General features: G+C 67.5%; 44 protein-coding genes and 2 pseudogenes. 19 read left to right on the top strand and 27 right to left on the bottom strand.

Annotated elements, in window-relative coordinates:
* Positions 1-275: 275 nt before the first annotated feature.
* From AC1DXI_RS19075 to AC1DXI_RS19065, 3 genes are read right to left on the bottom strand one after another with little or no spacing between them, the layout of a single operon-like run.
* Positions 276-1,424, bottom strand: coding sequence for a mannitol-1-phosphate 5-dehydrogenase (locus tag AC1DXI_RS19075; RefSeq protein ID WP_476939905.1), 1,149 nt, complete (start codon positions 1,422-1,424; stop codon positions 276-278).
* On the bottom strand, positions 1,424-3,418 hold the full coding sequence (locus AC1DXI_RS19070; RefSeq protein ID WP_476939904.1) for a PTS mannitol transporter subunit IICBA: 1,995 nt from the start codon (positions 3,416-3,418) through the stop codon (positions 1,424-1,426). The genes AC1DXI_RS19075 and AC1DXI_RS19070 overlap by 1 nt, the downstream gene beginning before the upstream one ends.
* A 58-nt stretch (positions 3,419-3,476) precedes the next feature.
* On the bottom strand, positions 3,477-4,205 hold the full coding sequence (locus AC1DXI_RS19065; protein WP_476939903.1) for a TetR/AcrR family transcriptional regulator: 729 nt from the start codon (positions 4,203-4,205) through the stop codon (positions 3,477-3,479).
* Between the two features lie 184 nt (positions 4,206-4,389).
* Between AC1DXI_RS19065 and ptsP the strand changes: the two genes are divergently transcribed.
* From ptsP to AC1DXI_RS19050, 3 genes are all read left to right on the top strand, one after another.
* Positions 4,390-6,075, top strand: coding sequence for a phosphoenolpyruvate--protein phosphotransferase (gene ptsP, locus AC1DXI_RS19060; protein ID WP_476939902.1), 1,686 nt, complete (start codon positions 4,390-4,392; stop codon positions 6,073-6,075).
* Between the two features lie 22 nt (positions 6,076-6,097).
* On the top strand, positions 6,098-6,520 hold the full coding sequence (locus AC1DXI_RS19055) for a helix-turn-helix domain-containing protein (RefSeq protein WP_476939901.1): 423 nt from the start codon (positions 6,098-6,100) through the stop codon (positions 6,518-6,520).
* Between the two features lie 74 nt (positions 6,521-6,594).
* Entirely contained in the window at positions 6,595-6,864 is a 270-nt protein-coding gene (locus AC1DXI_RS19050; protein ID WP_476939900.1) for a hypothetical protein, read from the top strand.
* Positions 6,865-6,872: 8 nt separating this feature from the next.
* Here the strand turns inward: AC1DXI_RS19050 and AC1DXI_RS19045 are convergent, their stop codons facing one another.
* The gene (locus tag AC1DXI_RS19045) at positions 6,873-8,093 is read right to left on the bottom strand and encodes a PucR family transcriptional regulator (RefSeq protein WP_476939899.1); all 1,221 of its coding nucleotides are present in this window, start codon (positions 8,091-8,093) and stop codon (positions 6,873-6,875) included.
* A gap of 246 nt (positions 8,094-8,339) precedes the next feature.
* On the opposite strand from AC1DXI_RS19045, the gene ald reads away from it, so the two are divergent.
* Positions 8,340-9,458 carry an alanine dehydrogenase gene (gene ald / locus AC1DXI_RS19040; RefSeq protein WP_018775404.1) on the top strand — a complete coding sequence of 373 codons (1,119 nt, stop codon included), beginning with the start codon at positions 8,340-8,342 and terminating at the stop codon, positions 9,456-9,458.
* An 87-nt stretch (positions 9,459-9,545) separates the two neighbouring features.
* Here the strand turns inward: ald and AC1DXI_RS19035 are convergent, their stop codons facing one another.
* The 6 genes from AC1DXI_RS19035 to AC1DXI_RS19010 all read right to left on the bottom strand — a co-directional run bounded on the left by AC1DXI_RS19035 (position 9,546) and on the right by AC1DXI_RS19010 (position 17,592).
* Positions 9,546-10,586, bottom strand: coding sequence for a Gfo/Idh/MocA family protein (locus AC1DXI_RS19035; RefSeq protein WP_476939907.1), 1,041 nt, complete (start codon positions 10,584-10,586; stop codon positions 9,546-9,548).
* A gap of 40 nt (positions 10,587-10,626) precedes the next feature.
* Positions 10,627-12,324, bottom strand: coding sequence for an ABC transporter family substrate-binding protein (locus tag AC1DXI_RS19030; protein ID WP_476939898.1), 1,698 nt, complete (start codon positions 12,322-12,324; stop codon positions 10,627-10,629).
* Positions 12,325-12,393: 69 nt separating this feature from the next.
* A complete protein-coding gene (locus AC1DXI_RS19025) occupies positions 12,394-14,574 on the bottom strand; it encodes a dipeptide ABC transporter ATP-binding protein (protein ID WP_476939897.1) in 2,181 nt (726 codons plus the stop codon).
* Complete coding sequence (locus tag AC1DXI_RS19020; RefSeq protein WP_476939896.1) at positions 14,571-15,596, bottom strand: ABC transporter permease; 1,026 nt, start codon at positions 15,594-15,596, stop codon at positions 14,571-14,573. Before AC1DXI_RS19020 ends, AC1DXI_RS19025 begins: the two co-directional genes overlap by 4 nt.
* Positions 15,597-15,598: 2 nt before the next feature.
* On the bottom strand, positions 15,599-16,585 hold the full coding sequence (locus tag AC1DXI_RS19015; protein WP_026537946.1) for an ABC transporter permease: 987 nt from the start codon (positions 16,583-16,585) through the stop codon (positions 15,599-15,601).
* A gap of 374 nt (positions 16,586-16,959) precedes the next feature.
* Positions 16,960-17,592, bottom strand: a complete 633-nt coding sequence (locus AC1DXI_RS19010; RefSeq protein ID WP_476939895.1) for a TetR/AcrR family transcriptional regulator — start codon at positions 17,590-17,592, stop codon at positions 16,960-16,962.
* Between the two features lie 126 nt (positions 17,593-17,718).
* On the opposite strand from AC1DXI_RS19010, the gene AC1DXI_RS19005 reads away from it, so the two are divergent.
* The 3 genes from AC1DXI_RS19005 to AC1DXI_RS18995 all read left to right on the top strand — a co-directional run bounded on the left by AC1DXI_RS19005 (position 17,719) and on the right by AC1DXI_RS18995 (position 20,227).
* A complete protein-coding gene (locus tag AC1DXI_RS19005) occupies positions 17,719-18,282 on the top strand; it encodes an NAD(P)H-dependent oxidoreductase (RefSeq protein WP_018775397.1) in 564 nt (187 codons plus the stop codon).
* Positions 18,283-18,399: 117 nt separating this feature from the next.
* Positions 18,400-19,692: an aminotransferase-like domain-containing protein gene (locus tag AC1DXI_RS19000; protein WP_476939894.1), complete on the top strand. Its 1,293-nt coding sequence runs from the start codon at positions 18,400-18,402 to the stop codon at positions 19,690-19,692.
* Positions 19,693-19,798: 106 nt separating this feature from the next.
* Positions 19,799-20,227: a universal stress protein gene (locus AC1DXI_RS18995; protein ID WP_223914942.1), complete on the top strand. Its 429-nt coding sequence runs from the start codon at positions 19,799-19,801 to the stop codon at positions 20,225-20,227.
* A gap of 4 nt (positions 20,228-20,231) precedes the next feature.
* Here the strand turns inward: AC1DXI_RS18995 and AC1DXI_RS18990 are convergent.
* Positions 20,232-21,876: pseudogene (locus AC1DXI_RS18990) on the bottom strand (AMP-binding protein).
* Between the two features lie 242 nt (positions 21,877-22,118).
* Here AC1DXI_RS18990 and AC1DXI_RS18985 point away from each other — a divergent pair.
* Entirely contained in the window at positions 22,119-22,457 is a 339-nt protein-coding gene (locus tag AC1DXI_RS18985) for a hypothetical protein (RefSeq protein ID WP_018775393.1), read from the top strand.
* Positions 22,458-22,578: 121 nt separating this feature from the next.
* Here AC1DXI_RS18985 and AC1DXI_RS18980 read toward each other — a convergent pair whose 3' ends face one another.
* The 4 genes from AC1DXI_RS18980 to AC1DXI_RS18965 form a co-directional block, all read right to left on the bottom strand.
* Positions 22,579-24,120 carry a dihydrolipoamide acetyltransferase family protein gene (locus tag AC1DXI_RS18980; RefSeq protein ID WP_476939893.1) on the bottom strand — a complete coding sequence of 514 codons (1,542 nt, stop codon included), beginning with the start codon at positions 24,118-24,120 and terminating at the stop codon, positions 22,579-22,581.
* A gap of 9 nt (positions 24,121-24,129) precedes the next feature.
* Positions 24,130-25,110: an alpha-ketoacid dehydrogenase subunit beta gene (locus tag AC1DXI_RS18975; RefSeq protein WP_018775391.1), complete on the bottom strand. Its 981-nt coding sequence runs from the start codon at positions 25,108-25,110 to the stop codon at positions 24,130-24,132.
* Complete coding sequence (locus tag AC1DXI_RS18970; protein ID WP_476939892.1) at positions 25,110-26,405, bottom strand: thiamine pyrophosphate-dependent dehydrogenase E1 component subunit alpha; 1,296 nt, start codon at positions 26,403-26,405, stop codon at positions 25,110-25,112. Before AC1DXI_RS18970 ends, AC1DXI_RS18975 begins: the two co-directional genes overlap by 1 nt.
* A 147-nt stretch (positions 26,406-26,552) precedes the next feature.
* On the bottom strand, positions 26,553-27,671 hold the full coding sequence (locus AC1DXI_RS18965; protein ID WP_476939891.1) for a histidinol-phosphate transaminase: 1,119 nt from the start codon (positions 27,669-27,671) through the stop codon (positions 26,553-26,555).
* A gap of 128 nt (positions 27,672-27,799) precedes the next feature.
* On the opposite strand from AC1DXI_RS18965, the gene AC1DXI_RS18960 reads away from it, so the two are divergent.
* Positions 27,800-28,186 carry a phage holin family protein gene (locus AC1DXI_RS18960; RefSeq protein ID WP_079555111.1) on the top strand — a complete coding sequence of 129 codons (387 nt, stop codon included), beginning with the start codon at positions 27,800-27,802 and terminating at the stop codon, positions 28,184-28,186.
* Here the strand turns inward: AC1DXI_RS18960 and AC1DXI_RS18955 are convergent.
* Together AC1DXI_RS18955 and AC1DXI_RS18950 are read right to left on the bottom strand one after the other, a co-directional pair.
* Positions 28,137-29,588, bottom strand: coding sequence for a hypothetical protein (locus AC1DXI_RS18955; protein WP_476939890.1), 1,452 nt, complete (start codon positions 29,586-29,588; stop codon positions 28,137-28,139). The two genes, AC1DXI_RS18960 and AC1DXI_RS18955, sit on opposite strands and share 50 nt — an antisense overlap.
* Positions 29,588-29,950, bottom strand: a complete 363-nt coding sequence (locus AC1DXI_RS18950) for a hypothetical protein (protein WP_476939889.1) — start codon at positions 29,948-29,950, stop codon at positions 29,588-29,590. Before AC1DXI_RS18950 ends, AC1DXI_RS18955 begins: the two co-directional genes overlap by 1 nt.
* Positions 29,951-30,100: 150 nt before the next feature.
* Here AC1DXI_RS18950 and purB point away from each other — a divergent pair, with 150 nt between their 5' ends.
* The 5 genes from purB (at position 30,101) to AC1DXI_RS18925 (ending at position 38,371) form a co-directional block, all read left to right on the top strand.
* Complete coding sequence (gene purB / locus AC1DXI_RS18945) at positions 30,101-31,543, top strand: adenylosuccinate lyase (protein ID WP_476939888.1); 1,443 nt, start codon at positions 30,101-30,103, stop codon at positions 31,541-31,543.
* The gene (locus AC1DXI_RS18940; protein WP_018775384.1) at positions 31,540-32,211 is read left to right on the top strand and encodes a histidine phosphatase family protein; all 672 of its coding nucleotides are present in this window, start codon (positions 31,540-31,542) and stop codon (positions 32,209-32,211) included. The genes purB and AC1DXI_RS18940 overlap by 4 nt, the downstream gene beginning before the upstream one ends.
* A gap of 142 nt (positions 32,212-32,353) precedes the next feature.
* On the top strand, positions 32,354-37,210 hold the full coding sequence (locus AC1DXI_RS18935) for an NAD-glutamate dehydrogenase (RefSeq protein ID WP_476939887.1): 4,857 nt from the start codon (positions 32,354-32,356) through the stop codon (positions 37,208-37,210).
* 155 nt (positions 37,211-37,365) lie between these two features.
* Positions 37,366-37,869 carry a GNAT family N-acetyltransferase gene (locus AC1DXI_RS18930; protein ID WP_043422845.1) on the top strand — a complete coding sequence of 168 codons (504 nt, stop codon included), beginning with the start codon at positions 37,366-37,368 and terminating at the stop codon, positions 37,867-37,869.
* 67 nt (positions 37,870-37,936) lie between these two features.
* The gene (locus tag AC1DXI_RS18925) at positions 37,937-38,371 is read left to right on the top strand and encodes an acyl-CoA thioesterase (RefSeq protein ID WP_018775381.1); all 435 of its coding nucleotides are present in this window, start codon (positions 37,937-37,939) and stop codon (positions 38,369-38,371) included.
* On the opposite strand, the gene AC1DXI_RS18920 is transcribed toward AC1DXI_RS18925, so the two are convergent.
* From AC1DXI_RS18920 to AC1DXI_RS18905, 4 genes are all read right to left on the bottom strand, one after another.
* Complete coding sequence (locus AC1DXI_RS18920; RefSeq protein WP_476939906.1) at positions 38,310-39,362, bottom strand: FAD-dependent monooxygenase; 1,053 nt, start codon at positions 39,360-39,362, stop codon at positions 38,310-38,312. The genes AC1DXI_RS18925 and AC1DXI_RS18920 overlap by 62 nt on opposite strands.
* A 44-nt stretch (positions 39,363-39,406) precedes the next feature.
* Positions 39,407-39,799, bottom strand: coding sequence for a nuclear transport factor 2 family protein (locus AC1DXI_RS18915; RefSeq protein WP_476939886.1), 393 nt, complete (start codon positions 39,797-39,799; stop codon positions 39,407-39,409).
* Between the two features lie 115 nt (positions 39,800-39,914).
* Positions 39,915-41,105, bottom strand: coding sequence for a 4-hydroxybenzoate 3-monooxygenase (locus AC1DXI_RS18910; protein WP_476939885.1), 1,191 nt, complete (start codon positions 41,103-41,105; stop codon positions 39,915-39,917).
* Between the two features lie 96 nt (positions 41,106-41,201).
* On the bottom strand, positions 41,202-41,981 hold the full coding sequence (locus tag AC1DXI_RS18905) for an IclR family transcriptional regulator (protein ID WP_476939884.1): 780 nt from the start codon (positions 41,979-41,981) through the stop codon (positions 41,202-41,204).
* A gap of 133 nt (positions 41,982-42,114) precedes the next feature.
* Here AC1DXI_RS18905 and AC1DXI_RS18900 point away from each other — a divergent pair, with 133 nt between their 5' ends.
* Positions 42,115-43,443, top strand: coding sequence for an MFS transporter (locus tag AC1DXI_RS18900; protein WP_476939883.1), 1,329 nt, complete (start codon positions 42,115-42,117; stop codon positions 43,441-43,443).
* A gap of 13 nt (positions 43,444-43,456) precedes the next feature.
* Here the strand turns inward: AC1DXI_RS18900 and AC1DXI_RS18895 are convergent, their stop codons facing one another.
* Entirely contained in the window at positions 43,457-44,539 is a 1,083-nt protein-coding gene (locus tag AC1DXI_RS18895; protein WP_476939882.1) for an FUSC family protein, read from the bottom strand.
* A gap of 244 nt (positions 44,540-44,783) precedes the next feature.
* Here AC1DXI_RS18895 and mscL point away from each other — a divergent pair, with 244 nt between their 5' ends.
* From mscL to AC1DXI_RS18880, 3 genes are all read left to right on the top strand, one after another.
* Complete coding sequence (gene mscL / locus AC1DXI_RS18890; protein ID WP_476939881.1) at positions 44,784-45,314, top strand: large conductance mechanosensitive channel protein MscL; 531 nt, start codon at positions 44,784-44,786, stop codon at positions 45,312-45,314.
* Positions 45,315-45,411: 97 nt separating this feature from the next.
* Entirely contained in the window at positions 45,412-46,005 is a 594-nt protein-coding gene (locus tag AC1DXI_RS18885) for a DinB family protein (RefSeq protein ID WP_476939880.1), read from the top strand.
* 96 nt (positions 46,006-46,101) lie between these two features.
* Complete coding sequence (locus AC1DXI_RS18880; protein ID WP_476939879.1) at positions 46,102-46,983, top strand: ACT domain-containing protein; 882 nt, start codon at positions 46,102-46,104, stop codon at positions 46,981-46,983.
* Positions 46,984-47,034: 51 nt separating this feature from the next.
* Here the strand turns inward: AC1DXI_RS18880 and AC1DXI_RS18875 are convergent, their stop codons facing one another.
* Complete coding sequence (locus AC1DXI_RS18875; RefSeq protein ID WP_476939878.1) at positions 47,035-47,994, bottom strand: diacylglycerol/lipid kinase family protein; 960 nt, start codon at positions 47,992-47,994, stop codon at positions 47,035-47,037.
* Positions 47,995-48,166: 172 nt separating this feature from the next.
* Here AC1DXI_RS18875 and AC1DXI_RS18870 point away from each other — a divergent pair, with 172 nt between their 5' ends.
* Positions 48,167-48,406 carry a hypothetical protein gene (locus AC1DXI_RS18870; RefSeq protein WP_476939877.1) on the top strand — a complete coding sequence of 80 codons (240 nt, stop codon included), beginning with the start codon at positions 48,167-48,169 and terminating at the stop codon, positions 48,404-48,406.
* Between the two features lie 68 nt (positions 48,407-48,474).
* Here the strand turns inward: AC1DXI_RS18870 and AC1DXI_RS18865 are convergent, their stop codons facing one another.
* The 4 genes and pseudogenes from AC1DXI_RS18865 to AC1DXI_RS18850 all read right to left on the bottom strand — a co-directional run.
* Positions 48,475-49,281 (bottom strand): IclR family transcriptional regulator domain-containing protein, encoded by an 807-nt coding sequence (locus tag AC1DXI_RS18865; RefSeq protein WP_476939876.1) that lies wholly within the window; start codon positions 49,279-49,281, stop codon positions 48,475-48,477.
* Between the two features lie 60 nt (positions 49,282-49,341).
* Positions 49,342-50,049, bottom strand: a complete 708-nt coding sequence (locus AC1DXI_RS18860; protein WP_476939875.1) for a 3-oxoacid CoA-transferase subunit B — start codon at positions 50,047-50,049, stop codon at positions 49,342-49,344.
* Between the two features lies 1 nt (position 50,050).
* Complete coding sequence (locus tag AC1DXI_RS18855) at positions 50,051-50,710, bottom strand: 3-oxoacid CoA-transferase subunit A (protein WP_018775367.1); 660 nt, start codon at positions 50,708-50,710, stop codon at positions 50,051-50,053.
* Positions 50,711-50,723: 13 nt separating this feature from the next.
* Positions 50,724-51,012: pseudogene (locus AC1DXI_RS18850) on the bottom strand (3-oxoadipyl-CoA thiolase); the annotation flags it as partial.

Raw genomic sequence — 51,012 nt, 5'->3', positions numbered from 1 at the left:
GAAATCATCAGCCACCCGCGCCCGCCCAAAGGAACCGTCTACATCGGCCTCAACGGCACGGGCAAGCAACCGTCCACGAAGTCCTGAGACATGAACCGTCCACGATCAGTTGAGACATGAAGTGTCAACGATGAGGTGAGACAGCACACCGGCGAATGGCAGCCGTAAGTGATAGCGCAACGGGCGGGTGACGGCGGGCGCTCCTCTGCGCGGGCTTAAACACGCCGACGCCGGAACTCAGGTGAGTTCCGGCGTCGGCCCAGCTAGGGCGTTGATCAGACGACCGCCTTGGCCTCCTCGATGAGGGAGGAGACGGCGGCGAAAAGCGGGTGGTTCGCAGCCAGGCCGGTGATCTTCTCCGTGGCCTCGTCCGGCGTGGACGCGGAGAGGATTTTCGCCAGCTCCACGGCCTCGGCGTCGGCCGGATCGTTGAAGCGCAGGGCCGCGGCGATGGCCCCGAGCAGCGCCTCGGGGACAATTCCGCGTTCGGCCAGCTCGGCGGCGGGACCGATGAAGCGTTCGTGCCGGCTGAGCTTGCGCAGCGGGGCACGGCCCACCCGGGTGACGGTGTCCGGCAGGTGCGGGTTGGAGAAGCGGCCCAGGATCTTCTCCACGTACGCCTCCTGGTCCGCCCGGTTGAAGCCGTGCTTGGCCACCAGCAGCTCCTTGGTTTCGTCCAGGACGGCGCGTACATCGGCGGCGACGTCCTGATCGGCCATGGCCTCGGAAATCTTGCCGAGGCCGGCCTCGAATCCGAAGTAGGCCGCCGCGGCGTGCCCCGTGTTGACGGTGAACAGCTTCCGCTCGATGTACGGCTCCAGATCGTCCACGAACGTCGCGCCCGGGACCACCGGCTCCTTCCCGGCGAACGGGGTACGGTCGATCACCCACTCATAGAACGTCTCCACCGTGACGTCCAGGCCCTGCCCGGCCTCCTGGTTCGGCACAATCCGGTCCACCGCCGTGTTGGCAAACACGGCGGCCGTGTCCAGGGAACCCGCGGCCGGATCCCACTGGGCAATGACCTCGGACTTCAGGATGTCCGTGGCGTTGATCGCGTTCTCGCACGCCATCACCTGCAGGGGCGCCAGCCCGGCGGGGCGGGCGGCAATCCCCTTGGCGATCACGGGCGCCACAAACTTCAGGATGTGCGGTCCCACGGCGGTGGTGACGATGTCCGCCGTCGCGATTTCCGCGACGACGGCGGCTTCCTGGGTGCCGGAGTTCAGCGCCCGGAAGTTGTTGACCGTACGGACGGCGGGGTTCTCGCCCACTTCGTGGACCTCGTAGCTGTCCGCGGCGGCCAGCTCGGTGATGAGGGCGTCCGCGACGTCGGCGAACACCACCTCATACCCCGCGTCGTGCAGCAGCAGGCCCACGAAGCCGCGCCCGATGTTTCCGGCTCCGAAATGAACAGCCTTCACTAGGAATTGACCTTTCCGAAGAGGGCCAGCACTTCGTCAACCGTGGTGGCCGCCTCGAGCTGGGCCACCTGGGCCTTGTTGGTGAAGACCTTGGCGATTGAGGACAGGATGTGCAGGTGCTCGTTGTTGACGCCGGCCACACCGACGACGAACTTCACTTCCTTGCCGTTCCAGTCGATGCCGTTCGGGTAGCGGATCACCGACACCGCGGACTTCATGATGTGGTCCTTCGCGGCGTTGGTGCCGTGCGGGATGGCCAGGAAGCTGCCCATGTAGGTGGACACGGATTCCTCGCGTTCGTGCATGGCGTCCACATAGCCGGAGTCGACGGCGCCGCGGTCCAGCAGGAGCTGCCCGGCCTCGTCGATCGCGGCGTCCCGCGTGGTCGCGTGGCCGTTGAGGACGACGCTTTCGGCCACCAGGATGCCGGCGGGGCCCTCCTCGGCTTCGGCCTCGGCTGCCGCGGGGGCCTCCGGGGTGCCGACGGCGGCGACGGCGCCGGCCGCGGCAGGGGCCGCTCCCGCGTCCGTGGTGCCGGCTTCGGTGTTGCTGGCCTCGACCAGTTCCACGATCTCGTCGTACCGCGGGCTGTTCATGAAGTTGTCCACAGAGACATGCACGGCGCTGGCGGTCGCGGGCTTGGCCCGTTCGGTCAGGTCCTGGTGCGTGATGACGACGTCGTACGTGTCGGTGAGGTTGGCGATGGCGGAGTTGGTGACCTTGACGTCCGGGAATCCGGCGGCCTTGATCTTGTTGCGGAGCACCGATGCGCCCATCGCGCTGGAGCCCATGCCGGCGTCGCAGGCAAAGACGATGTTCTTGATCGGGGTGGCGAGGACGGCGACGCCGCTGGCACCCACGCCCTCACCGATCAGGGCCGAGGACACCGAGCTCTTCTTGCCTTTCAGCGCCTCCATCCGGTGGGTGGCCTGGTCGAGGTCGTCTTCGGCGGGCGCCTTGCTGGCTTTCAGGACCACCGAGGCGATCAGGAAGGACACCGTGGTGGCAAACAGGACGGAGAGCGTCACACCGACGTAGCTGTCGCGTGCCGTTGAGGCGTAGACCGCGATGATGCTGCCCGGGGCTGCCGGGGACCGGAGTCCGGCGCCGGTGACCACGAGCGTGAAGATGCCGGTCATGCCGCCGCCGATTGCGGCGAAGATCGTCATCGGCTTCATCAGGACGTACGGGAAGTAGATCTCATGGATACCGCCGACGAACTGGATCACCGCTGCGCCCGGCGCGGACGCCTTGGCCAGACCCTTGCCGAAGATTGAAAAGGCGAGCAGGATGCCGAAGCCCGGACCGGGGTTGGCTTCGAGCAGGAACAGGATGGACTTCCCCTGCTCGAGCGCCTGCTGCGTGCCCAGCGGGGTAAGGATGCCGTGGTTGACGGCGTTGTTGAGGAACAGGACCTTTGCGGGCTCGATGAAGATGCTCGTGAACGGCAGCAGGCCGTTAAGGACGAGGAATTCGACTACGGCGCTGGCGCCATTGCTGAAGGCCTTCACGACCGGGCCGACCACCAGCATGCCGACGACGGCCATGGCGGCGGCCAGGATGCCTGCCGAGAAGTTGTCGATCAGCATCTCGAAGCCGGGCTTGACGCGGCCTTCCCAGATCTTGTCCAGCTTCATCATGATCCAGGCAGTGAGCGGGCCAAGGATCATGGCGCCGATGAACATCGGGATGTCGGTACCGACGATGACGCCCATCGTGGCCACCGCACCCACCACGCCGCCGCGCACGCCGTAGACCATCCGGCCGCCGGTGTAGCCGATCAGCAGGGGGAGCATATACGTGATCATGGGCCCGACAAGCTTGCCAAGCTCCGCGTTGGGGAAGAAGCCCGCCGGGATGAAGAGGGCCGTGATGAAGCCCCAGGCGATGAAGGCGCCGATGTTGGGCATGATCATTCCGGACAGAAACGTCCCGAATTTCTGGACGTGCACGCGGACGCTGGTGCGTGGCTTCGCAACTGTCTCTGTTGCCATGTGAATTCCTAACCGTCATTCCCGCTGCTTTGCAGGATGGTCCGATAATTTCGCCGAGCTAGCTGGTGGAGCTGTTGGAGATCCGGTGGAGCCATTCGAGGAAGAGCTTGAGTTCCGAGCTGGAGAGCTGGTCCGAGTGGGAGGCCTGCAGTGCTGCGTTCAATGCGATGGCCGCCACAACCACTGAGGACTTTCCGCTGTCGACTGAACCGTTGTCCCGGGCCTGCTCGGTGGAAACCGCAAAGATCATGGCATCGCGGGTCATGGCAGAGAGCTCGAGGTTCCGCTCCGGCGCCTTTTCCGCGATCAGCATGAGTGTCATGCCCACGTTGGCCGCCAGGATGGACCTGGCCGCCTCCTTGGGCGGGACGTTGAGCTGGCCGGAGACAGCCGCCTTGTTCAGCATTTCCTCCATGAGGGCCTCGGCATCGGCGACGATGGCCGGGCGGCTCTCAGGGCGGATATTGCCGAACATGACGAGATACAGTTCCGGCTGTTTCAGCCCGAACTGGACATGGTTGTCCCACATCCTCCGGATGTCTTCCAGAGGTTGGCCAGAGGGCGCGAAGTCACGTTCGCCCGCGACATATTCGTCGAAACCTGCTGCGACGACGGCGTCGAACAGCCCTTCCTTGTCACCAAAGTGGTGGTAGAGGGTCGGTGCCGTGACACCGGCCTGCTGTGTGATCTGGCGGGTCGAAATTGCGGATCCGCCGGAGTTGGCCAGCAGCTCGGCAGCCGCACGCAGCAGCCGGGCCTTGGGTGGTAGCTGGCCATCGATACTCATAACCGCTACCCTAGCACCTATAGCAACGCTATATGAACTGCATCACATACAATTTTTTCAGGTGCCGTGACCCGCCCGCTGCCGTAGCCGTCAGCCGCAGGCGCATTTGACCAGCAGGGTCAGCGGCGGCACTTGATTTACCGGCTTGTGGCCACTGGCCTACGACAGAAAATGAGGACCTTCAGTGCAGAACTTCCCAGGAGTAGGCGTTAGCCCCGGCCGGATCATCGGCACCGTCCGGCAGATGCCCAAACCGATCAGCGAACCGCCCGCCGGAGAGCAGCTCCCCGCCGGCGTCACGGCGGAAGACGCGACGGCGGCGCTGAAGGCCGCGGCGAAATCCGTCCACGACGAACTGAAGGCACGTTCCGAGACCGTTACGGGCGACGGCAAGGCCGTCCTCGAGGCCACGGCCCTGATGGCCACCGACACCATGCTGCTCAAATCCGCCGCGAAACTGATCGGCCGCGGCACCTCCGGGCAGCGGGCGATCTGGGAAGCCGGCGCCTCGGTCTCTGAAATGCTGCACAACCTGGGCGGCTACATGGCCGAGCGCGCCACGGATGTCCTGGATGTCCGCTCCCGGATCGTGGCGGAACTGCGCGGAGTCCCCGCGCCGGGCATTCCCGTGTCCCCCACCCCGTTCATCCTCATCGCCGAGGACCTGGCCCCGGCCGATACCGCCACCCTGGATCCGGAGAAGATCCTGGCCCTGGTCACCGCCGGCGGCGGCCCGCAGTCCCACACCGCGATCATTGCCCGCTCGCTGGGTCTGCCCGCCGTGGTCGCCGCGGCCGGAGTCGACGAGCTCGCCGACGGCACCGAGGTGTACGTGGACGGCGCGGCCGGCCTCATCACCGCGAACCCCGACGAGTCCCAGCGCGCAGCCGCAGCCCACTGGGCCGCCACGGCGTCGCTGCTTGCCGCCTTCGACGGGACCGGCACGACGGCGGACGGCCACCTCGTGCCGCTCCTGGCCAATGTCGGCGGCGCCAAGGACGCCGTGGCCGCGGCCGGCCTGAACGCCCAGGGCGTGGGGCTGTTCCGGACCGAGTTCTGCTTCCTGGAGCGGGACACCGAACCGACCGTGGAGGAACAGGCCGCCGCCTACCAGGGCGTTTTCGACGCCTTCCCGGGCAAGAAGGTGGTGCTCCGCACGCTCGACGCCGGCGCGGACAAACCGCTGCCGTTCCTGACCGACGCCACCGAGCCCAACCCCGCCCTGGGCGTCCGCGGCTACCGGACCGACTTCACCACGCCGGGGGTCCTGGAGCGCCAGCTGCAGGCCATTGCCCTCGCCGAGAAGGCATCGGAGGCCGACGTCTGGGTGATGGCACCGATGATTTCCACCGCTGAGGAAGCGGCCCGCTTTGCCTCGCTGTGCGCAGCGGCAGGGATCAAGACGCCCGGCGTCATGGTGGAGGTCCCGTCGGCGGCGCTGACGGCCGAGGCCATTCTCCGCGAGGTCGGCTTCGCCAGCCTGGGCACCAACGACCTCACCCAGTACGCCATGGCAGCCGACCGCCAGCTCGGCCCGCTGGCCGCCCTGAACACGCCCTGGCAGCCGGCCGTACTGCGGCTCGTGGGCCTGACCGTGGAAGGTTCCGCGGCCGAGGGCCACAACAAACCGGTGGGCGTGTGCGGCGAGGCCGCGGCGGACCCTGCCCTCGCCGTCGTCCTCACGGGGCTGGGCGTTACCACGCTGTCCATGACGGCGCGTTCCATCGCGGCCGTCGCCGCCGTGCTGAAGACCGTCACCCTGGCCGAAGCGCGGGAGCTGGCCAAGCTGGCCTTGTCCGCGCCGAGCGCTACCGAGGCCCGGGCCTGGGTGCGGGCAAAGCTGCCGGTGTTGGAGGACCTTGGGCTGTAGTGGCTGCGGCTAGGATGCACTCATGGCACTGATAGCCCCCCGGGTCACGGCCGGCCTCCCGGCCGAGGATGCGCAGAACCTCAGGTACGCCCTCGACGGCAGCCACGACATCACGGTGTTCGTGGACGGCACGGTCCACCGGCTGCCGCCCGCGGCGCGGGACGCCGTCGTCGATCTGCTGGGCCGCTTCAGCCGCGGCGAGGCCGTGACGGTCAGCAGCGTCGAGGAAATGCTGACGACGTCCCGGGCCGCGGAGCTTGCGGGGATCTCGCACACGTATCTGCGGAACATGACCGACCGCGGCGAGATCCCGGTGGAATACCGGGGAACGCACCGCCGGATCCGGCTGGCCGATGTCATGGCCTGGCTCGAAACACAGAAGAAGAATAGTACGGGCGCCGCGACGCCGACCGGCCAGGATGACGAGGGAGCAGATGCTTCATGAAGCAGTGATAAGGATCAAGCAACGATCCCTGTCCGGCGCGGAAACACTGATATCCCGCGGGTTAAGCTTGGAATGTGGGTAAATTCAGAGGGTGGCACATCGTGGCAGGGATCGCCGCCATGCTGCTCGCTGGCATCTTCGGAACCGCGATGGGCCTGAACAACACCGCCACCTATTTGGCCAGCGGCGTCGCTTTCGTAGCGGTCTCGCTCTGGGTGGACAGCCGGATTGCCCGCCGCCGGAACGCCGCCGGCACGGCCGGCCCCGGCCCGGACTTTCGCCAGGACCTTGGCGGCGACTCGAAGCCGGCCCTCGACGCCGACCCCTCCAAGCGCGAGGGCTAAGCGCGCCGCTAGATTCTGGGCCGGGCCGCCCAGCGCCGCGCCTTGAGCCCGGCATGCAGTTCCAGCCGCACCATTCCCTTCAACGGGTCCACGCCCAGCAGCTGCCGGATCCGGCCGAGCCGGTTGTAGATGCTGCTCCGGTGCAGGTGCAGCTTGGCCGCGACCTCCTGGACCGAGCCGTCGTTGTCGTAGAACAGCTCCAGCACGGGCAGCAGCTCGTGGTTGCGGTCATGGTCCTCGAGGATGCGGAAATACACGGAACCGGCATCTGCCCAGGCCCCCGCGCCGCCCCCGGCCGAGGCCAGCAGCTGGTAGACGCCGGTGGCCCGGCAGTCGACGAGCTCGCCCAGCTGCGGATCCACCGCCGCGGCCTGGGCCGCCTGCCGTGACTGCCGGTAGGCCTCGGCCAGTTCCCGTGGCTTGGCAAATCCCTCGGACGTGCCCAGGATGATCCGCCGGACCGTGCGCCCGGAGCGTTTGGCGAGTTCGAGTTGATAGTGGACCAGCACCTGGGCGTGGTCCGCGCGTCCCGTGGATTCCTTGAAGAGCACCACCGCGTGCGTCTCCGTGCCGGCGCTGAACAGTGCGGCATCCACCCCGATGGTCGCCTGCAGCGCCGCGGAGCGGTGAATGAGCGTGTCGGCAATGGGATCCGAGCCCCCGGCCCAGCGATCGGCGTCCAGGACGGTCACCAGCTGCCAGGGCCCCTTGCCCTGGACTTCTTTCCAGCCGGCGACGGCCGCTGCCGCGTTGGCCTCCCCGGCGCAGGCCGCCAGGAACTCCTGCTCGCGCCGGCGCCGGAACTCGGACTCCGCCGTGTTGGAATCCAGCAACAGGGAGGACAGCTGCTCCAGCTCCGGGGCCACATCCTGCAGCTGGGCCAGGACGGTCGCGGCGCCGGGCTCCTCGGCGTCGAGCTGGACCCACAGGTACCCCACCCGGAAGCCCCGCACCAGCAGCGGCACGCACACACGCCCCAGCATGCCGAGGTCCGCGTTGGCCGGCACGACGACCGGCCGGACCGCCGTCGCAATCCCGTGCGAGAGCTGCCACGCGATGACGTCCACGGGGACACGCTTACTGAGCAGGAAGTTCACCCGGACCCGGTCCGCATGGGATTGGTTGGAGCTGTAGGCGAGGAGTAAACCGTCGAGGTCCTCGAGGGAGAGGCCGCGGCCCAGCCGCTGCGCCACCTGCTCCACGAGCTGCTCCACGTCCTGCTGCTGCATCCTGCCAGACTACTGCCCCGGCCCGCCGCACTGCGAATGCATCCGCGACGGACACCAGCCGACACCTGACGTCCGCTCCCTCGACAAATGTCTATCCCCGGATTTGAAAAACCCCGGAATGACGCGGCGGGCGTCCCGCCCCCGGCGTCGGCACCTGTCGCGTGCCTCACAGCGGGATTTATTCTGGAAGTACGAATCCCCCCTCTCATCCAGGCCCACGAGGCCACCACCCACTGGAGCTAACAAATGATCATCGGCGTACCCAAAGAGATCAAGAACAACGAGTTCCGCGTAGCCATCACGGCAGCGGGCGTCCACGAATTCCGGACCCACGGCCACGAGGTCCTCGTCGAGCGCGGCGCGGGCCTGGGCTCCGGCATCACGGATGAGGAATACGCGATCGCCGGCGCCGAGATCGTCGCCGAAGCCGACGACGTCTGGGGCCGCGCCGACATGGTGCTGAAGGTCAAGGAACCGGTGAAGGCCGAATACCACCGCTTCCGCAAGGGCCTGGTCCTCTTCACCTACCTGCACCTGGCCGCCGAACCGGAACTGACCCAGGCACTGATCAACTCCGGCGTCACCGCCATCGCCTACGAGACGGTGCAGGAGGGCAGGTCCCTGCCGCTGCTGGCCCCGATGTCCGAGGTTGCCGGCCGGCTGTCCGTGCAGGTCGGAGCCACCTCCCTGATGGCCCCGGCTGGCGGCAAGGGCGTGCTGCTCGGCGGCGTCCCGGGCGTCCGTCCGGCCAAGGTCGTTGTCCTCGGCGCCGGTGTTGCCGGCACCAACGCCGCCGCCATGGCCCTGGGCCTGGGCGCCGACGTCACCATCCTGGACATCAACATCAACCGCCTGCGCGAACTTGATGCCCAGTACCAGGGCCGCCTGAAGACCGTCGCGTCCAACAAGTACGAAATCGAGAAGTCCGTGGTCGACGCCGACCTCGTGATCGGCTCGGTCCTGATCCCGGGCGCCAAGGCCCCGAAGCTCGTCACCAACGAGCTCGTGGCCCGGATGAAGCCCGGCTCCGTGCTGGTGGACATCGCCGTTGACCAGGGCGGCTGCTTCGAGGATACCCACCCCACCACGCACCAGGAACCGACGTACAAGGTCCACAACACGATCTTCTACTGCGTCGCCAACATGCCCGGCGCCGTCCCGAACACGTCCACGTACGCGCTGACCAACGTCACCCTGCGCTACGCCGTTTCACTGGCTAACCTGGGCGTCAAGGCCGCGTTTGAGCGCGACGCCGCCCTGGCCGCCGGCCTGAACATCGCCGGCGGCAAGGTTGCCCACCGCTCGGTCTCCGAGGCGCACAACCTGCCCCTCGTCGCCGACTGGCACGAGCTGGTTTCCGCGTAAGTTCCACCGCCTGCAGTCAGCATCGGCTGCTCCGCAACCGCCCTTTTGGACCCCCAAACCGGCGGCTACGGAGCAGTCGATTGCTGTTTAAGCCAGGGACCGGGCCTGCTCGATCAGCTGCAGCACCTGGAGCGGGCCCGCGGGGTCGACGGGGACGGGCAGGGCCGAGGCGGCACCGCCGTCGGCGATCTTGGCGGCCAGGATCCGGTAGAACTCCGGGTAGGCGCCGCGTTCAGTGGGCAGCCGGTCCAGGTGCCCGTCGCGTCCCAGCAGCCCGGCCCAGTCCGGATCTTCCACGCCGTAGTCGGCGTCCAGCGGGCTTCCGCCTGCCACGATGTAGGGCTCCTGCGGGTCCACGCCGTGCTTGGTGAAGCCGCCCTCGCTGCCCAGGATGCGGTAGCGCGGGCCCTGCTGGGCGCACAACATGTTCATCCAAAGATGGCTGGTCACCCCGGAGCTGTGCCGCAGGACCACGAAGACGTCATCGTCCGCCTTGCTTCCGGGCCGCCGGGCGGCCAGCTCCGCGTGCGTGACCGTGGCCGGCCCAAAAAGCTGCACGGCCTGGTCCAGCAGGTGCGTGCCGAGGTCAAACAGCACTCCGCCGCCGTCGTCCGCCGTGGCGGCCGCCTTCCACGCTTTGGGGACGTCGGGCGACCACCGCTCGAAGCGGGACTCAAAGCGGCTCACGGTGCCGAAGGCTCCGGTGTCCATGAGGGCCTTCACCGTGAGGAAGTCGCCGTCCCAGCGCCGGTTCTGGAACACCGTGAGCACCCGGACCAACTGCGCGGCCAGGTCTATGAGCTCTTGTCCTTCGGCGCTGCGGACAGCGAACGGCTTGTCGACGACGACGTCGAGCCCGGCTTGCAGCGCCGCTTTCGCGAGTGGGTAGTGGGTGGCGGGCGGCGTGCCGAGCACCAGCAGGTCCAGTTCGCCCGCGAGCTCCAGGATCCCGGCCGGGGTGTCCACAATCCTGGCCGCCGGATAGCTGTGTGCGGCGGCAGACTTCCTGGCGGCGTCGGAGGTGGAAATGGCATCGAGCGAATAGGCGGGGTTTGCGGCGATGAACGGGGCGTGGAAGACGCTGCCCGAAAGGCCGTGCGGGGGGCGCSGGCCTCGGCCGTTGCTCAGTGGTGCTTAGTGCTGCTCAGTATTGCTTAGTCAGCAGGGCTTACTTCTTGTCCCAGCCGACGACGCTCCAGTCCGGGGTCTGGAACAGGCTGGCGCCGTAGTTGGCCAGGCCGGTGCGGGCGAAGTAGATCTGCGGGCCGTTCATGACGACACCCATGGAGAAGTACTTTTCCATGTGCTTCTTCTCGACGTCCATGGCGGCCTTGTTGCGCTGGGCGTCATCCTGGATGGACGCGAGGTCTTTGATGGCCTTGTCCAGCTCGGCGTCGCCGAGTTCGTTCTCGTTGGTCTTGGAGTCGTAGTACTGCTTCACGCCGGAGGTGGCGTCGGCGCCTACCGTGTAGCCGCTGATGGTGAGCTGGAAGTCGCGGCTGCCAACCACCTTGCCGAAGTCGGCGTCGCCGCGCTGATCGATGCCAACGTCCATGCCGGCTGCCTGCAGCTGCTTCTGCAGCGTCTGCACGGTGGCGAGGGCGGTGGGGTCGTCACCGAAGTTGGTGATCTTGAAAGACGCCGGGACGCCATCCTTTTCCATGATGCCCTTGGCGTTGGCCTTGTAGCCGGCGTCGGTCAGGACCTTCTTGGCGGCATCGGCGCCGGTTTCCTTGACCGGGTAGTTGTCCTGGTAGTACTTCGAGAACGGCATCAGCATCATCGAGCCCGAGCTGTTCTCTTCCCAGTTCAGGCCGCCAAAGCGGACGGCGCGGATGGCGGGACGGTCCACGGCGGTGAAGATTGCCTTGCGGACTGCGACGTCGGTGAGGGGGGCCTTCAGGGCGTTGAGGTTCAGGCCGCCGGCGAAGAGGCGCTGGCCGCGGCGGACCTCGGAGTTCTTGGTGCCTTCAAGCTGCTTGTACTTCGTCAGCGTGCGGCCGTCGGCCATGTCGATCTCGCCGTTCTTGAAGGCGGCGATCTCGGCGCTGGCCTCCAGCTGGCGGAAGATCACCTTGTCCAGGACCGGCTTCTCGCCCCACCATTTGTCATTCGGCACAAGGGAGACCGTCTTCGCGGCGGAGTCAAACTTGTCTACCTTGAACGGGCCTGCCATCCACTCGGGGTGCAGTTCACCCGTGAAGCCGGTGTTGAAGATTTCGGGTGTGTTGACGGTCTGCGGGATGAATCCGCCGAACATGTCACTGAGCGGGTACACCGGCTGTGTGGTGGTGACAACGACTTCCTTGTCGCTGCTTCCGGCCTTGACGGAGTCGATGAACTCGTAGGCGCCGGACGTGACGATGTCGATGTCCTTGTTCTGGCCGTTTTGCATCTTCCACGTGTTCTCGAACGTGGCGGCGTTGATCGGGGTGCCGTCGTTGTAGGCGGCCTTCGGGTTGATCTTGATGGTGATGGTCTGCTTGCCGTCTTTGATCTCGCTCTTGAAGTCTTCGCAGAAGTTCTTGTTGAGGTTGGCGGTGCCGTCGAAGTCCAGCTTCCAGCAGCCCACGTAGCCGGCCTCGTCGATCGGGTAGTGCAGTTCAGTGTTGTCCGCCGAGTTGCCCGCGTTGGAGAAGCCGTTGAAGTCCGGTCCGATGTTGCCCAGGGGCAGCGTTACGGTACCGCCCTGCTGCAAGTCGGCGGCCTTCTTGGCGTTGACGCTGACCAGCTTGCTCAGGTCACCGGAGGCATCCTGTGCCTTGGCGCTCTGGGCGGTGGTTGAGGCGCCACCGCTGCCGCAAGCGGTCAGCGCAAGGGCCGCCACGACGGCGGTGAGGCCGCCGATCCTGGTCCGATTTTTCATGTGATCCCCTTCATTTTTTTCATGCGAGTGTGATGCGTGGGTTCTCGGGTGGTGTGCTTGTCCGGTGATTCAGTGGTTTTCGTGGACAACGAGCATGTCCGCGTCCAGTTCGCCGTCCGGGTAGAAGCAGGCGAACTGCTGGTCGGTGGCGGACGCTTCGAGGGCCGGTTCCAGGGTCAGGCACTTCTCCTGCTTGGCCGGCGGCAGGGCCGCAAACACGGGACAGCGGGTGGCGAAGTTGCAGCCTGCCGGCGCTTCCAGCGGCGAGGGCAGGTCGCCCTGGAGGATGATCCGCTCGCGGGTGCGCTCCAGCTCCGGATCAGGTACCGGGATCGCGGAGAGCAAGGCACGGGTATAAGGGTGGCGGGGGTTGTCAAAGACGGCGTCAACGTCGCCGATCTCCACGATTTTGCCCAAGTACATGACGGCAACGCGGTTGGAGATGTGCCGGACCACGGAGAGGTCATGGGCCACCATGAGGTAACTGAGGCCAAGTTCGGCACGGAGCTTGTCCAGCAGGTTGATGACGCCGGCCTGCACCGACACGTCCAGGGCGGAGACGGGCTCGTCCAGGACCACCAGCCGGGGGTTCACCGCGAGGGCGCGGGCAATGCCGATACGCTGTCGCTGGCCGCCGGAGAACTGGTTGGGGAACCGGTTGACGTGGTCCGCCTGCAGGCCCACCAGCTCCATGAGCTCCATGATCCGCTTCCGGATGGCAGCCTTCGGCATGCCCAGGTTTTCCATCGGCTCGGCCAGGACCTCGTAGACGGTGAAGCGTGGATCCAGCGCGCCGGTGGGATCCTGGAACACCATCTGCAGTTCCTTGCGCATGGCGCTCTTGGCCCGGGCGTCGGCGGCCTGCTTGTTGCTCAGCCCGCCAATCACCACCTCGCCGTCCTGGTCCTTGTGGAATTCCATGATTTCCAGCAGGGTGGTGGTCTTTCCGCAGCCGGACTCCCCCACGATCGAGAAGCATTCGCCCTCGCGGATATCGAAGCTCAGCCCGTCCACGGCCTTCACCGTGCCGATCCTGCGCTTGAGCAGGGCGCCCTTCAGGAGGGGAAAGTGCTTCCTGACGTCGCGGAGTTCCAGGACAGTCTTGCGCTCGTGCCGCGGAAGGCTGTCAAAGCGGGACACCGGCACGGCCGGAACGGCGAAAACCGTGCGGACATGGACGTCGGCGAGGGCCTCGCTCTTGATGCAGGCGGCACTGTGCCCAGTACCGGGCGCCACCGCCCGCAGGCCCGGTTCGCCGTCAAGGCAGGCCTCGCTGGCCAGCGGGCAACGCGGCGCGAACGAACATCCCGTCGGCGGCTGGGTGAGGTTCGGGGGGATGCCATCGATCGGCACCAGCGACGATTTTTCCGCGACGTCCACGCGCGGGACCGCACCGAGCAGGCCCATCGTGTAGGGCATCCGCGGGCTGTAGTAGATGTCATCGACGCTGCCGGTCTCCACCGGCCTGCCCGCGTACACCACCATGATGTCGTCCGCCATGCCGGCGACCACGCCGAGGTCGTGCGTGATCATGACGACGGCGGCGCCGGTCTCCTCCTGGGCTGCGTGGAGCACCTCGAGGACCTGGGCCTGGATGGTGACGTCCAGCGCCGTCGTCGGCTCATCGGCGATCAGCACCCGCGGGTTGTTGGCGATGGCGATGGCGATCATGACGCGCTGGCGCATGCCGCCGGAGAACTCGTGCGGGAAGGCCTTGAGCCGGTCCTTCGGGCTGGGGATGCCGACCAATCCCAGCAGTTCGACGGCGCGGGCTTCCTTGGCCTGCTTGCTCATGGTCGGGTTGTGGACGGTCAGGGCCTCGATGATCTGGGTGCCGACCGTGTAGACCGGGGTCAGGGAGGACAGCGGGTCCTGGAACACCATCGCGAGGTCGCTGCCGCGGTGGCGGCACATGGCCTTGTCGCTAAGCCCCAGGAGCTCCTTGCCCTGCAGCCGGACGGACCCGGTGATTTCCGCCGTCGGGGGCAGCAGGCCCATGATCGCCATGGACGTGACCGATTTGCCGGAGCCGGACTCGCCCACGATGCCCAGTGTCTTGCCGGGCATCACATCGAAGTCGACGCCGCGCACCGCGTGCACCACGCCGTTTTCGGTGTTGAAGCGGACGTTGAGGTCCCGGACGGCGAGGACCGCATCCGCCGGGGCATCACCTGGCGCGTGCAGCCCGGCGGCGTGGAGGCGCTCGGCGGTGCCCTGGGCGGTGTCCCGTGCGGTGGTGTCGCTGGTCATTTGATCTTCTTCTGTGTTTTGCCAGACTGTTTCGTGCCAGTGGCGCTGCCGGTGGCCTTGCCAGTGACGCTATTCCGCTTCGTGCGGCCAACGGAGCTGGAGCTGGGGTCGAACGCGTCGCGGAGGCCGTCGTTCATCATGGCGAGCGAGCCGGTCAGCAGGAACATCACGATCAGGGGAGCCCAGAACATCCACGGAAACGTGGAGACCTGGGAGGTCGACTGGCCGATCAGTACGCCCAGGCTCACGTCGGGGACCTTGATGCCGATGCCGATGAAGGAGAACGCAACCTCGGCGAGGATGGCGCCGGTGACCCCGCGGGTGACTTCCAGGACCAGCAGGGAGCCGATGTTCGGCACGAGGTGGCGCCAGACGATCCGGTGCGGCGGAATGCCCATGTACTGGGAGGCTTTGACGAAGTCACGCTGCATGAGTGAGAGCGACAGGGACCTGATGAGGCGTGCGGTGCCCATCCAGCTGAAGACCAGCAGGACGATGATGAGCAGCAGCCAGCTCGGGACGGTGTTCTTCAGGCCGTTGGCGCCGCCGCTCGTGGCCACCGCGACGACCAGCAGGGCCGGCATCATGATCAGGGCTTCGAGGATGAACAGCATGACCTTGTCCACCTTGCGGCCGAAGAACGCCATGGTGCAGCCGTAGACGGCGGCGATCAGCACCGAGACGAGGCCGACGACGACGCCGATCAGGATGGAGACCCTGGTGCCCTCGACGGTCAGGGCGTAGAGGTCGATCCCGGCCTGGGAGGTGCCCAGCAGGTGCTCCGCGGAGGGCGGCATGCCGATGTTGAAGGGGTCGATGGTCTCCTTGCCCCAGCTGCTGAAGAAGCCGCCGATGAAGGAGAAGAGGGTCAGGGCCAGGAAAATGGCCAGGCCGGCGACGGCGGTACGGTTGCGCAGGAAGCGCCGCAGGATGATCCGCGACTTGCCGATCACGACGTCGTCGTCCCCGAACTTTCCTTCGTCCAGGACGGCGGGCGGGTCAATCGTGTTGAGGTTGGTCATGATTACTGCACCCGCACTCTCGGGTCGACGAGCGTGGTGGCGAAGTCGGCGAGGATCGCTCCGACCGCAAAAATGACGGAGCCGTAGGCGAGGGTCGCGGTGGCCGCGTTGACGTCCTGCAGGGCGATCGAGTCGATGGACCAGGACCCGACCCCGTGCCAGGCGAAGATCTTCTCGGCGAAGAAGCCGCCGGCGAAGATGGCCGGGATGGTGAACGCAATGCTCTGCGCCACGGGGATGAAGGACACCCGCAGGGCGTGCCGGCTGATGGCCTGGTTGCGGGTCAGGCCCTTGGCCCGTGCCGTCCTGACGAAGTCGGCGTTGACGTTGTCCAGCAGATACTGGCGCTGGGCGATCTGGTAGGCACCCCAGCCCACAATCGTGATGGCGAACGTGGGCACGGCGTAGTGGGCGAGCATGTCGACGAACTGGGCCCAGCCGTCGCCGTCGAGGCCCGGGGTGGAGATGCCGGTGACAAAGAAGACGCGCTCCCCGACCGACTCGTTGATGTTGATGGCGCCCAGCTGCACCAGGAAGTAGGCGATCGGCGCGGGGACGATGTACATGAGGTAGCTGTACGAGGTGATGGCCCGGTCCGAGGCCTTGTACTGGCGGGCCGCGGTGAAGACGCCGAGGGCGACGCCGATCACGAGGGTCAGGATGATTGAAGCCAGGAAGAGCCGGGTTGAGATCCAGACCCGGTCGCCGAACTCGGCGTTGATGAAGGCGCCGTTGGGGCTCCGGCCCCAGTCCCAGCGGGTAAGTATGCCGGTGAGCCAGTCGACGTAGCGCTCCCACGGGCTGAGCGTGGGATCGAGCCCCTTGAGCCGGAAGGAATTGACCACCTGCTCGGGCGTGGGCCGCGGAATCCGCTCCTGCTCAAGCAGCGCCGGCTGCAGCGTGCTCACAGCCAGGAGATAGCCGGCACTGGTGGTCAGGAAGATCATGAAGACATACGTGAGCGCACGTTTTGCGAGATATCGAAGCATGGAGCGGCTAGTTATGGATCGCCGTTGCCTGAGCGGATCGGGGCGTCAAGGCTGCGGCCGCACGGGCGGGCCTGCCTGTTCCAGGGACAAGATTATTCACAACGTCGATCCTTCCGTCGTCCCCATCCGGCAGCGGGTTCCGCGGCCGGTTCGGGAGTATGGCCAGTTGGTTTCCGGCCGCCCGCATGCCTTGCGGCTGAGCCCTTGTGGGCTATGTTGCGGGTCACATTCCAGAGGAAGCTATCACATCAGCCGGGCTCCGCCGGGCTTCCACGGGCCGCGACACGGCGGCTTCGCCACAGATCGTTATGAATAACTCCGCGGAATGGATTTGGCCCACGGAACCGGCGGCACCGGCGGAATCGGCGGCAGCGCTAGGATCCGCACACTACGCGCGTGACAAGTTCCCGCCAGGTGTCCGCGAGGCGCTCCGGTGCAATTCCGTGCACGCCGACGGAATGGAGCAGCAGTTCCGGCTCCAGCGACGCCCCCAGGGCCGACGCCATGAGCCACGGGTCCGCCGTCACGCCGGCGCCGCGCAGCAGCATCTCAAGATGGCGGTGCCAGAGGACGGCCGGTGGGACATCGAACCTGTTGTAGACCGAGGCGTCCGCGGCCCGCGCCAGCTCCCCGAATTCCAGAATCCAGTCAATGCGGGCGGCGCCTACGGCGATCAGCCGCTCCAGGGGCGGAGCCCCGGGCCCCACCGGGGGCGGGCCGAACATGAAGCGGCCCTGGAATTCGGCCTCCGCGTCGCTGAGGAGCGCCATCATCAGGCCGGCACGGCTGCCGAACCGCCGGAAGATTGTCCCTTTTCCGACTCCGGCGCGCTGCGCCAGCCGGTCCATGGTGAGGGCGTCGACGCTCGATTCCTCCACGATTTCCCGGGCGGCGCAGAGCAGGAGCTCCCTGTTGCGCATCGCGTCGCGGCGCGCTGATTCTGCGGCGGGCGCGGCGGGGCGCCCTCCCCCGGACTGGGCACCGGGACGGATCGGGATGAGGCTCACACCGCTGATTCTAGCGCCCCGGAATACAACCGGACCGCAGTCCGTTTAGCATGGGTGAAGGCCCCCAAAGCCTCACGATCCACCAGCCGCCGGAATCACCCTGCGGCGTGATGCACAGGAGTACACATGTCCAAGAAGACCATCCTCACGCTCGTCGGCAGCCTTCGCGCCGGCTCCACCAACCTGCAGCTGGCCGAGGCCATCGCGCTCAACGCACCGGAACAGGTGGACGTGGTCATTCACGAGAGCCTGGGCAACATCCCCTTCTATAACGAAGACATCGACGTCGAAGGCCAGGTGCCCGCGGCCGCCGCCGCCCTGCGTGCCGCCGCCAACGAGGCCGACACCATCCTGCTGGTCACGCCGGAGCACAACGGCACCGTCCCGGCCTCGCTGAAGAACGCCATCGACTGGCTGTCCCGCCCCTTCGGCGCAGGCGCCCTGTCCGGCAAGCCCACCGCGGTTGTCGGAACCGCCTTTGGCCAGTTCGGCGGCGTTTGGGCCCAGGACGAGGCCCGCAAGGCCGTCGGCATCGCCGGCGCCCAGGTCCTCGAAAACGTCAAGCTGGCAGTCCCGGGCTCAATGGTCCGCTTCGCCGAGGTCCACCCCAAGGACGACGCCGAAGTTGTCGAGCAGATCAAGGGTGTGTTCGACGCGCTGGCCGAGGCTCCCGCTGCGGAAGCGGCCTAAGCTACCGCACCCGCGCTCGGCCCCGGGCCATCCCAAGCGCACCCGGCGGGCTTCAGGCCGGGGCCATTTGGAAACAATCGTTTCCCCCAAGACAACACGGGTAGTATCCTTGGGTTTGTGACCCACGAAACACTTGATGCCGCCGCAGCAGTACTTCCGGCCGAGGCCATTGACGCAATCGAACGTGCGGCTACGTCCGCCCACCGCCACGAGATTCTGTTCTCGGAGCGCGCAGCAAATATCAAGCAGTCGGCAGTCCGGGATGTCTTCGACATCTCGATGCGCCCCGGCCTAGTTTCCCTCGCCGGCGGCAGCCCCTACCTGCAGTCCCTGCCGCTGGAACGCCTGGGCCAGACCGCCGCGAAGATCATCGCCGAGCAGGGGATGACCGCCCTGCAGTACGGCGGCGGCCAGGGCACCGAAGAACTCCGCATCCAGATCTGCGAGGTCATGGCGGCAGAGGGCATCCTCGACGCCGACCCCGCGAACATCGTCATCACGGCCGGCTCGCAGTCCGCGCAGGATGTAGCCACCAAGGTTTTCTGCAATCCGGGCGACGTGGTCCTCGTGGAGGACCCCACCTATGTCGGGGCCCTCAACACCTTCGAGGCCTACCAGGTGGAGGTCGAAACGGTGCCGATGGACGGCGACGGCATCATCCCTGATCTGCTGGAGGCAAAGATCGCCGCCCTCCAGACCGCGGGCAAGAACGTCAAGTTCCTCTACACCATCCCCAGCTTCAACAACCCGTCCGGCATCACCCTGTCCGCGGAACGCCGCCAAACCGTGGTGGATATATGCCGTCGCGCGAATATTCTGGTGCTGGAGGACAACCCCTACGGCCTGCTCCGCTTCGACGGCAAGCCGCTCACCCCCTTGCGGGCAGCCAACCCGGATGACGTCATCTACATGGGGTCCTTTTCCAAGATCTTCGCCCCGGGCCTGCGGATCGGCTGGGCACTGGTCCCGGCCCACCTGCAGCGCCGGTATTACCTGGCATCGGAGGCCGTCACCCTGTGCCCGCCGACGCTGAACCAGATGCTGGTGTCGGCCTATCTGCGCGACTACGACTGGCGCGGCCAGATCGAGACGTACCGCGGGTTGTACCAGGAACGCTGCGAGGCAATGCTTGCCGCCCTGGCCGAATACATGCCGGAGGGACTGAGTTGGACGCACCCCGAGGGCGGGTTCTTCGTGTGGGTCACGCTGCCCGACGGCGTGGACACCTACCCGCTGCTGAAGAAGGCCATCGACGCCGGCGTCGTCTTCATTCCGGGCGCGGCCTTTACAAACACGGACGACCCGTCGAACAAGATCCGGCTGGCGTTCAGCGCGGTGCCGCCCGAATCGATCCGCGAGGGCGTGCGGCGTCTCGCGCCGGTCCTGCGGGAAGCGCTGGCCGCCCTGTAGCGTGAACACCGGCAGGATCCATGCCGGGCCTCGACTGGGGCGCGCTGGGGCCAGCTGATCGGCCAGGCACACTAAACAGCATTACTCGTTGAAAGAGGAGCGGTCCATGACCGGAATAATCGTTGTCGGCGTCGACGGCAGTGAAACTGCACTGCGGGCGGCGCACACCGCGCGCGACCTCGCAGTTTCCGTGGGGGCGACACTTCATGTGGTCAGCGCCTTTGACAGCGACAAGACTCAGGTCTTCGGCAGCGGCAGTGACCAGTGGATCGTTTCCGACGCCGGCAACGCGGAAACGGTTGCGCGCTCGGTCGCGGAAGGCCTGCGCCGCCCGGACATCACCGTCACGTACGCCGCCGCGCGGGGCAAGCCGGCCGAGGCCCTGATCCGGGAAGCCGAACGGACCAGTGCCTTGATGATCGTGGTCGGCAACCGGCGCATGAGCGGAATCGGCCGGGTCTTGGGGAGCGTTGCGAACAGCGTGGCCCACAACGCCCCCTGTGACGTCTACATCGCCAAGACCGACGCCGACTGAGGCGCTACTGCTTCTTCGGTGCCGCTGCTGGCACGGCGGCCTGGCCGGTGTCTGAGCCTGCAGACCCAAGCATCCGCCGCAGGATTTTTCCTGAGGCGGATTTCGGCACGGCCTCGATGAACTCAACCTGTCGGATTTTCTTGAACGGTGCCACTCGGGCCGCCACGAAGTCCATGACGCCCGCCAGGTCCAAGGCATCGCCGTCCGCGCCCGGCTGGCGGACCACGAACGCCTTGGGCACTTCCTGGCCGTCGGCGTCGAGGGAGCCGACCACCGCGGAGTCGGCGATGCCGGGGTGGGTGAGGAGCAGCGCCTCCAGTTCCGCCGGGGCGATCTGGTAGCCGTTGTACTTGATCAGTTCCTTGAGCCGGTCCACGACCGTCACCACCCCGTCCGCCCGCACCGTGGCGATGTCCCCGGTGCGCAGGAAGCCGTCCGCGTCCAGGGTGTCCGCGGTTTCCTGCGGCCGGTTGAGGTAGCCGAGCATCACGTTCGGTCCGCGGCACAACAGGTGCCCCGGCGCGCTGGTTCCTTCCGCGGGAACCGGGATCTCCTCCCCCGTGGCCGGGTCCACGAGGCGGCACTGCATGTTCGGCACCGTGTACCCCACGGAACTGACGGGGACGCTGAGTCCATCGCGGCCTGCACGCGGAATGAGGTGCGAAACCGGGCTCATCTCGGTCATGCCGTAGCCCTGCAGGACCCGGCAGCCGAGACGGTCGGCCAGGCGCGTGCCGAGTTCGCCGTCCAGCGGCGCCGCGCCGGACAAGGTGGTGTGCACCGAGCTGAGGTCGTACTCGGCTACGAGCGGGTGCTTGGTCAGCGCCACGGCCACGGGAGGGGCGATGAACAGGTAGCTGCACCGGTGGTCCTGGATGATCCGCAGGAACTCAGGCAGATCGAACCGGGGCATGGTGACCAGGCTGGCCCGCTGGCGCAGTGCGAGGTTCAGCAGCACGGTCAGTCCGTAGATGTGGAAAAACGGCAGCAGCGCCAGGATCCGGTCGTCGGGGCCGACGTCGAGCAGGCCCCTGGCCTGTTCCACATTGGCGACCAGGTTCCGGTGGCTGAGCATGACCCCCTTCGGCCGGCCGGTGGTGCCGGAGGAGTAGGGCAGCACGGCCACATGCGTGGCGGGATCGAACGAGACGCGGGGAGCCGGTGCGCCCATGGCGAGCAGGTCGGCCAGCGAGGGGTGGCCGTCGGCGCCGTCGAGCACCACGAGCCGCGAGGCAGGGATCCCGGTCCTTTCGGCGGCTTCCCGGGCGGCCGGCAGCAGCGCCGATACGGTGAAGAGCCAGTCAGCGCCGGCGTCGGTGAGCTGGGCGGCGATCTCGTCCGCCGTGTACAGGGCGTTGATGGTGGTGACCGTGGCGCCGGCCCGGAGCAGTCCGTGGAAGACGGTCGCAAAGGCGGGGACGTTGGGGCACAGGATGGCTGCCACGCCGTGCACGCCCAGGCCCTGGGCGGCAACGGCGCCGGCGAGGGCGTCGATCTGCCCGCGCAGCGCCCGGTACGTGGTCTCCGCACCGCTGGCGCCATCGACGACGGCGACCCGGTCCAGGTCCTCCTCTGCCAGCGCGCCGAAAAGGTAGTCGTAAAATGCCGAGGTTGGGAACATCGACGTCGGGGTACGGGCTTGAAAACACGCAACATCTCCTTTGATCCGCTTCCGCCCGGGCTGTCGGCGGCTGGTGCCACTCTAGTGCCGGGGCGTATCCGCGGAACAGGACGGCGCGGACTCGACTGCGACTGGACTTGACGAGGATCACCCCCAGCCGTGGGCAGCCTCACCGCCCAGCGGGCCGCCCGGCACGGACCGGCTCAGTAAAATGGGAGGTGCCCTGCGATGGTGCGGACGTTTCGAGAACCCACCTACCAAGGGAGCCCCATGATCACTCTTCAGCGCCGCCAGCTGGTTGGCCACGACATCCTGCTGGCCCGGCACGGCAACCACATCAGCGCCATGCGCGTGGACCGCGGTGCCGGGCGCGTTGTCGCGTTCCTGGACGACGGATCAACCGACAGCGCACCCAACCTGATTGCCCCGGGCCTGCGCATGCCCGACACCATGCGCAGCGTGCTCCGTGAGGACTGGAAGTTCCTGACGGGAATCAGCGCTTGCAGCGCGGGGCTCGCGGGCCTGATGTTTGCCGCCTCGGCCGCCCTCGCCCGCATGAGCGGCGATCCCGCGCTGGTCCAGATCCTGACCGCATACTCGGGAAACTGACCCGCCCCGGGCCAGGCCCGCCCCTGGGAAACCCACGACTGGGAAACCCCAACACTGAGAAACCCCGCCGCTGAAATGGTTCAGCGGCGGGGTTCTGTTGTTTCGTGGCCTGTTTCGCCGGCTAGTCCAGCAGCAGGGCCGGCTCTTCCAGGATGGCGGCGACGTCGGCCATGAAGCGGGCCGAAAGGTCGCCGTCCACCACGCGGTGGTCGAAAGAGCCGCCGAGGGTGGTGATCCAGCGCGGAATGACTTCGCCGTCCAGGACCCAGGGCTTTTGCTTGATGGTGCCGAACGCCACGATCGCGACCTCGCCCGGGTTGATAATCGGCGTGCCGGTATCGATCCCGAGGGCGCCGATATTGGTCACGGTGAGCGTGCCGCCCCGCATCTGGGCAGGCTGGGTCTTGCCGGCCCGCGCCGTGGTGGCGAGCTCGTTCAGGGCCAGGGCCAGCTGCTTGAGCGAGAGGTCCTGGGCGTTCTTGATGTTCGGCACCATCAGCCCGCGGGGCGTCGCGGCCGCGATGCCCAGGTTCATGAAGTGCTTGACGTGGATCTCCGCGGAATCGCTGCCGTCCGGGTTGTCCACCCAGGTGGCGTTGACACTCGGGTTTCGCGCCGCGGCCCAAATAACCGCCTTGGCCAGGATCAGCAGCGGGGAGACCTTGATGCCTTCGAAGTCGCGGGAGGCTTTGAGGCGCTTGACGAATTCCATGGTGCGGCTGGCGTCGACGTCGACAAAGATGCTGACGTGCGGCGCGGCGAACGCGGATTCGACCATGGCCTTTGCGGTGGCTTTGCGGACGCCTTTGACCGGGATCCGCTCAATCCGCTGGTCCTGCGGGCGGCCGGACTTGCCCCAGAACGAGTCGGCCTTGTCCACCTCGGCGTCACGCTGGGCCTGGTAACTCACCAGGTCCTCCCGGGTCACTTCACCGCGGGCGCCGGTGGGCACGACGTCGGCCAGGTTGATCCCGAGGTCGCGGGCGATCTTGCGGACCGGCGGCTTGGCCAGCACCTTGCCGACCAGGCCGCTGATGGCACCGCCCAAGGTGGGGCGCGCGTCAACGGAGTCGTCGGGGGCTGTGGCCGCGTCGGCAGGGCGGCTGGCCGCGTCCGGGTTGATCCATATGTCGTGGGCCTCTACGCCCACCCGCTCGGCCACCGGGAAGGCAGCGCCGGTAGCCGCAGTGGAGGCCGGGGCTTCGTGGCCGGCGGCCGAAGGGGCGGAAATCCGCCGCCGGCGCTTGACGGCGTCGGCCTTGGGACCGGAGCCCACCAGCGGCCCGCCGGCCGGGCGCCCGGCTGCTTCGCCGGCGTCGGACGTATCAGCGGGCAGCGTGCCGTACATGGGCGCGGCGGCCGCCCGCTCCTGGGCGACGGGCGCTGCGGCAGGTGCCGCGGCGGCCGGCTCCGGGGCGGCGACGGCGTCGCTCACGCTGATGATCGGCGTGCCGACATCCACAGTGACCCCCTCGGGCACCAGCAGTTCGGTGACGGTTCCCGCGAACGGTGAGGGCAGTTCCACCAGGGACTTGGCCGTCTCGATCTCGCACAGGACGTCGTTGATGGCCACGGTATCGCCGGCCTTGACCTTCCAGGCGACGATTTCGGCCTCCGTCAGCCCTTCGCCGACGTCGGGCAGGTTGAACTTGTTGAGCGTCATGGGTCCTCGTCAGTACGCCAGGGCGCGGTCGAGCGCCTCAAGGATGCGGTCGATGTCCGGCAGGTAGTCTTCTTCGACCTTGGCCACGGGGTAGGGCATGTGAAATCCCCCGACGCGGATGACGGGGGCCTCCAGTGAATGGAACGCCCGTTCGCTGATCCGTGCGGCGATTTCGCCGCCGATGCCGCCGAATGTGGGGGCCTCGTGGGCCACGATCAGCCGGCCCGTCTTCCGGACCGAGGCCGTAACGGTGTCGAAGTCGATCGGCGAGATGGAACGGAGGTCGATTACCTCGACGCTGTGGCCGTCCTCGGCGGCGGCCTCGGCCGCGGCGAGGGCCACGGGCACCAGCGGGCCGTAGACGACGACGGTCGCGTCGGTGCCCTCGCGGAGCACATGCGCCTTGAAGGGGTCCGCGGACGCGCCAGGGGTCTCGGTGTCGACCTCGCCCTTGAGCCAGTAGCGGCGCTTGGGTTCGAAGACGATTACCGGATCCTGGCAGTCAACGGCCTGCTGGATCATCCAGTAGGCATCGTGCGGGTTGGACGGCGTGATGATGCGCAGCCCGGCCGTGTGGGCGAACAGCGCCTCCGGCGATTCGGAGTGGTGCTCAATTGAGCCGATGCCGCCGCCGTAAGGGATCCGGATGACGACGGGAACGGTCAGGTTGCCGTTGCTGCGCGAGTGCATCTTGGCCAGCTGGGTGGTGATCTGGTTGAACCCCGGGAACACGAAGCCGTCGAACTGGATCTCGCAGACCGGCTGGTAGCCCCGCAGGGACAGGCCGATCGCGGTGCCGATAATGCCGGATTCGGCCAGCGGGGTATCCACCACGCGGTCGGCGCCAAATTCGGCGATCAGCCCGTCGGTGACCCTATAGACGCCCCCAAGGGCCCCGATGTCCTCGCCCATCAGCAGCGAGCGGGGGTTGTTGCTCAGCGTGGCCCGCAGACCCTCATTGATGGCTTTCGCAATGGTCATGGTGGTCATCAGCGGGCCGCCCTGTCTGTCTGGACTGTCTCTGCCTCATCGGCGGACGCCTCATCGGCGGACGCCTCATCGGCGGACGCCTCATCGGCGAACCCTGCGCTGTATTCCTCGAACCAGGCCAGTTCCTCGGCCACCAGCGGGTGGGCCTCCACGTAGGTGTTGGCGAAGGCGGTCCGGATGTCCGGGGTTTCGAGGTCATGGGTGGTCTTGCGGACGTAGGCGGCGAGCTCGTCGCCGTCGGCCCTGACCTGCTCGAAGAAGCTGTCATCCGCGAGGCCCTCGGCCCGGAGATACTTCTCCAGCCGTGCCAGCGGGTCTTTGGCACGCCACAGGCCCTCTTCGGCGGATCCGCGGTACTTGGTGGGGTCATCGGCCGTGGTGTGCGCCCCGACCCGGTAGGTGAACGCCTCGATCAGCACGGGACCATGGCCGTCGCGGGCACGCTCCAGCGCCCATTCCGTGACCGCGTGGACCGCGATCACGTCATTGCCGTCCACCCTGATGCCGGGGAAGCCGTAGCCTTTGGCGCGGTTGGCGAGCGGGATGCGGGTCTGCACGGAACTCGGCACGGAGATGGCCCAGTGGTTGTTCTGGCAGAAGAAGACCACGGGCGCCTGGTAGGAGGCGGCGAACACCATGGATTCATGGACGTCCCCTTCGGAGCTGGCGCCGTCGCCGAAGTACACCATGACGGCGGCGTTCGGCTCCACCGACTGTCCCGCCTCCCCGCTGGCGACGGCGTTGGCGGCCGCCAGTTTCTGGTCCCGCTGGATGCCCATGGCGTAACCGACGGCGTGCGGGGTCTGGGCGGCCAGGACCAGCGTGTAGAGGTGGAAGTTCGTGTCCTTCGGGTTCCAGCCGCCGTTGGAGACGCCCCGGAACTGGCGCAGCAGCTCGGCCAGGTCCACGTTCCGCGTCAGGGCCACGCCGTGCTCGCGGTAGGTCGGGAAGATGTAGTCCTGCGGCTGGCTGGCCCGTCCGGAGCCGATCTGGGCGGCTTCCTGTCCCGTGAGCGGGACCCACAGGGCCAGTTGGCCCTGCCGTTGCAGAGCGGTGGCTTCCACGTCGAAACGGCGGATCTTGGCCATGTCCGCGTAGAAGCCGCGCAGCGTGTCCGGATCCAGCTTCTCGGCGTACTTTGAGAAGACCGGGTCCGAGCCCAGGGTGCCGTCCGGGCCCAGCAACTGCACCATCGGCTCGGCGGGGTCGCCGAGTTGGGCCTCGGCCTCCGCTTCGAGCTGGTCATCCATTTCGGTTCCGTCGAACTCGGTAGAGGGCAGATGTGTGGCGCCCATACCGTCTCCTTGCTTGACGCATCCGAATGCGCCGCAATCGCTGGGATATATGCCGGACCGGGAATACATTCCAGGTCCGGCATATATTTTGGCTTACTGGTCCTTACTTTATCCGCACGGGGCGGCCTGAGCGCGCAGTGTTAAGCGCTAGGAACGCTGCGGCGGTTTTGTATAGATCGCACAGAGCTCCAGGAAACGGGTGTTGGCTTCCGTTTCGCCGATGCTGACCCGGACGCCCTCGTTGCCGAAGGCACGCACGGACAGTGCCCGTTCCGCCGCGAGGGCGGCGAATTCCGAGCTGTTTTCGCCCAGATTGAGCCAGACAAAGTTGCCCTGGGCCTCCGGAACGAACCATCCGAGCTCACGCAGTCCGGCCGTGACCCGGTCCCGTTCGTCCACCAGGCTTTGTACCCTTTCTACAACATCGGCGAAGTGCTCGAGCGATGTAACAGCCGCCGTTTCCGCGATCTGGGACACGGCGAAGGGGGTGGCAGCGACGCGCAGGTGCTGTGTCAGCTCGGGCCGGGCGACGCTGTACCCCACGCGGAGTCCGGCGAGGCCGTGCGCTTTTGAGAAGGTCCGCAGGACAACGACGTTGGGGTACTTGCGGTACATGGCGATGCCGTCCACGGCGTCGCCGGCGCGCACGAATTCCTGGTAGGCCTCGTCGATGACCACCACGACGTCGGCCGGAACGGCGTTGATGAAGCGCTCCGTTTCCTCGGCCGTCAAGATGGGTCCGGTCGGGTTGTTGGGCGTGCACAGCAGGATCATCCGCGTCCGTGCAGTCACCGCGGCGGCCATGGCGTCCAGGCCATGGCGCCCGTCGGCCGTCAGCGGGATCCGGACGCTCTCGGCACCGGCCAGTCCGACGCAGATCGGGTAGGCCTCAAACGAGCGCCAGGCGTAGATGACTTCGTCGGCCTTGCCGTCGTCGTTCTGGCCGGCGAAGGTGGTCAGCAGCTGGTTCAGGGCGCCCAGGCTGCCGGCGCCCGTGACGATGTCCTCGGCGGGAACATCCAGGAAGCGGGCGAGCGATTCACGCAGCCTGCTGCTGAGCGGATCGGGGTAGCGGTTGAAGTCGGTCTGCGCCGCGATGGCCTGCTGCACTGCAGGGATCGGGGGCAACGGGTTTTCGTTGGAGGACAGCTTGTAGCTGGCCAGGCCTTCCACGGGGACGGGGGGTTTTCCGGCCGCGTAGCGGGGGAGGAGGTCTACCACCGGACGGGGCCTGATGCCCCCGGCCGGGTTTTCTGATGAAGTCATGCCAACTAGCCTACTTCGGGTCACTGCCGCCGTTGCGGGAGATGATCGCTGCCCCTATGGGACGGCCGCTGCCGACATGGGGAATATGGTCCCTGCCGTCGCCGCCGGGCGTATGACAGCATGGGGCCATGCGCTCATTCATCGTACGAGTCATCATCAACGGGTTGGCCCTGGCAATCGCCTGCTGGATCCTCACGGGCCTGGACATTTCCACCCAGGGCGACGGCACCATCAACATCGTCTTGGGCTACCTGTTCATCGGCTTGATCTTCGGCCTGGTCAATGCCTTCGTCAAGCCCATCGTCAGCCTCCTATCGCTGCCGATCACCATCCTCACCCTGGGCCTGTTCACCGTGGTTATCAACGCCGCGATGCTCTATCTGACATCCTGGATCAGCAGCTACACCACTGTGCACTTCACCATTGACTCGTTCTTCTGGACCGCCGTGTTCGCCGCCATCATCATCAGCGCGGTGTCCCTCGTGGCGAGCTTCCTTCCCGCCCTCGATCGTTAGAAGCGCCCGCGCCGCGCGGGCCCGAAGTGGTTGCGGGCGTTGCCCGCGGTTCCTGCCGGGCCTCGCGCCGGAGCGAGAACCGGGTCACCGTCGCCGCCCCGCCGGTTCCCACGACCGCGGCCAGCGCCGCGGTGGAGTCCTGCAACGTGTTGTCCCGGCTCGCCGAGATGAGCGCGGCCCCGTCGGCGTAATTCTCCAGCCGGTGCCCCGGACCCAGGCCCATGTCCTGGAGCGGCGGCACAGCCAGCGGGTTGGTGAGGGTCACGGTCACCCGGTCCCTGGTGTCCGGGTTCGCCTGGCCGTCTGCCCCCGGCACCCAGTCCTGCTCATGTTCCAGGTGCAGGCTGCGGATCCCCGGCCCCGGGCTGATTCCGCCCACCGGCGAGCCCGCGGTCAGCACGAACTTGAGGTCGTACTCAGCCAGGACAACGCGGTCCTTGCTGAGATTCATCGCGTGGATCCCGCCCTGGCTGTAACCGACGGCCACGAGCTGATCGCCGGCCTCGGCCCCGGCCTGCCGCAACGCCTCCCGGATGGCCTCCGCCGTCGACGCCGAGTCATAGCCCAGGGCCTCCGCGATGCCGGCGGGGTCAAAGGGGTTGGTGCCTTCCGGCAGGGCACCCTGCTGGGTTCCGGGAATGACCACCACCCACGCGGGCCGGGATCCGCCGTCGACCTCGATAACCTCGATCCGGCCGCCGTGCTCTCCCACTGCACCGGCCCGCCGCAACAGCCCGGCCGGTGAGAGGTCGACGTCGGCGGTAAACGTCTCCCGGCCCACGACGCTGACCGGACGGGGTTTGAGGAACACGAGCCCCGGCGCTTCCGTGGCGTCCCGGACCAGGCGGCGGATGTCAGTGGGGCCGGCCAGGGCGCCGGCTACGGCGGCCAGCGGCCCGGGCAGGCCAAGCAGCACGGTGAGATTCCGGGGCGCCATGGCGACCCAGTCTTCAACGGTCCCGCGCACCCCGGGCAGGGCGAAGGGCTCCGGTGCTGCGCCGTACTCGGAGCCGTGCAGTCCCATCCGCAGCAGCAGGGCATTCCGGGATTCGGCATATTCGTATTCACGGTGACTGGCGCGGACGTCGTCGCCGATCCGCTGCAGTTGCGCCCGGACGCGTCCGACCTCCCGGCCGGCCTCCCCCACGGCGATGATGGCGTTGCTGCCGCTGGTGTAGGACTCGGACTGATAGGGAAAGAGTGCGCGCCGGACGGTGTCGGCCTCCACTTCAACCATTTGCAGCTGCCGGACCAGCCCGTCCAGTGCCGCGGCACCCGCCAGCAGCTCCTCAAACTGGAAGCTCACCCCGCCGATTCCGCCCCGGATGAGCAGGCTGCCGTCGCGCGGCGGCGCGGAAACCCCGGGGCTGCTGCCGGAGCCAGCCGGAGTGGCCTCGGCCATCAGGGTCCCATCCGGTCCGCGGGCTGCGCCACATTCCGGGCGTGCCGGAGCACCACGGCAACAGCATCGAGCAGGGCATCCCGGCTCCGGCGCAGCGCCGCCGCGTGCAGGGACAAGGCCACACGGTAGGCGCGGCCGGCCGGTGACTGCCAGGTCTGCAGCTCAAGGCGGGCGAGGGCGGCGAGCACCGCATCAGCTTCATCGGCGCACCGGGCCACGCGCGCCGCGAACTGCTGGACTTCATAACTGTGCGAAGCGCACTCGAGGGCGTCGGCGGCCGTCACGCCAAGAACCGCCACGTCCTGCACTGCCAGGGTTCCCGCCGGTCCCGGCGGGAAGCCACCAGTCATTCCTCTGGTCATGGAACGACGCTAGCGGGGCGGCCGGTGCCCGCTGAAGAGCGCCGTCAGGCTATGTGGACAACGTCCCGGACCGCCATGCACTGCCAGCCGGCAATGTCATAAGGACGGGGGCGCTTAAGGCCCGGCGGCACTTCGTGAAAGAATCGGCACATGCCTGAAACTGCCGCCACAGCTGATACCCGCACGCCGTCCGGACGCCTGGCCCTCGCCGCGTCCGACCACCAGATCGCGCTCGGCCCGCTGGATGGCCGCTACCAGTCCGCCGTCGCGCCGCTGGTCGACTACCTTTCCGAGGCGGCCCTGAACCGCGACCGCGTGGCTGTTGAGGTCGAGTGGCTGATCCACCTGACCGGCAACAGCGTCCTGCCCGGGGCCGGCCCGCTCACGGCGGAACAACAGCAACAACTGCGCGCGATCGTCACGGAGTTCGACGCCGCCTCCGTCACCGAATTGGCCGAGATCGAGGCCGTGACGGTCCACGACGTCAAGGCTGTCGAGTACTACATCGGCCGCCGCCTGCCAGGCATCGGAATCGACCGGCTGACCGCCATGGTGCACTTCGGCTGCACCTCCGAAGACATCAACAACCTCTCCTACGCCCTTGGCATCAAGGGGGCCGTGGAGGATGTGTGGCTGCCCGCGGCCCGCGCCCTCGTCGCCCAGATCAGCGCCATGGCCGGGGACAACCGCGCCATGCCGATGCTCTCCCGCACGCACGGCCAGCCCGCCACGCCCACCACGCTGGGCAAGGAGCTGGCCGTCATCGCGCACCGGCTCAACCGGCAGCTGGACCGGATCGCCCGCACCGAATACCTCGGCAAGATCAACGGCGCCACCGGCACCTACGCCGCCCACGTCGCCTCCGTCCCGGGCGCCGACTGGGAGCACGTCGCCAAGGGCTTCGTCGAAGGCCTCGGCCTGGCCTGGAACCCGCTGACCACCCAGATCGAAAGCCACGACTGGCAGGCCGAACTCTATGCCGACGTCGCGCGTTTCAACCGCATCCTGCACAACGTCTGCACCGACATCTGGAGCTACATCTCGATCGGCTACTTCGTGCAGATCCCGGTGGCAGGCGCCACGGGTTCCTCGACCATGCCGCACAAGGTGAACCCGATCCGTTTCGAGAACGCCGAGGCCAACCTCGAGATCTCCTCCGGCCTGCTGGACGTGCTCGGCTCCACCCTGGTCACCTCCCGCTGGCAGCGTGATCTCACCGACTCCTCCTCGCAGCGCAACATCGGTGTGGCGTTCGGCCACTCGCTGCTCGCCATCTCGAACGTTTCCAAGGGCCTGGACCGGCTCAAGGTTGCCGAGGACGTGCTGGCCGCGGACCTGGACACGAACTGGGAAGTCCTCGGCGAAGCCATCCAGATGGTCATGCGCGCCGAGGCCATCGCCGGCGTCGACGGCATGGAAAACCCGTACGAGCGGCTCAAGGACCTGACCCGCGGCCAGCGCGTGGATGCCGCCCGGATGCAGGAATTCGTCCAGAGCCTCGGCCTGTCCGCCGACGCCGAAGCCCGCCTGCTGGCGCTGACCCCGGGCAAGTACACAGGCATCGCGGACCAGCTGGTGGACCACCTCAAATGAGACTTCTGCTCATCCGGCACGGCCAGACGCCCGGCAATGTCCTGGGCCAGCTGGACACAGCGCACCCGGGGCCAGGGCTGACCGAACTCGGCCAGCGTCAGGCTGAGGTGTTGTCCCGCGCCCTGGCGAACGAGCGGATCCTTGCCCTGTACGCTTCCACCCTGGTTCGGACGCAGATCACGGCGGCACCGCTCGCCCGGGTGCACGGGCTGGAAACCGAGGTGCTTGAGGGCCTTCACGAGATCGAAGCCGGGTCGCTGGAAAAGCAGACGGACCACGAATCGCACAAGCGGTACATCGGCACCATTTTTTCGTGGGCGGACGGCGAGCTGGAGCGCCGGATGCCTGCCGGTCCCAGCGGCCGGGACTTCTTTGAACGCTACGACGCCGCGATCGCCACAATAGCGGCCCGCACCAACGGGGCCGGGGACTCAGGATCCGTGGCCGTGGTCAGCCACGGCGCCGCCATCCGGGTGTGGGCGGGCCTGCGGGCAGAGAACATCGAACCGGACTTTGCCATCCGGCACGTGCTGGACAACACCGGAATCGTGGCGCTGGAAGGCGATCCCGCGAACGGTTGGAAACTCATCCACTGGGACGGCAGCCCCGTGGGCGGACTGGCACTGGCGGATCCGACGGCGGAGGATCCCACCGGCCGTCCGGCGTAGCGGCCAGGGCACCCGTCGGGGGCGTACGCTGCGTGCCGGGACTGGACTGCTCCCCCGGACGCGGCGATGATGAAAGCAGGCGTGGGGACAGGATGGTCGGCCGCGGCATGCGGTTGATCCCGCGCAGTGGAGGCGCAGGGGCATGTCACGCAAATCGGAACACCCGGGGCATGCGCCCGCCGGCGCAGTCCACGTCTTCGATGAACAGTTCCTCGCAGCCTATTACGAGCACGCTGCGCCCGAGGACCTCCAAGGCTACAGTCCCGAAAACCTTGAGCAGCGGGCCAGGCGCCATGCGGAACTGGCGGACAGCCGCCCGTCGGGCACGGCGGCCGTCGCCATCCTGAACGAAAGCGACGCCAGCGTCCTGCTGGTGGTTGCAGACACCCTGCCGCATCTGATCCATTCGCTCACCGCCGAGCTGGCCCGCGAAAACGAGTCCATCCGGTTGCTGGTGCATCCCAATTTCCTGGTGCGGCGGGATCCGCGGACTGGCCGGCTGATGGAAATACGGCATGGGTCGTCGCAGTCCGGACCGGCGGGCCGAATCGCCGGCATCCCGGGCGCTGTGGCGACCGGCGCCGCCCAGGAGCCGCCGGGGTGGTCGTCCGAAACCTGGGTGGCGGCGGAGATTGGCCGCCTGCCGGGGTCACGGGCCATCGCGGAGCTCACCGGCAACGTGCGTCGTGTCCTGGCGGACGTCCAGTTGGTTGCGGACGACACCCCCGCCATTCACGCCAGCCTCGCCCGCGCCATCAATTCCCTGGACCAGCTGCCCGCAGGCACGGTTCCGACCCCGGAGCAGCTCGGCGAGCTCCTGGACTGGCTGGACCGCGGCAACTTCACGTTTTTGGGTTACAGCGAATTTGAATACTCGACGTCGGAGGGCACCGATGTCGTGGCGTTGCGGCCGGGCACGGGGCTGGGTTTGCTCAGGGACGGTCGGCCGGAGGCCCGCCAGCCCGTCACGGGACTACCCCATTCACAGGTTTTCACCATCTCCATTTCTGATCTGAGATCGTCGGTCCCCCGCCCGGCCTACCTGGACGAAATCCTCGTCCGGACCTTCGGCAGCGCAGGGAAAGGCACGGGAGAAGTGCGGTTTGTGGGCCTCTTCGCCCCGGGCGCCACGGGCCGGTCCGTGCGGCGCATCCCGATGATCCGGGACAAGGTACGCGCCATCCGGGAACGCTTCGGCTTCACCGAGGCCTCCCACCAGGGCAAACAGCTTCTCACCGTCCTCGAGTCCTTCCCCTTGGACGAGCTGTTCCATCGGGACCTGGATGAACTTTCCGGGCTTGCCCGGGAGATCCTGCTCCTGCAAGCGCACCACCAGACACGGGTGTTCCTGCGCTCTGACAGCTATGGCCGCTTCATGACCGCCCTGGTGTTCCTCCCCCGGCACAGGTACAGCACGTCCGTGCGCCTCCGGATCGAAAACGAGCTCAAACAGGCTTTCCGGTCCTCCTCGCTCGAATTCGAAGTCCGGCTGAGTGAATCCCCGATGGCCCGCGTGTTCTTCCGGATACAACTGCCTGCCGGCGGGATGCCCGACGTCGATTCCGCTGCGGTGGAGCGGAGCATTATCAGCGCCACGCGGACCTGGGCCGCGGGCCTGGACGAAGCGCTCCGTGCCAGGTTGCCGTCCGCGGAGGCCAGCCGGTTGTCGACGCTGTGGTCCGCCGCCTTCCCGGCCAGCTACCGGGCTGATTTCGACGTCGAGGACGCGGTTGAAGACATCAGACGGTTTGAGAAGTTCGATCTCGACGGCACGGGCGGCCGACCGCTGAACGATCCTCAGCTTGCCGTTCATGTCCCCACGGCTGCGGCCCCGACGCTGGCCGAAGACGCACGGATCCGGCTCTACCTGACCACCGCCCATAGCCTGACGCGGATCCTGCCGTTCTTCCACAACCTCGGCCTGGAGGTGCTGAACCAACGGCCCTTCGATGTTGTGCGCGGGAGCGACCGGCCGTTGTTCCTCTATGACCTCGGCGTCCGGTACCCAGCGGGCGTGGATCCGGCCCGGACCAGCGGGCTGCTGCGGGATGCCTTCGCGGCCGCCATGCGCGGGGACTCGGAATCGGACCGCTTTGACGGCCTTGTCCTCCGGGAGGGCATCGAGTGGCGCCAGGCGGCAATCCTGCGCAGCTATGCCAAGTACCTGCAGCAACTGGGCACGACGACCTCCTACGGCTTCATGGCCGACACCCTGCTGGCCAATGCCCGGGCCACCCATGCGCTCTTGGCACTATTCCGGGCCAAGTTTGATCCCGACCTGCAGGCGCCGGGCCGGTTCGGGGACACCGACGCGGCCCGGAAGGAACTGCTGGCCGCGGTCGACGACATTCCCGTCCTCGACGCCGACCGGCTGCTGCGCACCTTCATGAACCTGGTGGAATCCACGCTCCGCACCAACTACTTCCAGGGGCGGCTCCACCTGAGCTTTAAGCTGAACCCCGCCGCCATTGCCAGTGCGCCGCTTCCGCGTCCCAAATACGAAATCTGGGTGTACTCGCCCCGCGTCGAAGGCGTTCACCTGCGTTTCGGGGCACTGGCCCGGGGCGGGTTGCGCTGGTCCGACCGAAGCGAGGATTTCCGCACCGAGGTCCTGGGCCTGGTCAAGGCGCAGAACGTGAAGAACTCGGTGATTGTGCCCACCGGCGCCAAGGGCGGTTTTTATCCCAAACAGTTGCCGGACCCCTCCGTGGACCGCGACGCTTGGCTGACGGAGGGCCTTCAGTGCTACCGGATCTTCGTCCGCGGGCTGCTGGACGTCACCGACAACCTGGTCACCACTGCGCACGGGGAAACAGTGGTGCCTCCGGCGCGGGTGGTGCGGCACGACGTCGACGACTATTACCTCGTGGTGGCGGCGGACAAGGGAACAGCGTCATTTTCCGATGCTGCGAACGCGGTGGCCGAGGAATACGGCTTCTGGCTGGGCGATGCTTTCGCGTCCGGCGGGACGGTGGGCTTTGACCATAAGCAGATAGGCATCACGGCCCGCGGGGCTTGGGAATCCGTGAAGCACCATTTCCGCGAACTCGGGGTGAACTGCCAGGAAGAGGACTTCACAGTTGCCGGCATCGGCGATATGAGCGGCGACGTCTTTGGGAACGGGATGCTTCTCTCCCGCCACATCCGCCTGGTGGCAGCTTTCGATCACCGGCACATCTTCCTTGACCCGGCGCCGGATGCGGCGGCCTCGTTCGAGGAACGGCAGCGGCTCTTTGCCCTCCCCCGTTCCTCCTGGGCAGACTACAATCCAGCGCTGATCAGCAAGGGTGGTGGTGTCCACTCCCGCGGGGCCAAGGCGATCAGCATCACGGAACAGGTCAGGAGTTCCCTCGGCCTGGACCCGGGCACCGTGTCGCTGCCACCCCATGCGCTGCTTCAGGCCATCCTCCGGGCGCCCGTGGACCTGCTGTACAACGGCGGCATCGGAACCTACGTCAAGGCCTCGTTAGAAGGCAACGCCGAGGTTGGCGACAAGGCGAACGACCCCATCAGGGTCAACGGCAATGAGGTCCGAACGAAGATCATCGCCGAGGGCGGGAACCTGGGAATCACGCAGCTCGGGCGGATTGAGGCCGCTCTGTCCGGCGTCCTGCTCAATACCGATGCGATCGACAACTCAGCCGGAGTTGACTGCTCGGATCATGAGGTAAACATCAAGATCTTCGTGGACCGGATGATCGCCGCGGGAAAGATGAAGCCGGCGGAACGCGCGGGCTTCCTGCATTCCCTCACGGACGAAGTGGCCAGCCTGGTCCTGGCCAATAACACGGACCAGAATGTCCTGCTCTACAACGACCGGCACCTGGTGCTGGCGTGGAGCCCGGGTTTCGAACGGACCATGGACTGGCTCGAGAACGCCACCGACCTTGACCGCAGGCTGGAGGGTCTGCCCAGCAACGAACAGCTCCGGGAACGGCTGCGGTCCGGTGAGGGCCTGACCGCGCCCGAACTTGCGGTGCTGGCCGCTTACGCCAAGATCGAACTGGCCGCAGAGCTCAATGCCAGCGACCTTGCCGACGACCCGTGGTTCCGGCGCGTCCTGCGCGGGTACTTCCCGCGTCTGCTGTCCGAACGTTTCGAAGCAGAGCTTGAGGGCCACCCTCTGCGCCGCCAGATCGTGTGCACAGTGGTGGCCAACGACATGATCAACCTCGGCGGAATCACGTTCGCCTTCCGCGCCATCGAGGAAACCACTGCGACGGCCGCAGGTGTTGCCAGGGCCTTTGTGATGGCGCGGGAAGCCTACGACCTGCCGTGGATCGTCAACCGGCTGGCCGCACTCCCCGCCGGATATCCCAACGAAGTCATCGCCGAAGCAACCCTGCACATGCGCAGGGTCCTGGACCGGGCCACGCGGTGGTACGTGACGCACGACCACCGCGACCAGCCCGTGGACGCCGCCTTGGGCAGGATCATGCCCGCCCTGGACCTGCTGCGGACCCGGACCGTGGACTACCTCCGCGGCTCCGACCTGGACCGTGTGCAAGAGCGGCTCGCGCACTGGGACGCCGTGGGGATGCCCCCAGAGCTGGGCCGGCGCGCCTCGGACCTGTTGGAGAGTTTCGGGCTGCTGGATATCTCCCTGATCTCCGAAGGAGTACGCGAGCCGATCGCCGCCATCGCCGAGGTGTACTACGCGGTGTTCCAGCGAATCGGCGCCGCGAACCTGCTGCTCAGCATCACCGACCTGCCCCGGCAGAGCCGCTGGGAGGCCCTCGCTCGGGCTGCCCTGCGCGATGATGTGTATTCCGCTGTAGCGGACATGACCGTCTCGGTGATGGAGACCACCCACGGCCCTGGTGCCGCAGAGGCCGGCACATCCGACGCCGTGGAGCGCATCGTGGAGTGGGAACGCGGGCACCAGGAGCAGCTGGGCCGGCTCAAGGACACCTTCGCGGAAGTGACCAAACCGGGGCAGGTGGACATCGCCTCGATCTCTGTGGCGCTGAAACTCCTGCGGACACTGGTGCGGCGCTAGGTTGTGGCCACCGCCAGGTCCACCCGGACGTCGGGCTGGAAGCCGCAAGTGCACCGCAACTCACAGTTCTTCGGACGCTTACCCGCAGGAAACACAGCCGAAACCGCTGGTGCCTAGCCTTGGACTGCATAACACTTCGGCGAATCGAGGCAGTCATGCAGACCAACCCGCGGCTCAACATCCGTCAGGTCACCTGGGCGAACCCCGTCGGCGCGGACCTGAGGGCCGCCCAGCAGGCGGAACTCGAGGCCCGTTTCGGCCGGCCCGACCACGAACCCGGCCCGCCGCCGTCGGAAGCGGACACGGCGGTGTTCCTGGTGGCGCACGACAAGGCCTCAGGGCAGCCGGTCGGCTGCGGCGGCCTTCGCATGCTGGACGCGCACACCGCGGAAATCAAACGCCTTTACGTGCTGCCCTACACCCGCGGCTCGGGAGTGGCGAGCTCCATCCTCGCGGCCCTCGAAGCCCACGCCTACGCGCTGGGGATTACCACCTTGACGGCGGAGGCCGGCTCGGTGCAGACCGACGGGCGGCAGTTCTACGAGAACTCCGGCTTCGTGTCCGTGCCGAACTTCGGCCCCTATGTCGGCATGGTGCACTCGTACTGCTACGCGAAGCCGATCGATTCGCACAGCGCCGCGCACACCGCCATGGCGTGAGGCCGCGCGGCGCCGGGCCGCGGCGTCACACAACGCCGCCCGTCACGGAGTCGGCTAACCTCGCACTATGGAACCGGCCGACATCACCTTCCGCACCCGCAAATGGGTGCGGCCCGAGGACCTCAACGCCAACGGCACCCTGTTCGGCGGGAGCCTGCTGAAGTGGATTGACGAGGAGGCGGCCATCTACGCCATCCTGCAACTGGGCAACGGCCGGGCCGTCACCAAGTACATCTCCGAAATCAACTTCGTCAGCTCCGCGGTCCAGGGCGACCTGATCGAAATGGGCCTGACCGCGACCCGCTTCGGCCGGACATCCCTGACCATGCGCGCCGAAGTCCGGAACATGATCACGCGCCGCAGCATCCTCACCATTGATGAGATCGTCTTCGTGAACCTGAGCCCGTCCGGGAAGCCCGAGCCGCACGGCTACACCGAAATCACCTATGACCGGGACCGGATTCCGACGCACCACCTGACCGAGACCCTGGACCAGGACTAGCCAAGCCCAGCAGCGCGTCCCGCACAGGCTGGCCCCGCTCCGCCAGGGCCAGCCGCATCACGGCCGACGACGCCCACCGCAAAGCCTGCGTGCGCAGGTGACGCGCCCGGTTGTAGGCGCTCAGCGCCTCCTCCACGGGCCGGGTATTGAGCAGCGCCGCGAGGGTCACGGCGTCGACCAGCGCCTCGCAGGCGCCCCGGCCAAGGTTGGGTGTCATTGCGTGGGCGGCATCGCCGAGCAGTGCCACCCGGGCGCGGACATAGCTACCAAGCGGCGGCGCCGTCCAGATCCGCTGCGCCAGGGTCGTTTCCGGTACCGCGGCGGCCAGGACGTCGCGGATGCCCGGGGCGTAGCCGCTATAGCGGGCCCGGGTTTCCGCCAGGACCGCGGCGACGTCGAGGCTTCCGCGTCCCGGACCGGAGCGGAACGCCGCGTACCAGTTGGTCCCGGCCGCCGCGGGACCAATCCCGAAGAGCTGCCCGCGGCCCCAGTATTCGCCCGTGTGTCCCCGCCACAGCGATCCGGGAACCACGCCGCGGACCGCGAGGTAGCGGGTCGGCCGGGCACCGGAGCGGGCGCCCCAGCAGCTGCGGCGCACCGCGCTGTGGACACCGTCGGCGCCCACCACGAGGCCGGCGGGACCGGGCCGGACGACGTCGAGGCGGCCGGACACCCGGCGCACGCTGCCCGGAACGGCACCGTCGAGGAGCCGGATGAGGTCAACCCGGGACACGCCGATCAGCCCCGTCGCCTGCGCTGATGTCCATGGCCTCCCGGAGGCCGCCCGGACGGTCATGCCGTCGATTGCCGGGCTGGCGTCCCTGACGGCGTCCAGGATGCCCAAAGCGCCGAGGGCGCGCTGGGCCGCGGGCCACATGGCCAAGGATGTCCCCACGGTCGGGAGCCCGTACCGCTGTTCGGTGACGGTGACCTCGAAACGCGCGGGATCCAGCCGGGCTGCAAGAGCCAGCCCGGCGATGCCGCCGCCGATGATGGAAACAGCTTGCGGGCGGGGCCGATCGTGCGGTTGTCCGGTCAGGTCCAGAAATCGTCTGCCTTGGCCGTGTCCTCGAAGAACTCCCGCCCTTCCGTGATCTTGCCGTCGCGGACCACAAACGTGATGACGGTGGCCATGTCCAGGGTCTTGCCGTTGTTTTCACCGCGGGTCTGCTGGATTGCTACCGTGTAGTTTTCGCCGCCGACGATGTCCTCGAGGTTGGCTTGGAAGGAACCCTGGGTACGCGCTCCCAGTTCGCCGAAGTATGCCAGGACCGCGTCGCGACCCTGTTTGGTTCCGGACAGCACGCCACTTCCGGCAACGTGCCAGACTGCGTCCTCCGCGAACAGGTCGCTGAGGGTCGCCATATCCCCTGCGTTGAAGGCCGCATACCCCCGCCGGACCAGTTCAACATTCTCTGCCGTTCCCATGATCGGATACCTCTCCGTCGTCCTTGTCGGGCCATGCTGGGACGGTTCAAGGCTAGTCCTGGCCCCGGTGCCTGTCGACGGAAATATGCGCTTCTTCCTCAGGCCTGCCGGCGTCCTAGCGGGCGCCCGGCCAGCCGGTGTAGGCCTCCGCGAGGTAGGCGCTGCCGTGGCGGGAGGACACCACGGACTGGAGCTCGCCAAGCTGGCGGGCACGGGAGAAGTCATCGGCGCCGGCCGGGGTGTGCAGCATGGAGGTCATCCAGTAGGAGAACTGCTGGGCCTTCCACACCCTGTTCAGGGCGCGGTCGCTGTAGGCATCCAGGAGCGCGGCGGAGCCGGTGGCGTAGAAGCTGTCGAATCCTTCGAAGAGGACCTTGACGTCATGCAGCGCCAGGTTCAGGCCCTTGGCCCCGGTGGGCGGCACGGTGTGCGCGGCGTCCCCGGCGAGGAACAGGTTGCCGTGCCGCATGGGGGCGTGGACAAAGCTGCGGAACTTCAGGACCGTCTTGTCGATCACGGGCCCTTCCTTGACCTCGAAGCCGTTGCCGTTGACGCGGCTGCGGAAGGCGTCCCAGATCCGGTCGTCATCCCAGTTGTCGACGTCTTCGTTGGGATCGCACTGGAAGTACATCCGCTGGACCGTCTCGGTGCGCTGGCTGATCAGGGCGAAGCCGTTCCCGGAGTTGGCGTAGATCAGCTCGTCCGAGCTGCGCGGCGCCTCGGCCAGGATGCCGAACCAGGCGAAGGGGTACTCGTGGAAGTACCACTTGCGGTGCGTCTCGGGAATCTGGAACCGGCAGTGGCTGCGCGAGCCGTCCGCGCCGGCGATGAAGTCGGCCTGGAGCTCGTACTCGACGCCGTCCGCATCCGTAAACCAGACCTTGGGCTTGGCTTCGATGTCGTGGATGGTGGTGTCCGTGACGCTGTACCGGACGTCCCCGCCGTCGGCCTTCCGGCGTGCGGCGAGGTCCAGGAACACGTCCGTCTGCGGGTACAGCCACACCGATTCCCCGACGAGGTCCTGGAAGTCGATCCGGTGGCTTTCACCGTTGAAGCGCAGTTCGATTCCGTCATGGCGGTCACCGTCACGCAGCACGCGGTCGGAGACGCCGCTGTCGACCAGCATATTGACCGAGCCGTGCTCCAGGATGCCGGCGCGGACCGTCTCGGAGATCTCCTGGTGACTGCGGATCTCCAGGACGGTGGATTCGATGCCGGCCTTGGCCAGCAGGTGGGACAGCATGAGCCCGGCCGGACCGGCCCCGATGATGGCTACCTGGGTGGTGATGACTTTTCGCTGTGCCATGTGCGTCTCGCTTCGTTGCGGGGTCCCGGGGGGCGGGCGCCTGGGGCCGGTTGGGTTCGTCTGGCTAACAGTGTGCTCCCCCGGCCGTGGTGCGCGTTACAGGGATTCCGCTGAATGGAATGCCGGGTTTTCGCGGGGCTCGCCAAGCCGCCGCCCGATCCCGCGCGCCGCGGTCTGGAGAGCGGGAACGAGCGCCTGCAGGCGCACTTCTCGAAGGGGAACGACGACGCCGAGGGCCGCCACCGCGTGCTTCCTGCGGTCCAGCACGGGAACCGCGATCCCCCACGTGTCCGGGTCTACGACGCCGGCCAGCTGGGCATAACCCTGATGGGCGGCTTCGCCCAGGAGGGCGCGGAGGTCCTCCAGGGCCAGCCGGCCGGTCGGATCACTGAATCCCTCAAGGTACTCGGCCTGGACGGGGCGGGGCTGGTTGGCCATGAGCACCAGCCCGGCGGAGGACACGTGCACGGGCATCCGCCCGGCCACCTGCGCCCGGTTGGCGACGGAGCCGCGGCGGGACAGCCGCTCCACAAAGAGCGCTTCCCGCCCGTCCAGCACGGCGAGATTCACGTTTTGATGCAGCACCTGCTGGATGTCCTCCATGAACGGCAGGGCGGCCTGGCGGAGCTCGAGCGTGGGCGAATTGCGGTTGGCGAGTTCCCAGAGCCGCAGGCCCAGGCTGACGGAGCCGCCGGGGCCGACGTCGAGCAGGCCATGTCCGGCGAGTTGCCGGACGAGCCTGTGCGCGGTGGTCAGGGGGAGCTCCGCCCTCGCGGCAAGCTCCGAGAGCTGCAGCGCCGTGACACCTTCGGGGAACGCGGCAATTAGCCGCAGGACCCGGTCCACCACCGAATCGCCGGAGTTCGAATTGGCCACCTTGCCCCTTCCGTTGAATGGTTTTAAGTGTCCCATGCAACACGGTGCAGTGATAGAACTCTCACAATGGAAAGAGGCCGGCCGGCACCGGACGGCCGCTCGGAATCACATAAATACTAATGCTGAGGTAACAATGTCAACGTCGTCATTGGACAAGTCGTCATCGGGGGAGAAATCACGGTGGCCCGTGTGGCTCTGCTGGCTGGCCATGGTGCTGGACGGCTTTGACCTGGTGGTGCTCGGCACCGTCATCCCGACGCTCATCAAGTCGCAGGAACTTGGCTTCGATGCCGTTGGGGCGACGTTCGCGGCAACCGTCTCCCTGGTGGGTGTGGGGCTCGGCGCGCTCTTCATCGCCCCGCTCTCGGACCGCCTCGGCCGGCGGAACCTGCTGGTGGCCTGCGTGGCGTGGTTCTCCCTCTTTACGATCGCTGTCGTCTTCGCACCCAACGTGGCGTGGTTCAGCACGTTCCGGCTGCTGGCCGGCCTCGGCCTGGGCGCCTGCCTGCCCGCCGCCCTGGCGTACATGAACGACTACGCACCCGCCGGAACGGCCGGAAAGTCCACCACCCGGACCATGACCGGGTACCACGTCGGCGCCGTGGCCACCGCGTTCCTGGCCCTCATGGTCATTCCGAGCTGGCGGACCATGTTCGTGGCCGGCGGCCTGGCCGGCTTCGCCCTGGTTCCCTTCCTGTGGTTCAAGCTTCCGGAGACCCTCCCGCCGGTCCACCACATCCCCGCCGCCGCCAAGTCCCCTGCCGGCACCCCGGCGGCCACCCCGGACAGAGCAGTGGCCGCGGCGGAAGCCGCGTCCGTGGCTGCACCGGCGGAAGAACGCGCCAGCTTCCGCGACCTGGGCCGCAAGCCCTACCCGCTGATTGCGGCCGGCGTGGCCGTGGCGTCCTTCATGGGGCTGCTGCTGGTCTACGGCCTGAACACCTGGCTGCCGCAGCTCATGGCCTCCGCCGGCTACAGCCTGAACGCCGGCCTCGCCTTGCTCCTGGTCCTGAACGTGGGCGCCGTGGTGGGCCTGCTGATCGCCGGGGTCCTGGCGGACCGGCACGGCACCAAGAAGATCGTCCTGCTCTGGTTTGGCCTCTCCGCCGTGTTCCTGGCCGCGCTCAGCATCCAGATCCAGAACGAAGTGGTGCTCTATGCCGCCGTCTTTGTCACCGGCGTGTTCGTCTTCAGCTCCCAGGTTCTGGTCTACGCCTGGGTCAGCCAGCTCTTCCCGGTCCGCCTGCGCGGCACCGCCCTTGGCTTCGCCGCGGGAGTGGGCAGGCTGGGAGCTATTTTGGGCCCGGCCGTCACCGGCGCGCTGGTGGCCGCCGGCATCGCCTACCCGTGGGGCTTCTATGTTTTCGCCGCCGCCGCGGTCCTGGCGGTCATCGCCCTAGCCTTCGTCCCGCAGACCGTCCCGGCTGTGTCCCGCACCGGCGCCAGCGTCGGGCACTCCTAGCCGTCAGCCACTCCTAGGGGAAGCGCTCCGGGGTCTGCGCCTCGCGGCGGCCCCTGAGTTTGCGCCACGCGCCGGGCGCCAGCACGACGGCGATGCCGACGGCGGCGCCGATGATGGTCTCGACGATTCTGTCGCGGAGCAGGATGCCGGGCGGAACGGGCGCCACGAGGAGCGTGGAGGTCAGAGCCAGCGGCGTGACGAAAACCTGCGCCAGCATGTACTGGCGCGCGATGAACATCTCGGCGCCGAACTGGCACGCCGCAATCACGAGCACCGTCTGCCAGGGCGTCGGCTGCAGGAGCAGGATTCCGGCGAGCAGCACCAGCCCCAGGGCGGTGCCCGCGATGCGTTGCAGGCCGCGGCTGACGCGGTGCCGGGTGGTGTGGCCCACGAGCGGTACGACGGCGGCCACCATCGCCCAGTAATTGTGGCCAATGCCCAGCCATTCCCCGGCCAGGGTACCCAGCGTTCCCGCCAGGCCTGCCGCCACGAGGTAGCCCCAGCTTTCGTGCCACGCGGTGCGCTTCTCGTCCGGAGTGAGGGCCGCCGGCCTCGGATTCACCCACGGGGTCCGGTGGCTCCGGGCCACGCGCGAGGACTGGCCGAGCAGCAGGGAGAAAGCCACCGTGAGGACCGCCACCAGCATGGCCTGCCACAGCGGCGGCTGGTTGGGGATTGACGCGATGGCCGCGAACGCGAAGATATGGAACAGCGAACCGGAGGGACGCAGGCGCCACCACGCGACAACCAGGGAGCATCCCCACGCGATCACGGTGGTGGCCACGACCAGGACCCACGTGGTGCCGGCCGCCGACAGCCCGGCCAGGGCGTCCAGCCGCGCGGTGAGGGCGGCCAGGAACATCACCAGCAGCATCAGCCCGCCGCCGCGGACCTGCAGGGTCAGGCGCCTGGCGTGCGGCGCGTTGCGGCCGTAGATGCCGGTGAAGGCGCCGAAGGAAGCGTAGATTGCCAGATCCAGGCGGTCCAGCAGCACCAGCGTGATCAGCGGAACAAAGACTCCCACGGCGCAGCGGAAGGCAACCTGGTGGTCCTTGTTGCCCGGCGCGATGGTGAACATCTCGGCGAACACTTTCATAGCGCCGGCCTCACAGCGAAAAAGTTCTTCATGGGCGGGTTCTCAGGCGTTTGTTCATGAGGTCGGGACGCCTTTCGTTGCAGCCGGAGTGTTACGACGGCGGCGCTGGCATCCAAGACGGAGTTTACGCCGGAACGGCGCGGCCGCGGCATCGGAATCCGTTGATCGGGATCGGCCGGCTGCACCGCGAAGTGGTAGCGTCTATCGGTTGAATCAAGCCCGCAACGCACACCGGAGGTTCCCCATGCTCAAAGGATTCAAGGATTTCATCCTGCGCGGCAACGTGATCGAACTGTCCATCGCCGTCGTGGTCGGCACCGCTTTCACCGCCCTGGTCAGCGCGTTCACCTCGAACATCGTTAATCCGATCCTCGCGGCCGCCGGCGGCGTCCAGACCCAGGGCCTGGGCTTTCACATCTGGCCGGGCAACGACAAGACCTTCGTCAACATCGGCGCCGTGGTGACAGCCTTCCTGACCTTCCTCATCACCGCCGCGGTGGTGTACTTCATCTTCGTGGCCCCCATGAACCGGATCAACCGAATGGTCAAGAGCCGGCTCAGCGCAGCCGAGCCCGCGGAAGAGCCGATCCCGGCCGACACCGCGCTGCTGGCCGAGATCCGCGACCTGCTGGCCAATCTGGCCGGCCCGGAAGCCGGTGCCAACCGCGCCCGGGTCGAGGAGCACCCGGACGGGGAACGCACGGACGGGGAACACCCGGACGGGAAGATGCAGTCGTCCGAACCGGCCGGAGTCGCAAGCCGAACTCACGCCTGAGCCCTCGTTGCTGTGCGCCCTCTGGCGGGCGGGGGTTCCGGAGTGCTTTGATGTAGACGCCCCCGCCGCGCGAGCCTGGATGCCAAGGAGGAACACCATGCCGGATGTTCACTGGAACCACGAGCTGGTGGACCAATTGGACTGGCACTTTGCCAACCAGGCCCGCCCCCGTCTGGACGGGTTGACTGACCACGAGTACTTTTGGGAGCCGGCGCCGGGCTGGAATGTCCGCCGCAGGGACGCCTCAACACCCCCGGGCGCGCCGGGTTCGGGCGATTTCACCATTGATTTCAGCTACCCGGAGCCCGTTCCCGCTCCGGTGACAACCATTGCGTGGCGCCTGTGCCACATTCTGGTCGGCGTCCTCGGCGCACGCACGGCATCGCAATTTGGCGGTCCTGCGGTGGACTACCAGTCCTTCGCCTACCCCGGCACCGCGGCCGGGGCACTGGCCCAGCTGGACGAGTACTACCACCGGTGGATCCAGGGCGTGAAGGGCCTCCATGAAGCGGGTTTGGCGGCGCCCTGCGGGCCGGCCGAGGGTCCTTACGCCGATGCCCCGATGGCAGCACTGGTCCTGCACATCAACCGCGAGATGATCCACCACTTGGCCGAAGTCGCCCTGCTCCGCGACCTCTACGCCCACCGTGGCTTGCTCCGGCACGGCGTGGAGGCTGGGCCGGGCTTGTAACAGCCCGCTCTCCTGACCTGTGCCGGTCCCGGTTCCGGCGCGAAACCGTCACCCTGCGGCAATCCGGCCGAAACAGCCGGCCGGAATCATGGGAGCATGACGCGCAACGCTACCGGCAAAAAACCTGCCAGAACCCCAGGCAAAGCCCAGCCCCCGGCCACCTCCGAGTTGAGCTGCGAAGTGTGCGGCCAGATGCCCGAACCGACCAAGGCGCGGCTGACCCTGGCCAACGTCGCCGTGATGCTTCCGATTGAGCTGCTGGTGCACGCGGCGGTGGTGGAAACCCATCTGCCGTACGTTGCCAAGGTCCTGGTCCTGACCATGACCGCGACCATCCTGGTGATTTGGGTGGCCGAACCGTCGGCGGCCCGGATGCTCAGGGGCTGGCTTCATGCCCCGGCCCTGCGCCACCGCAAACGGCTCGGCGCCGCACCCGCCCTGTGGCGGGCGCGGACCGTCCTGAAAGACAAGCCCGGGTCGCTGCAGAAACTGACGCAGGCCCTGGCCGGGCTGAACACGAACATCCTCAGCATTCATGTTCACCCCGTGGCCGGCGGTGTGCTGGACGAGTTTGTCCTCTCGGCACCCGGTGAAGTCCGCGAAGCCGAGCTGCTCCGGGCGCTGCGGGCCGGCGGCGGAGCGGATCCGCACGTCTGGCCGACCACCGCCCTGGCCATGGCCGACGGGCAAACCGGCGCGCTGAGCCTGGCCGCCCGGATCGCCGCCAGCCCGGAGGAGCTGCCGCTGGCGGTCGCGGAACTGCTGCGGGCACGGATCATCACCGGACCGGCTGCCGGCAAGGCCGAGGCTTCGCCCCGGACGGGCGGTGACGGGACGGTCCTGAAAATCCCTACGGCGTGGCACGGCCCCATTACGTTTTCCCGGCCCGGCGAGCCGTTCACGCCTGCCGAATCCGCCCGCGCGCACCGTTTGGCCGAACTCGCGGAGATCCTGGCGCACCGGCCGGCGGCGCGTTAGCCGGCCCGGCCGGCCGGTGAAAGGGCCGGCCGGGCAATGGTTGGCCCGGGGTCAGATGCCTGTCATCCGGATGGTGAGGGCATCCTGCTCGACCGTGACCTTGAGGTGCTTGGCCTTGCCGAGCGGGTCGCCGTCGAGCTGGAATTCCTGCTCGTGGGCGAGTTCGATCTCGGCTGACTTTCCGGCGAAATATTCCACCGACGCGTTCTTGGCGTTCCTCCGGCCGAAGACGCCGGCCAGCACATCCAGCCAGCCGAACCGGCCGATGGGCGCCAAAATCACGACGTCCAGGATGCCGTCGTCGATCTTGGCGTCGGGGAAGATCTCCACGCCCCCCATGATCTTGCCGCAGTTACCCACCATCACGCTGCGGATCCGGCGCCGTACCGGGTGCTGGCCGTCAATGCTGATTTTCGCCCTGATGGGCTTGCCCGGCAGGTGCCGGATGCCCGCTTCGACATAGGCGAGCCAGCCCACGCGGTCCTTAAGTTCGTCCACCGTGTTGGCCATGATGGCGGCGTCGTAGCCCAGACCGGCCATCACCAGGAAGGTGGACTCCTCCTCGGCGTGGTCCAGCGACGCCTTCACCACATCCACCTTGGTGTCCGTGCCGCTCAGGACGTCGTAGCTGGCAGCCACGGGGTCGGTGATGTCGATGCCGAGATTGCGGGCCAGCAGGTTGCCGGTCCCCAGGGGAACCAGGCCCATCGGCGTTCCGGTGCCTGCGAGGACCTCCGCCACGCAGCGGACCGTTCCGTCGCCGCCTGCGGCGATCACGACGTCGACTCCGGCCTCCAGCGCCTCGCGGGCCTGGCCCAGCCCGGTGTCCTCCTTTGTGGTTTCCAGCCACAGCGGCTCGGCCCAGCCCTGGGTCTCGCAGAGGCGGAAGAAGGAGGCGCGGAAGCTCTCGCCGGGAGACTTCATGGGGTTGATAACCACGGCGGCGCGCCGGGACGCTGTATTGTCCCCGGTTTCCAGGGTCTCCGGCGTCGCGGTGCTGTTCTCTGTCATGGCGTCCTTAGGGGCAATTGGGCGAAGAGTACCCGAACTAAAATCCTAGCCGCAGTGCCCGCGTAACCTGCGCAGGGCCAGCACGAATCGTGGACGTGCGCTCCGCAGGCTCACTAGACTGGGCTTCGTGATGTGCCGGACGCTGCGCTCCGGACGCCGAAAGCGGGGGCAGATGACTGAATCAGAAAATTACTCAGCGACGGCAGAATCATCCAGCACTGACCCCCATGACTGGGGCCGGGCGATGGCACTGGCGCTCACACGGCTGGCCGAGCAGATCGCGCCCGGAGACAGCGAAGACATCCATGCCCTGCTGGTGGGCAGGGACTTGCACCTGAAAATCGGTGACGAACCGGGGGGCGTCACGATCACGGTTTCAACAAAGCCCATCCCGGGCCCCGCAGACTCCTGACGGTTCTCTTCCGAGACGTATCTCTTCTCAGACGTATGTCATCCCAGACGTGCCGTCTGGGGCGCGTTTCACCGTCCCGAGGTCAGGTCCTCGGAGATGATTTCCGCCGTGGCCAACGCCGCCTCACGCACGGCCTTGAGGTAGGCATCGGGATCGGGCTGCGCAGACACAGTCTGGGTCTGCAGCGAGACGTTGATCGCCGCCACCACCTTGGGCCCGTCATGGACGGCAGCCGCAATGGACATCAGCCCCAGCTCCAGCTCCTGATCCAGCAGGCACCAGCCCTGGGCGCGAACAGTATCAAGCTCCGCCAGGAGGGCGTCCCGCGTTCCGATGGCTCCGGGAGTCAGTGGCCGGATCTCGGCAGCCGCGAGGTACTCTTCCAGCTTCGCCGGCGGGAGGGCCGCAAGCAGCACCCTGCCCATGGAGGTTGCATAGGCGGGGAAGCGGGTGCCCACTGTGATGCCGACCGTCATGATCCGCCGGGTGGACACCCGGGCGATGTAGGCGATGTCGGTGCCTTCGAGCACCGCGGCCGACGTCGACTCCCCCAGTTCGAGCGAGAGTTCTTCCAGGTGCGGTTGGGCGAGCTGCGGCAGGGACAGCCCGGACAAGTAGGCGTAGCCGAGCTGCAGCACTTTGGCGGTCAGGGCGAAGATCTTGCCGTCCGTGCGGACATACCCCAGCTCCGCGAGTGTGTGCAGGAACCGCCGGGCCGTGGCCCGGGTCAGCTCGGTCCGGGCCGCGACCTCGGTCAGCGTCATCGTGGGGTGTTCCGTGTCGAAGGCACGGATCACGGCGAGGCCGCGCGCCAGCGACTGCACGTACTGGTCGCTGGCCGCGGGCGCGCCGCCACTCTTGGCTGGCTCAATCATTTTTCGCCTCTCGGTCCCGCATCACTTTAGCGGGGCACAGGTTCTCCGGCCGCAGGACTGTCAGCTTGGCTCCGCCGCCCGCAGCGGCATCGGGACCATGGCCTGGAGTTCCTCGAGCGTGCAGCCGAAGGTCTCCCGCACCTGGACGCCGTCGGGGCCGGTCAGGAAGACGGCCTTGTCGGTGTAGACGCGGGTCACGCAGCCGATCCCGGTGAGCGGGTACGTGCAGGTTTCCACGAGTTTGGACACGCCGTCGCGGGTCAGGAGCGTCATCATGACGAAGACGTCCTTGGCGCCGGTGGCGAGGTCCATGGCGCCGCCGACGGCGGGGATCGCGTCCGGGGCCCCGGTGTGCCAGTTGGCGAGGTCACCGGTGGCGGAGACCTGGAAGGCGCCGAGCACGCAGATGTCCAGGTGACCGCCGCGCATGATCGCGAAGGAGTCAGCGTGGTGGAAGTAGGACGCCCCCGGCAGCTCGGTCACCGGGATCTTGCCGGCATTGATGAGGTCGCCGTCGATCTGGTCCCCGGCGGCCTCCGGGCCCATGCCGAGCATCCCGTTCTCGGTGTGGAGCGTGATGTTCTGCTCCGGTTCGAGGTAGTTCGAGACCAGGGTGGGCTGGCCGATGCCGAGGTTCACGAAAGATCCGGGCTGGATGTCGCGGGCCACGAGGCGGGCGAGATCGTCACGGCCCAGCGGCTTGTCGGACGTCTGGAGACCAGCCTGGTTGCCGGTCCGCAGACTCTGGTCATTGGTTGGGATGCTCATCTCAGGCCACCTTCACAATGCTGTTGACGTAGATGCCGGGGGTCACGATGTTTTCCGGGTCCAGGCCACCGGTGGGGACAACCTCTGACACCTGGGCGATGGTGTGCTTCGCGGCGGCGGCCATGATGGGGCCGAAGTTCCGCGCCGTTTTACGGTAGACGAGATTGCCCCTGCCGTCCGCCGTGAGGGCCTTGATCAGGGCGACGTCGGCGTGGATGGGGGTCTCGAACACCTGCCACTTGCCGTCCAGGAAGCGGGTTTCCTTGCCTTCGGCGAGCATGGTGCCGTACCCGGTGGGCGTGAAGAAGCCGCCGATCCCGGCGCCGGCGGCACGGATCCGCTCGGCGAGGTTCCCCTGCGGGACGAGTTCGAGCTCGATCTCGCCGGCGCGGTACTTCGTGTCGAAGTGCCAGGAGTCGGACTGCCGCGGGAAGGAGCAGATCATCTTCTTCACCCGGCCTTCCTTGATCAGCAGGGCCAGGCCCTGGTCGCCCTGGCCGGCGTTGTTGTTCACCACGGTCAGGTCGGTGGCGCCGCACTCCAGCAGCGCGTCGATGAGTTCGAACGGCTGCCCGGCGTTGCCGAAGCCGCCGATCATCACGGTGGAGCCGTCCTTGATGCCGGCGACGGCCTCGCCGACGGTGTCAATGAAATTCAGCATGGCCCTTAACCTTTCACTGGTTGTGCCGTGGGGCGGCGGACACGTTTTCGAGGACGACGGCGAGGCCCTGGCCGACGCCGATGCAGATCGCGGCGACGCCCCAGCGCTGCCCGGAGGCCTGCAGGGACCGGGCCAAGGTGCCCAGGATCCGGGCGCCGGAGGCGCCGAGCGGGTGGCCCATGGCGATCGCGCCGCCGTGCCGGTTCACGATTCCCGCATCGATGCCCCAGGCGTTGATGCAGGCCAGGGACTGCGCGGCGAACGCCTCGTTCAGTTCGACGGCGCCGACCTGGTCCCAGCCG

The organism is Arthrobacter sp. P1_H7 (genome assembly GCF_056405215.1).
Note: the sequence above shows the minus strand (reverse complement) of the source record. Positions and strands in the feature narration are given on the sequence as shown.

Excerpts from the sequence above, each read along its gene's own strand:
- AC1DXI_RS18885 (WP_476939880.1), top strand. The coding sequence starts at position 45,412 with ATGCCGGATGTTCACTGGAACCACGAGCTGGTGGACCAATTGGACTGG.
- AC1DXI_RS18925 (WP_018775381.1), top strand. The coding sequence starts at position 37,937 with ATGGAACCGGCCGACATCACCTTCCGCACCCGCAAATGGGTGCGGCCC.
- AC1DXI_RS18860 (WP_476939875.1), bottom strand. The coding sequence starts at position 50,049 with ATGAGCATCCCAACCAATGACCAGAGTCTGCGGACCGGCAACCAGGCT.
- AC1DXI_RS19015 (WP_026537946.1), bottom strand. The coding sequence starts at position 16,585 with ATGCTTCGATATCTCGCAAAACGTGCGCTCACGTATGTCTTCATGATC.
- AC1DXI_RS18900 (WP_476939883.1), top strand. The coding sequence starts at position 42,115 with ATGTCAACGTCGTCATTGGACAAGTCGTCATCGGGGGAGAAATCACGG.
- AC1DXI_RS18980 (WP_476939893.1), bottom strand. The coding sequence starts at position 24,120 with ATGACGCTCAACAAGTTCAACCTGCCCGACGTCGGCGAAGGGCTGACG.
- ald (WP_018775404.1), top strand. The coding sequence starts at position 8,340 with ATGATCATCGGCGTACCCAAAGAGATCAAGAACAACGAGTTCCGCGTA.
- AC1DXI_RS18960 (WP_079555111.1), top strand. The coding sequence starts at position 27,800 with ATGCGCTCATTCATCGTACGAGTCATCATCAACGGGTTGGCCCTGGCA.
- AC1DXI_RS19005 (WP_018775397.1), top strand. The coding sequence starts at position 17,719 with ATGTCCAAGAAGACCATCCTCACGCTCGTCGGCAGCCTTCGCGCCGGC.
- AC1DXI_RS18915 (WP_476939886.1), bottom strand. The coding sequence starts at position 39,799 with ATGGGAACGGCAGAGAATGTTGAACTGGTCCGGCGGGGGTATGCGGCC.
- AC1DXI_RS18870 (WP_476939877.1), top strand. The coding sequence starts at position 48,167 with ATGACTGAATCAGAAAATTACTCAGCGACGGCAGAATCATCCAGCACT.
- AC1DXI_RS18955 (WP_476939890.1), bottom strand. The coding sequence starts at position 29,588 with ATGGCCGAGGCCACTCCGGCTGGCTCCGGCAGCAGCCCCGGGGTTTCC.
- AC1DXI_RS19065 (WP_476939903.1), bottom strand. The coding sequence starts at position 4,205 with ATGAGTATCGATGGCCAGCTACCACCCAAGGCCCGGCTGCTGCGTGCG.
- AC1DXI_RS19030 (WP_476939898.1), bottom strand. The coding sequence starts at position 12,324 with ATGAAAAATCGGACCAGGATCGGCGGCCTCACCGCCGTCGTGGCGGCC.
- AC1DXI_RS18965 (WP_476939891.1), bottom strand. The coding sequence starts at position 27,671 with ATGACTTCATCAGAAAACCCGGCCGGGGGCATCAGGCCCCGTCCGGTG.
- AC1DXI_RS19045 (WP_476939899.1), bottom strand. The coding sequence starts at position 8,093 with ATGCAGCAGCAGGACGTGGAGCAGCTCGTGGAGCAGGTGGCGCAGCGG.
- AC1DXI_RS19025 (WP_476939897.1), bottom strand. The coding sequence starts at position 14,574 with ATGACCAGCGACACCACCGCACGGGACACCGCCCAGGGCACCGCCGAG.
- AC1DXI_RS18975 (WP_018775391.1), bottom strand. The coding sequence starts at position 25,110 with ATGACCACCATGACCATTGCGAAAGCCATCAATGAGGGTCTGCGGGCC.
- AC1DXI_RS18855 (WP_018775367.1), bottom strand. The coding sequence starts at position 50,710 with ATGCTGAATTTCATTGACACCGTCGGCGAGGCCGTCGCCGGCATCAAG.
- purB (WP_476939888.1), top strand. The coding sequence starts at position 30,101 with ATGCCTGAAACTGCCGCCACAGCTGATACCCGCACGCCGTCCGGACGC.
- AC1DXI_RS18880 (WP_476939879.1), top strand. The coding sequence starts at position 46,102 with ATGACGCGCAACGCTACCGGCAAAAAACCTGCCAGAACCCCAGGCAAA.
- AC1DXI_RS18930 (WP_043422845.1), top strand. The coding sequence starts at position 37,366 with ATGCAGACCAACCCGCGGCTCAACATCCGTCAGGTCACCTGGGCGAAC.
- AC1DXI_RS19070 (WP_476939904.1), bottom strand. The coding sequence starts at position 3,418 with ATGGCAACAGAGACAGTTGCGAAGCCACGCACCAGCGTCCGCGTGCAC.
- AC1DXI_RS18865 (WP_476939876.1), bottom strand. The coding sequence starts at position 49,281 with ATGATTGAGCCAGCCAAGAGTGGCGGCGCGCCCGCGGCCAGCGACCAG.
- AC1DXI_RS18950 (WP_476939889.1), bottom strand. The coding sequence starts at position 29,950 with ATGACCAGAGGAATGACTGGTGGCTTCCCGCCGGGACCGGCGGGAACC.
- AC1DXI_RS18935 (WP_476939887.1), top strand. The coding sequence starts at position 32,354 with ATGTCACGCAAATCGGAACACCCGGGGCATGCGCCCGCCGGCGCAGTC.
- AC1DXI_RS18895 (WP_476939882.1), bottom strand. The coding sequence starts at position 44,539 with ATGAAAGTGTTCGCCGAGATGTTCACCATCGCGCCGGGCAACAAGGAC.
- AC1DXI_RS18940 (WP_018775384.1), top strand. The coding sequence starts at position 31,540 with ATGAGACTTCTGCTCATCCGGCACGGCCAGACGCCCGGCAATGTCCTG.
- AC1DXI_RS18995 (WP_223914942.1), top strand. The coding sequence starts at position 19,799 with ATGACCGGAATAATCGTTGTCGGCGTCGACGGCAGTGAAACTGCACTG.
- mscL (WP_476939881.1), top strand. The coding sequence starts at position 44,784 with ATGCTCAAAGGATTCAAGGATTTCATCCTGCGCGGCAACGTGATCGAA.
- AC1DXI_RS18910 (WP_476939885.1), bottom strand. The coding sequence starts at position 41,105 with ATGGCACAGCGAAAAGTCATCACCACCCAGGTAGCCATCATCGGGGCC.
- AC1DXI_RS18970 (WP_476939892.1), bottom strand. The coding sequence starts at position 26,405 with ATGGGCGCCACACATCTGCCCTCTACCGAGTTCGACGGAACCGAAATG.
- AC1DXI_RS19020 (WP_476939896.1), bottom strand. The coding sequence starts at position 15,596 with ATGACCAACCTCAACACGATTGACCCGCCCGCCGTCCTGGACGAAGGA.
- AC1DXI_RS19055 (WP_476939901.1), top strand. The coding sequence starts at position 6,098 with ATGGCACTGATAGCCCCCCGGGTCACGGCCGGCCTCCCGGCCGAGGAT.
- AC1DXI_RS18985 (WP_018775393.1), top strand. The coding sequence starts at position 22,119 with ATGATCACTCTTCAGCGCCGCCAGCTGGTTGGCCACGACATCCTGCTG.
- AC1DXI_RS18875 (WP_476939878.1), bottom strand. The coding sequence starts at position 47,994 with ATGACAGAGAACAGCACCGCGACGCCGGAGACCCTGGAAACCGGGGAC.